Source organism: Candidatus Zixiibacteriota bacterium (assembly GCA_034439475.1).
In the GTDB taxonomy this organism is placed as follows: domain Bacteria; phylum Zixibacteria; class MSB-5A5; order GN15; family FEB-12; genus JAWXAN01.
Genome location: JAWXAN010000027.1, coordinates 1 through 53,617, shown reverse-complemented (window position 1 = coordinate 53,617; position 53,617 = coordinate 1). Strand labels below are relative to the sequence as shown.

The following is a 53,617-nucleotide window of genomic DNA, read 5'->3' as shown; positions in this document are numbered from 1 at the left end:
CCGGGCATTGTTGGCAAGCTGTGAGAAGTCTAAAGAATTATAGTATGGTGTCGGATTAGCCGGATCAAAGAGATTTTTGTAATCATCGGGATTGACATGGATTGAATCACCAGCGACAATTGCTATGGTGAATTCAGCCCTAGCGCCGGGAGGCAGATCAAAAGAGCCGAAGCTGTAGACGAATTCAGCATTATTTCTGGCATTACTATTAGTTGCAAACGAGACAGCACCGCCATGAGGCGGCAGAAAGCCTTCTGCTGTATGGTCGACCGCGGCAAACATCTGATCGTAGTCAAATTCGCGTTTGCTCATAAGATAGTAATAATTGTTATCGTAATAAGGAAAGCCGAGGCCATGACCAAAATCCCGAAACCGTTCTCCGGGCTGCGCAAATTGGCGCGGACCCCACGGAAGCTCTAAAGCCATTGACCCGAAGTGAAGTTGAGCTGGCGTCCACCAATTGTAATTGCGTCGTTTGGCATCGCTTGGCGCTTCTAAAAGTCGCATTCCGACGCCCGCCTTCGGAGTTATATCACTCCATTCTCCGTTACTGAACCTGCCGTCGGTGTCGATGATATAAGAGATCCCGACTGTGTCCCGATAGTTGCAACCATCAATAGAAGGCCAGTCTTTGAGATGACCGACGTAGCATCCAGGATTAGAGTCAGACGGATTAAAATTGCTCGAATGATTGCCCCCGAGTCCGACAAAGACCTGTTCAATCGTTTGCTTGCCGATATTTTCAAGTTCATAGCTGACGAGGATAAAATCATCGACGGGGGGGCTAGACCAAGCCATCGACCGCTGGCGTATTTTGATATTGAGCGGGGTATGTTTGTTTTCTGGATAGAAGGGAAAACGTGACGAGAACGGTGTCTTGATTACTGTATCAAGATACTGGCAGACAAGATCAAGCTCTGAGCGGGCCTCGTGCGAGTAGTAACTCTGCCGGTTATCTTTGGTTTGATAGCCAAAATATCCAAAGGTTGAAGGATCAGTCGTAAGTTCGAATGATCCAAAACGTGTACTGAGCGTATCACTATTGACGATGCCGCCAATTGTGATATGACCGGCAAGATATGACCCACCGCTCTCAGGTGGATAAGTAAATATTTTATGATGAAGCCCGGTTAACGGGTCAAGAACGATATCATGAGGCACTTGATAGAACACGCCCATATTGTAGAACAGCATCTTCAATTTGTTATTCGTTTGCAGACCGTAAATATAAGCTGAACTGTCTTGAGCGGTAGAGATCGTGAAGGTGGTTATTGCTATGACTGAGACGAGGAATACTGTTCTGAGCATTGAAATCACAATCTCCGACGACATTTGGTCCATCTTGATGAGTGAGCACATATTATCGCATCATACATCATTGAGACGTACATGGGCGAAAATAGTGTATTGCGTTCATCGCCACTCATTAACTTAGTGCTGTCGAGCGCGAATGCGCCCGACAGCAAAATTATGCCGCCAGGAAACCTTGCCTAGCGACATAGCTTGATATGAGGATCCATCAATTGTTCAAATCGGCGGGCAGGTACGACACCGCGTGAGACAATTGGCGGGCGGGGGCTGCGGAGGATTATTGACGCAGATATTAGTGTGCAGTTGCAACCAACCCTCGCAAGACCAATACGTAGGATCATCGCAGCCATGATATAACAACAAAATTCACCCGGCGGCGGTTCAGGGCCTGCGAAGGCCGGAGCCGCCACAGTAAATGCCATGGCAAAGATGAACATAAATAATGATACTAGTCCAATGACTCCGAGTAATTGTTTTGTAAACATAGTAACACTTCCATTGTGTGGTGTTCCACAACAGATGGGAACACTCGTTTCGACATAAACGAACTATCAACTGAAACTACCGAACAGAGATGATCTCCTCCCTTCTAAGCGCGTACGGGTGAAGAGCGGTGATCTCTCTGGATGAGTCAATATATATATTAAACGGGTATGTAGAGATTTTATATTTCTGACCGATTTCCCTCTGATGGTCATTGAGTATCCGAAACGAGAAATTCGATTCTTCATGGATGAATTTGGTCGCCTCAAAATCTCCTGTTGCAATCATAATTATCCGCTCCGGCGACAACTGGTTACTTTTTATCAGCGAATCGATCATCAGAAGCTGGCCATGACAGGAATTACAAGTGGGCTCGACATAGGTGATAATCGTATTGCCTACAATCAGATCCGATAGCATGAAATGATGGTCATCGGTGGCATCAAACTCGAAATCAGGCAGGGTATCGCCGACCGAAAGTGTGCCCATACGCTCCAAGAGCTGTTTAGCAAATAATTCACGTTCGGTCTGACTTTCAGCCGCGACCTCGGCCTCTTTTTGATTGTTAATGATACCCCCTGCAAAAGTACCGCCGAAATAGGCGAGCGCTGATGCCAACAGGATAACGAGCGAAACCGAGAGTATTCGGTGGCCTGCTCGTGGACTTTGATTCTTATGCTGGATCAAGCTGCCCTCCCTGTGAAGAGTTCGCGCTTGCCAATTGACATAGATTCGGTATGTGAAAAGAATGATTCTCGATGAAAGTCGGTCGCGAATCGACAGATTCTTGAAAGCCGAGAAAAGAGCGATTTATCGCGGGGGGGGGGCAATAAAGAGAAGAGTCCTCGATTTAGCGAGCTTCTCTCTTGACAAAACCATGATCACAGTTGCCTTAGCTTTCAGTTGACATTCTTGATAATAGAAACAAGCAAGCTTATTCTTGACCTGTTGTCAAGTCATTCGTTTGAAATTTTCAGAGAAGTCATCCCACAAACTGTTCTCGTGAGAATCCAAAGCAACTATTATCCATTCCCCCCTCCAAACTCAGCGTTTGACTATCGCGCATGCGACAAGTATATTGCCCGCTTGTATGCAGGTAACTCGATGAAAGCCAAAGCCGTTTCTGCGGCGCACGGATTGAAACTATCCTGCCTCGGGTGGCACCAGGAAGCCGCCCTCCGAATGCTCAATAACAATCTCGATGCCGAGGTTGCAGAAAAACCACAGGAACTAATCGTCTACGGCGGGTCTGGCAAAGCGGCACGTAACTGGGATTGTTATGAGGCCATTGTCCGCTCGCTGAAGTCACTCAAAAATGATGAAACACTATTAATCCAATCGGGAAAACCGGTAGGCGTATTTCAGACCCATGAATATGCTCCGCGAGTGCTTCTCGCCAATTCTCATCTTGTGCCGCACTGGGCGACATGGGAGAAATTCCGCCAGCTCGAGAAGCTTGGACTTATTATGTACGGCCAAATGACAGCCGGGTCCTGGATGTATATAGGCACACAGGGGATCATCCAAGGCACCTATGAGACGATCGCCGCCGCCGCTGACAAGCATTTCAACGGCGATTTGACCGGAAAATGGATTTTGACCGGCGGCATGGGAGGGATGGGCGGCGCCCAGCCTTTGGCGGCGACACTCAATAACGCGTCGGCGCTGGTTGTCGAAATTGATGAAGCCCGCATCGACCGACGAGTCAAAATCGGCTACTGCGACATCAAAATCAAAACGCTCGATAAGGCCCTTAAGCTCATAAAAGAGCAGACAAAATCCGGCGTCCCTATTTCTATAGGGCTGGTCGGCAATTGCGCCGAGGTTTTTCCTGAGATATTCCGCAGGGGGATTATTCCCGATATTGTGACAGACCAGACATCGGCCCATGATGAACTCAATGGATACATCCCAGAAGGACTGACCGTAGCCGAAGCAATACGCCTTCGCACAGTTGATGCCAAAGGGTATATCGCGCGCTCGTTCGAATCGATGGCCAAACACTGCGATGCCATGATAAAGTTTCAGAAAGCCGGCTCGATTGTTTTTGATTACGGAAATAACCTTCGCGGCCAAGCTGAGCTCGGCGGACTGAAAACAGCATTCTCGTTTCCCGGCTTTGTGCCGGAATATATACGGCCGCTTTTCTGCGAAGGGAAAGGGCCGTTCAGGTGGGTTGCACTCTCGGGAGACCCTAAAGACATTGCCATAACAGATGACATTATTCTCAAAGAGTTCTCCTACAATAAGCCGCTTGTGAGGTGGATCAAAAAAGCCCGCGAAAAAGTTCCCTTTCAAGGTCTACCTGCCCGGGTCTGTTGGCTTGGATATGGCGAACGGGCAAAGTTCGGGGAAATAATCAACAGCTACATTAAGAAGGGCAAAATTAGCGCGCCGATGGTCATTGGCCGCGACCATCTCGACTGTGGCTCAGTTGCTTCGCCTTATAGGGAAACCGAAGCCATGAAAGACGGCTCGGATGCTATCGCCGACTGGCCGCTGCTCAACGCCATGCTCAATACTGCCTCAGGCGCGTCATGGGTGTCGATCCACCATGGAGGCGGAGTCGGCATTGGCAATTCGATTCATGCCGGGATGGTGATTGTCGCCGATGGCTCAAAAGAGATGTCACTTCGATTGAATCGCGTTCTGACCAACGATCCGGGCACCGGAATTATTCGTCATGCCGATGCAGGGTATGACGATGCCACCAAGTTCGCCAAAGACAATAAAGTAAAGATTCCGATGGCGAAAAAATGAGTTCCATGATGTAACGCTAAGTCTCGCATACCTGAATCATTCAACGTCACGATGAGACGCCTACAAAATCACTATAACAATGCATGTAAATAAGAAAGCGACTCTACTTATAAAGAACATCGGACAACTGGTCACAATGGCCGGCGATGTTCCGCGGCAGGGCAAGGCAATGAATGATCTTGGGCTGATCACAAATGCCGGCATTACCGCCGCAGGCGAAGAAATTGTCTCGGTGGGTGATTCAGATGAAATAGAACGACGTTCGCCGCTTGCGTTCGGATGCCGGGTAATCGATGCTGGCGGATGTGTGGTCACACCGGGTTTTATCGATGCCCACACCCATCCCATTTTCTCGGCCACGCGTGAGAGGGAATTTGAAATGCGAACCCAGGGCAAAACATATATGGAAATTGCCGAATCCGGCGGCGGAATCAGATCATCGGTGCGGGACCTTCGCGTGACATCATCAGAAGTTCTGTTTCAGAAAGCAAAAAAGCGATTAGACCGGCTTCTGGCGCATGGGGTGACGACTATCGAAGCAAAATCCGGTTATGGCTTGTCAACGGAAGCTGAGATAAAGTCTCTCGAAGTCATTCGCGAACTGAGAAATCATCATCCGATGGAAACGGTCTCGACTTTTTTGGGAGCGCATGAATTCCCCGATGAATACCGCAACGACCGCAAAGGATATATAGATTTAATTCTCAACGAAATGATACCGGCTGTGGTTGAGGCTAACCTCGCGGAGTTTTCAGATATATTTTGTGAAGAGGGGGTATTTAGTATCGAAGAGTCGCGCCTCATTCAACAAACCGCCCAAAGCGCGGGGTTGAAACTTCGCTTCCATGCCGATGAACTCGCATCGACCGGCGGTGCGGAACTCGCCGCATCAATGGGCGCCGTCAGCGCAGATCATCTGATGTTTATCTCAGAGAACGGCATACAGGCACTTGCGAGTAGTGGAACTTCGGCTGTGCTTTTGCCCGGAACATCATTTTCGCTCGGCGGACGCCATTACGCTCCAGCAAGAAAAATGATCGAGTCCGGTGTTGTTATCGCCCTGTCGACAGACTGCAATCCGGGCTCAAGCTGCACTGAGTCATTGCCAATGGTTATGTCGTTGGCGGCAATACATATGAAACTGACTGCGGCGGAAACAATTTCAGCGGTCACAGTCAATGCCGCGGTTTCAATAAATCGGGAGAAAACTATCGGCCAGATTGTCTCCGGCAAGCAGGCCGATATTGTGCTCTGGGATATGGCGGATTATCGCGAACTTCCCTATCATTACGGAGTGAATTTGGTGACCAAAGTAATTAAAAAAGGGAAGCTCGTTGTCGGCTGATAATGATGGATCGTATATGAGAAACATTTCTGGAAATCAGTACTTCGTTCACACTGTTCGGACAGTTGCTCTTCTCATGGTTATTTTGATTATGTGTTCCGGTTGCAGTGTCTACACGTTCAATCCGAAAGGGAAATCGAGTATCAGTTCCATCTATATTTTCCCGTTTGAAAACATAACTTCGGAGCTGACTTTGACTGAACGATTAACAACCCTCATCACCGATGCCTTTATCGCGGAGGGAAGTATCAAATTGCTTCCCGAAGAAAATGCCGAGGCCGTGTTGATTGGCTCATTGAATCGGTATGAACGTCTGCCGCATCGATTTGACCAGAACGATCAGGTTGAGCAGTACAAAGTGGTCATGAGTTTTGATCTCACTTTGAGGAATCCGACAGACCAGACTGATATATGGAAAGAAGTCACAATTCAGGAAGGGATCTACGATGCCGCGACTGAGACTGAAGAAGTCGGACAATCGAAAGCAGTCGCGCGTCTGGTGGAGGCCATTCTCAATAAGACGATAACTTCATGGTGAAGGGGGCATATATATTGAGGGGGCACATATAATGTCATTTAATGTCAATCTCGCGCCAAATGTCATTCCAGATCTAAATGTCATTCCCTTCCCAACTGTCATTCCAGCGCAAGCTGGAATCCATCTTCGTCTTCGTGCAGGCCATCTTTGCTTGTCCGCCGTGGAGAGACCAGCACCACATATAAGACTGCGCTCAGATAGAGCAGGCTCCTCACGCGTTTAGGAAGCTGTGCGATAAATCGCCAGAGAGCTATCCCTACCACCACAGTCACAATTGAAAATGGCAGCACCCAGCCGAAACTGGGCATTGTCTCTTTGAGGCCCGAAGCCTCAACAATTCCTCCAACGACTCATGCAGCCTCGCCGCTTCGTCTACCGACAAATAGAGAAATATCGCGGACAATCCATACCAATACTTAAAACCGACATTCTTGAATTGCCGTCTCTGGGAAGCGATAACAAATGCTATGATCGAGCCAACCAAGAGGATGACCGACGAAAACCACGTCGGGATATTTGACTCATAAGCCAAATTAAAGAGCGGAATGATTCCTCGAAGATGATCGTATCCGAGGTAGTATTTGCTGAAAACTCCTGCGAGACTTGTGATGGTAAGAAAACTAATACAGGCGAGGAGTACTTTGAGAAGATTTATAGGTTGTATAATGATGTTTCTATTCGACATGCTCGCCCCCCGGACCCTATCGGGTTTCCACGTACTCAATAAATCTCGATCCGCCTCTCGTCGACAGGCGAATCTTTTGGATACTCCACCCTTATCGACTTAAACGGGCAGCCGCTTGATGACTATCATCGTGAGATCATCGTAAATATGGTCTTCACTCGCAAATTTTGTCACGACAGCATAAATCGCGGCCTGAATCTCTTTGGCTGACTTCGCCTTATTTTTCTTTATAACCTCGATGAGCCTGTCGAGACCGAATTCCACTCCATTTTTGTCGAAAACTTCTGTCACACCGTCCGTATAGAGAACGACCGTGTCGCCGGGGCTGAGAACCATCGCACGCTCTTCGTATGTCGCATCGCTGGTGACTCCGAGCACCGGGCCGCCTTCAGCTAAATATTCGACCTGTCCGTTTTTGCGCAATAAGACCGGAAGATTGTGGCCGCAGTTTGAGAATGTTAGTATGTGATGACGGGCATCGAGCACACCATACACGGCCGTTACATAATTCCCCGATTCCATGGATTCGAACAGGAGGGAGTTTACTTTCTGACAGATAGTTCTGATGGAATAATTGTTGCGGATTTCTGCAATAAGCGAGGCACGAAAAGATGCCATAATCAGAGCCGCCGGCATTCCTTTGCCGGAAACATCGCCTATGGCAATACCGGTATGGCCGTCAACTATTCGTATGAAATCGTAATAATCACCGCCAACCTGCCCCGATGAAATGTTTGTCCCACAAACATCATATCCGGCCACGGCGGGATCCCGCTCCGGCAAAAACGAACGCTGAATTTCTCTGGCGATGTTTAACTGTTCGTCGAGTTTTTTGGCGTCGAGCAAGCTCTGATGAAGTCTCGCGCGTTCGAGCGATATCGCCGCCTGCGAGGCAAAGGCCGAAACAAGCGAGATCGTGCGCCGGTCGTATGCTCTGAGCTGATCGGATTCAAGATTTATGACGCCCAGGATTTTATCGCCGAGCTTTATCGGAACAACCAGTTCGCTTTTGGTTTTCGGGTTGGCATCCACATATCGGCTGTCTTTGGAAACATCCGGCACATTGACCGGCTCACCCGTGTGGGCCACCGAACCGATAAGGCCTTGACCGATTTTGAGCTGGAGTTTTTCATCATAGCTCGGATCATAGCCTACCACAAATATGGATTTGACTTTCATCTCCTCCGGGTCGATCAGGAAGACGCCGCCGACATCGTAGGATATTACTTGTTTGAGCGATGACATAATTGCCCTGAGGACCTCATCGAGATTGAGCGAACTCGAAAGCTTCATCCCGACTTCGAGCAGAAGATTTTTCTCAAGCGCTTCGCGTTTAACTTCGCGATAGAGATGGGCGTTGTCGATTGCCACCGCAATTTGGTTGTTGAGACCAGTGAGCATATCTTGGTCGGCATCGGTGAACTCGCCATCGGCTTTGTTGAGAGCCTGGATGACTCCGATCATATGCCCTTTGCCGATAAGCGGCACCGTGAGCACGGTTCGGATTTTTATGCCTACCAATGCGCTCAATTCAGGGTCTACAAAACCGTTGTCTGAGGCGTTATTGACGATGAACGGCTCCCGGAAGCGCGATGCCCAATGTGTAACTTCTTCATTCAACTCTCTCTTGATGACTTTCATGTCGCATTCGGCGCAGAGCATAAAGCGGATTTTCATGTCGCTTCGATGATGGTCGACTCTGAACACAAGCGCGGCTTCGGAACCAGCGGCAGTCATGACCAGTTTGAGGACCGATTCGAGGAGGTCTTCGTATTCTAATGTCGAGTTGAAAATCCGAGCGGCTTCGAGCAGAAGCTTTTCGGTACGTGTGCGCTGTGTAATCTTGGACATGGGACTGAAAAGGTACGCATCACAATGATAAAGTCAATCATATTTGAAATGACCTCAATACCATGAGTATACGTGCGTCTTAATAGTAGAAAACGCGTTACTGTGCCAGTAATACGAAAAAAAGTGGCTTACTTCGCGCCTGTCGGAGGCTCGGGGGTAATGTTCACGGGCGCGTTCAACATCTCAGGCGACCGAACCGCCCCGTCAGGGTCTGGTGGAAATTCAGCGACAACAGCCGGCCAGGTTAACTTGATGGTCGCTACGCCATCGTCATAAAATATGTAATTCGTCACCGGGATAATTCCAGACGGAACGCGTTCGCCCGGAATCAGATCATAATTGCTGTTCAAATACATAGTAAAGTACGGCTCAGGGTCAAAACCTTCATTTATGGCTATCTCCGTTCTCCAACTCAAAGTGGAATTGTAACAGTCATTAGAACACGAACCGCAATCATTTGTGTTTATACCGACATCTATTCCGGCTCCCATGGACATGGTGAAAGTGTGATGCAGTGGATCTATACCTCCAAGTGCGCCAAACGAAATGGCGTCGACTGCATTTTCGATTATGGGTATTTCTCCGCCACCCGACCAGGTGCTCGTCCAACAGCATCCGCCAGTACAGCCAGTTCCGCTCCCGCCGGCCGTAAAACTTCCGTAGGAGTCCAGGGCATGGTAGAAGGGGACACCAACAAGGTTGACCGGCGGCTCGTGTATTACCTCGCGGTGTGCGTGTATATCGGCGCGAATATGAACATTCATTTCTACCACTACTTTCGCCCCACCCTCCTGGTGCTCGTAATGGAATGGAATCCGCCAGGAAGTCAGATTGACTACGTTGCTTTTTCGATATGTCAGAGGCGTTAGGTCACCGAATGACCCACGCACTTCCACAGCCACCGGGCCAGCTGAGCCGGTGCCGTCTCTTCCGATGTCACACTTTATTTCGGTCGGTGTCCAGCTTACCACATTGAGATCGACCCCGTCTGCTTGCACACGCCTGTCGGCCGCGCCCGGGTCAGTCCCGAAAATGCCATTGATAGTCAAACCATCAACCGCTTCCTCCATACTCATAAATGAAATACTTGGCGCGAGCAGGCCGAAATTCCCAGATCCATGAAATGATTTGAACGTTGTCAAACCGCCAGCGCTAAGGCTTGGATGAATATGTAACCCCCTATTTGCCAAATCTCCGTAGATGTCGGGATACGGAAAGGGGCGTTGGTCCGGAGTTTCTTTTGGAGCCGCTTCATTTGCCCCAAGCAGGCGATCAAACATGAACTTCGCAACCAATGCGGCGGCATCGCTACCTACTATGTGAGACCAGCCGAAATAGACCGACGCATTCTTGTTCAACATGGCGTTTCGTAACCCTGCCGCCAAGGAGCCGCCTGCTCCGCAGGCGTCAATAAAGACCATCGCGTTTGGAGCAAAGTTTCCCCAATAGTAGCTTATGAATTTAGATGTAATGCCGTAATGGAGTTCTCTTATTTCCGCTCCAGCAACCGTCACACCGACAACTTCGATCATGAGAACCAAACGCTTAGCCTTCATATCTGCGGTATACGAAGGAATATTTGCAACTGTCACTTCTGTCATTGTCCACAAAGCAAACTCTCCAACGGTAAGGGTCGGGTCGTAATAACCCGCCCCGCCATGGCCGTCAAAATAGAGAATACCATCTCCGCTCACGGACTTGAGGGCGTTGACCGTACCCGATGTTGACGCCGCCATGAAATAACCATTCAATGTCAGCCACGACCGTATAGTTGGGCCAGCAGGCGTGAAATAAGCCCCCAAAGTCTGAATCATACGAACTTGTGCCGATTCCGGTAATTCCTCGCTTGCTGCGGCAGACGGCTGCGGGGTAACGTTCCCAACTGGCTTAGAATTATCCGGTATCACGATTTGATTCAATTCATCAATGGATTCATAAACTGTCGGGCCTACAGCGGAAGCAGAATCCGATGGTGGCCGATTTTTGCCAAACATGAGCATCACACTGTCGGCAAAAAGTGCCCACACGTTTCCAGTCTCACCTATAACCCCCGCCGTATCAAATTCAGGAAGGGTATTGATATAATCTGCTAATTGATTGTTGGCAGCATCAAGATTTGACCAGTTAAGGGTGCTAGAGAAACTGTCAACACTGTCAATAGCTGCCATACGTACAGCCGGGTCCATCAGAGTCTCATCCTCACAAGGAATAAGCGGCGCGTAGCTAATGAAAAGAAAATCAATCAATGCCGATAAATCGGACACATCGATAACCCCATCGATGCTCCCATCGACATTTGCCTCGGCGAGACAAGCCGGCTCGGCATAACTGATAAAAAGAAAATCGATGAGAGATGTCAAGTCAGAGACATCGGTCGAATCACCGGGAGAACCATCGATGTTACCAGTACTTCCGACACAGCATTGTTGACTCAGAGCGACATCATGCGAAAAAAGAATAAAACAGAAAACAGCGCAGACTATTAAAAATCGCTTCATGATGTAACCTACTCCGATCAGAACTGAATGTTTTGTCGCGCGTTGAATACGTTGCACGTCCAGATGTACTAATACTGTGATAAGATAGGCGAATATCCATTCTTGTCAATGGATAAAACGCGCTTCAGGCGTACTGTCGGGCGCCAACATTCAGATCACACCGCAAGCTGTGGCGGGTTCTCTTCTCTTGGTCTTGTAGCGATGAACCCCTGTGGTTCAGCGATTCCGCAGGCCATCTTACGTGGCTGGTGTACGTTTCCGTGCACCAACAAATTCCTCATATCCGTCATGGCTGTCCCCCTCACGAAAGAGGGCAGGCACAGGGACCTGCCCCTACGGAATAAACAGAGTTATCATTTGATTGTCCTGTAGGGGGCACCCTGTGGTTGCCCGACATTGGAGGGCTGCCCTCCCTCTTTCTTCACACCGTCCGCCACGGCGGGCGGTCCTGACAATCTCATATTCATCCGATATTCGTATGCCGAAACTTTCTCCGGTCTCCACCTCTTCCCTTCCCCCAAACCTGAAAAATCACCTTCCAATTAACAGGGGAGCCGGGACTAGAGCGGCGCGACGAGTAGCACACGCGCGCCAGTCATTCCCGAACCCCGCCTGTTGATGGAGAAAGGAGAAAAACTGTCATAACCACAGATGCCTATCAAGCGTCCGGTAGTGAATCGCCTCGGCCAGATGACCCATCTCGATGGCGTCTGAATCGGCAAGGTCTGCGATCGTTCGTGCGACTTTGAGGATTCTGTCATACGCCCGCGCCGATAGTCCCTGCTTTTTAATTGCCAGCCCAAGCAACGCCTGTGATTTCTCGTCTATCGTGCAGACTCTCCGGATATCACGCGCTTCCATATGGGCGTTGCAGTAAATGTGCTTTTCAGTTTTGAATCGCGCCAATTGCCTCTGACGCGCTTTGTTGACTCTCGAGCGGATGCTCAATGAATCTACACCGGCTTCATTCGATGAAAGGTCTTTGAATTTGACCGATGGGACAGTGATATGAATGTCGATTCTATCCATCAGCGGTCCGGAAATTTTCGACATATAGCGCTGAATTTCCCCCGAACTGCAGTTGCAGGAATGATTTGGATCCCCATGATAGCCGCACGGACATGGATTCATAGCTGAGATGAGCATGAATCCCGCCGGATAGGTGATGGTCGTCGATGCCCGGGAAATTGTCACCTGTTTGTCTTCCATCGGCTGGCGAAGCATTTCAAGGATATCCTTTTTGAATTCCGGAAGTTCATCGAGAAAGAGAACGCCATGATGCGCAAGCGAGACCTCGCCCGGTTTTGGAATTGCCCCTCCACCCACAAGCCCTGCATAAGAAATTGTGTGATGAGGTGAACGAAACGGCCGGGTAGCGACAATAGCGGCATCTTCGGCAAGGCGTCCAGCGACAGAATGTATTTTGGTCGTTTCCAGAGCTTCAGGGATTGTCATATCCGGCAAAATAGTTGACATGCGGCGCGCAAGCATTGTTTTACCAGAGCCGGGTGGGCCGATCATAATAATATTGTGCCCTCCGGCGGCGGCAACCTCCAACGCTCTTTTCGCTGACTCCTGGCCTTTGACATCGGAAAAATCGACTGCATACTTTCGCGCTTCTTCGAAGGCCGTATCAATATTTATGAGATAGCGCGCTATAGTGGATTCATCTTCCAGAAACTGCACAGTCTCTTTGAGAGACCTGACCGGATAGACAGGAATTGTGTCTGCCATGGCGGCCTCGCGGGCATTCTCATACGGCACAATTATCCCTTTTATGCCATTGCCGCTTTGAATATTCATGGCCATAGGCAGAACACCCGGGACTGGCCGGACCGCGCCATCGAGAGAGAGTTCCCCGAGCAGGACATAGTCATCGCATCGCTCACGGAGGATTTGTCCTGTTGCCGCCAAAATACCGACCGCGATTGGCAGATCGAATGCCGAACCTTCCTTTTTAATATCTGCCGGCGCGAGATTAATAGTTACTTTTTTAGCCGGAAAAACAAAATCTGAGTTTTTGATTGCGGCAGTGACGCGCTCTTTTGACTCACGTACCGCGCCATCGGGAAGCCCGACTGTGACAAATGCCGGAAGCTGTTGCTGAATGTCAGCCTCAACTTCCACTGTGTAAGCGTCCACACCGAGGGTCGCCGACGATACTACCTTTGCTAACATATTCCTCCATCCTGAATACGCTTTTAGGTCTGATTTACCATCATCCTGTCTGCGCAACAAGTATCAGGGATAGCCCTGACAGCTACTGTCAGTAGATTTTTGGAATGACTTAATTTGGACAAAAAAAACCGGCCGTGGGCCGGTTTAACTAAAAGGAGTCAGTATGAAAGAAAAAACCTAATTGTTGTTTGCAACAAGACGGATGGTGCGTCGCAACTGATTGCCGGAAACTGGGTCCTGCAGGATTTGGTTCATATAAGTAGTGTCGATAGTTTCCACTCGTGATTGATCAAGAGCAAATGATCCGTAAGGATTTTGGGATTCCCTGCAGACAACCGGGGTCGTACTTGAATCCAAAACAATGAACTGAACGCCATTGTTAAGCGTGTAATCGCCATCAATATCGCAGAAATTTCTTGTCTTGACAGTATCCGGGTAGAGCGCAAGATTGACCGTCTCATCCCAGCGCATCTGGAAAAAGGAGGAGGTGAACCTCATCGTTATGTATTGGCCCTTGACCACAACGGTGTCAACTCCATCCAACTCAAGATACGAATAAATGCCCTTATAATCGCCAATGAGAGTTGGGGGATCAGGCACAATGACATCGTTCCTACAGCTGATAATCCATGCCGAAGTAGAGACTCCGGCCAATACAACTATGAAAGTTAATACTTTTTTCATCACAATTTTTTCCTCCGACAACATATCGATTTCAGTGGGAGTCAATATACAGCCCCACCCGCTTCAGCACAACCAAATTTTCGATTTTCTATGCATTAGAATTACGATTAAGGCTCGCAGATGTGCAATCAAGAGTTTCCAAATTAGTCAGGCCAAAAGTCGAGCGCCCAAGTCCACCCTTAAAAACTGTCTCAAGCTCTCTCTACATTAATTAACTGTAAGTAATACAATGCGATACGAGACGAATGTCACAGACTCTTATTCAGCCGGGCCGCTTATCAAATCAAAGCCGGCATCTTTCCACGCAATTATTCCACCGGTTATGTTGAACACTTTCTCGTAGCCCAAACCTCTCAGAAAAGTTGTCGTAATCGCGCTCCGACGTCCGCTTCGGCAAAAACAATAGATTTCAGTCTCTCTGTCCTTGGGGATTTCTTCAATTCGTGCCGAGAGAACATCATGGGGGACTAAAATGTCGGTGAATGGCAGACGTCCCGCTTCAAACTCGCCAGCCGTCCGAACATCCAAAAGGAAAATCTTACGGCCTGAATCCAGGATGCGTTGTAACTCCAAAACCGTGACAGCAGGCGCCTCGATATCAGACAAAACTTAATCCCCCTGAAGATATTTTATGATAGAATAGTTGTTGTAGGGTCAAAAGATTAACCGACCTTAACATAGACAATGGGAAAGGCCTATGAGCCTTCAGCGATGGTCTTAAAAGAATATATCTTCCAGCTCTCGCCCACTTTGTGGACGCCGAATCGGGTGCGATATCCTTGGGATTTATCCTTGTCGACAAACATCACGTCGACCGAGCCAGCATCGCCCGTGATCGATGCTTTACCGATAATTCGCTGGTATGCGAACCATCGTTCTTTGGTCAGTCCGCCATCCATCAAATCTTTGACTACATCCTGCGGATTGTGAAAAACTCGCGGCTCATCCGTGTTGAGGCTATAGTCGCTCTCCTTGTTCTTCATAAGCTCAGGCACATCAAGCAGATGAAAGAGCGCGGCATCGTCATTTTTCTCCATCGCTCCAAAGAGCGCAATAACGACCTCCCGTGGATCACTTTGAGCGTTCTGAGAGCACGAAAACATAAGCGCTGAGAAAATTGAGAAAATAGCACAAATCCCAATCCATTTAATACCCTGTTTTTTCATTTGCATATACTCCACTGTCTCATACAAGTTCGATTACAGTCTTCCTGAAAGCGTGATTCTGTGGCTGTCGCCAAGGTCTGCTCCGGGCATGAAGGCGTAGCCGAATTTCAAATTCTTTTTGTAGTTAAAACCGAAGCCCAGCGCAAATCCGGCAAGTTTGTCTTCGGAGTCCCGGGCCCGAAAGTTCGAGCCGTAACTATTCCACCCAGCGCGGATAAAAAACGGATTCTGCTCAAAATATTCAATACCGACAGCAAAAACCGGATCATTATCTGTCGGAAGGATAATATCGGCGGCAAAAAGTACTGGTACACCTCGCGGCTTCATTGAACCGCCCAAACGGATCGAGGTCGGAAGACCATCCTTTTTACTTCCGAGGCTTGAAAGCTGGGAGCCAATATTTTGGATCATTAATCCTGCTCCGTACCGATCTCGGTCTGAAGAATAGCGAACACCCAAATCTGCGGCAACACCTGTGGCAGAATATTCCTGAATCTTCTCATATAGAAATTTTAGCGTACCGCCAAACGAAAAAGCCCTATTGTATCTCTGCGCAAACGAACCAGCAAAAAACAAATCCCCGCCGCTAAACTCACCTTCGACATTTCCCTGTAGATCAGTCTGTGTAAATGTGCCAAAACTCAGATAACTCGATGAAAGAGCAAAGGCTCTATTCTCCCCAAGTGGATGAATATACCCAAGAAATCCCGATTGCAGATCGATGAAATAGTTATGGTAACCGGCAATAAACCGTTTCCCTTCCATCGTCACCAGCCCGGCCGGGTTATAGTAAAGGGCTTCTTCGTCGTTGGCAAGACCTGTGTATGCTCCGCCCATGGCAACCGCTCTTGAGCCGATATCTATCTTTAGGAATGAAAAGGAACTTGTTCCTGCATTTTTATTGGCATCACCTGCGGTTACAGGCTCATGCAGACAGGCAAAAGCCAATAGAATCAAGGCAGATTTTGAAAGATGCGTGAACTGAAGGGGGAAATTGCGGAATTGTGCCATACTTGCTTGTGGTATGATAGCCCAAAAAGCCAAAACTGTCAATGTAAATTACAGGAGGTGTTTTGGGCCGGCCAGACAACCCATGATGTCCCACGAACCTCTCTCCGTCCCAAACCGAGAGCGGAGCGACCGAACCAATGGTGGGGTATTGATATGACTAAGATAATGACTGAGACTGGCTGGTGCTATCTGGTTATTGTGCTGGACTGGTATACCAAGCAGATAGTGGGACATCACTGCGGCAAGAGCTCGACGTCCCAAGAATGGTTGCAGGCTTTAGAACTGGGAGTATCCAGACGCTTTCGCGATGGAAGTCGTTCCAGTCAGGTGCATCTTATGTCTGATAACGGTAGCCAGCCGACTTCGGTGAGGTTTATGAAAACTTGTTCACTGTTGGGGATTGACCAAGCCTTCACGAGCTATGGTTACACCATTCCCTTTGGTCACAATAATCCCAAGGGGAATGCTGATAACCTAAGGGAATGGTGGAACCACACCGAGCGAATGCTGTAAGCTCGCCTCGGAAAGATGCGGACGATAAAAGAAGAACTGATATGGTTGCGGGAGTGGAGTTCGCCACATGAGGTGGCGACGGCCATATCGGGCTGGATCGAAACGTACAATGAAACATACCTGCATTCGACGCACAAATACCGGACGCCGAACCAGGCTGAAGCAACCTATAACTTAGACCATGAGACACTCATCAAATCAGCTTGACTAATGGGGAGCAGTACAAGCTAAGCCCATTTCCATCAAACTGTGCGAAGCCCCCGCTCGCCCGAACTGGTTGTTAGGCCGCTGTCGTCAACGTTGCTCATCACCCGCACGGCGCAGTAAAACGACACCGAACAGGCAGGGCATGATCCATGGGACGGCCGGAATTCCGGCAACAAAAGCTGGAATCGTGTACCAATGCATGAAGACCACTGTTGGGTCCGGGAACTGCAAACCTCTGTTCACAAGGCACAGCAATGCAAAGAAGCTCGCGATCACGAACGTGCGAGTCGCCCTGCGCCCGAGCCATTGGATTCGCCCGAGGGACGCCGCAAAGGCTGCAGTCGCGAGGTAGGTCAAGTACACTGCCCAATGACTTCAGGAATGTAGCTTTGAAGCCACGGCCGTGGCTTCCGGTCGAGGTCGAAAGTGCCCGACACTGGCGCCTCGGACAAGGGGATTTTTGCCGTTCACACGAAACTTACCTTGCTTCTCCCAATCGGTCATATCGTTGGCGATGCCGCCTTCAATCTGAAAAGAAGAAGTTGCCACACCCCAGAGGAAGTCATTTTCGAGTGTTTTTTTCATAGCGGCTGTAAATAAAGTCGTATTTTATCACTCAGCCAAGCATAACCGCATAGGACTATTTAGTGTCTCCCGCTGGCATCAAACAGAGAATATTTGATCTTTTATCGCCTCAGATAAATCAATACACAGGAAACATTTAGTCAACTAGCCCAGTTATACCTAAGAATAAACTCTTGACCGAGGAATATTGCCCTGCTATACTAACCGACTAACTGAACGGGCCCTTAGCTCAGTTGGTTAGAGCAGCTGACTCATAATCAGCGGGTCGCAGGTTCGAGCCCTGCAGGGCCCATGAATGATTTGGGATGTGAGGGCAATTAGCTCAGTTGGTTAGAGCGTTCGGTTCACATCCGAGAGGTCACAGGTTCGAGTCCTGTATTGCCCAAAGAAAAGGTATGATGCCGCTTTTGACATATAAGTTAACAATTCGAGGAGTCTTCCACCGGTGCCGCTCTGCAGAAAAACAGAACTTGGAATACCGAGCAGATCAAACGCATTTACAGGCCAAAAACCTGCATATGCGTTTTTTTTCGCCCAAAAGACTTTCGACTGACTGAGGAGGAATAGAGATAATGCACAACGAACTCGAATTGCTTTTAAAACTTCAGATCATTGATTACGACCTTGGCGAACTTGAACGTTCCAAAGCATATCTCCCCGATATGATAGACACTCTCGAACGCGAGATGCAGGAATCCAAGAGCAAACTTGAGACGGCCAAGCAGAGTTTTGAAGAGGCTCGTGTGCGACAAAAACAACTCGAATTGGATATTAAATCTAAAGAAGCCGACCTCCAAAAATACCAGCAGCAGATGATGTCAATCAAGACAAACAAAGAGTATGACGCTTTGGTCGCCAGTATCGATGCCATCAAAGCTTTTGTATCCGAAAAGGAGACGCTCTTGCTGCAAACTATTGATCTCAGCTCGAATTCCGAAAAGGAAATCGAAGCCCTGCTGGAGCGCGAGGTTTCGATCCGCGAAAACAATACAAAACAACTCCAGATTCTCAGGGAAAAAGTCGATTCTATCGGTAGTAAAGTTTCGAATAAAGAATCCAATCGCCAGGAAATAGTCTCCACCATTCCCCGCGCGGCCTTTTCGACCTATGAAAGAGTGCGCCGAGGCAAAGGCGGACGGGTTGTAAATGCCGTTAAAAAACGGGCCTGCGGAGCATGTTTTAAAGCCTTGACGCCCAAGAAGGTGCAGGAAATTAAACGCGCCGACCGGATTCATACCTGCGATAACTGCGGTTCGCTGCTTTACTGGGAAGAAGCTGAATCGAACTAAGAGACAATTTTATCCGGCACTTTCCCTTTTTTTCTCAGTTAAAGCCGGAAACGTCGTCCCTTTTAGAAATCGTGCAACGGCTACAAATTGAAGTAAGATTAGAATAATGGCAAGAATTTCCGAAGATACTGCTCTCACATTTGACGACATCCTGCTTGTGCCCGGTCACTCGGATGTTTTGCCGAAAGATGTCGATCTCACCACCCAAATTGCGCCGTCTATAACGCTCAATATCCCGATTATTTCATCGGCCATGGATACTGTGACCGAGGCCTCGCTTGCGATTGCGCTTGCTCGCGAGGGCGGCATTGGAGTCATTCATAAAAATCTCAGTCCTGAACATCAGGCCGGCGAAGTGGACAAAGTTAAACGCTCAGAATCGGGAATGATTGTCGATCCGATTACACTCTCGCCGGATAAAACAATCGGTGAGGCCTTGGCTGTAATGGATCGCTACTCTATCTCAGGCATTCCAATCACATTGAATGGCAGACTTGTTGGAATCCTGACAAACAGAGACCTTCGATTTCAAAAAGACACTTCCGCTTGGATTGCCGATGTAATGACAAAAGAGAATTTAGTGACTGTGCAGGAAGGTGTCGATATGGACACCGCAAAAGAGATGCTGCACAAACATCGCATAGAAAAATTACTTATTGTAGACAGCAACTATCATCTTAAAGGGATGATAACAGTCAAAGACATTCTCAAAAAGATTCAGTATCCCCACGCCTGTAAAGACAGCCGCGGCAGATTACGAGTTGCCGCCGCAGTGGGTGTCGGCTCCGATCTTGAACTAAGAGCCGAATGTCTCATCGCTGCCGGAGTCGATATGCTTGTGGTTGACAGTTCGCATGGTCACAGCGAAGGGGTTCTCAGGGCGGTCAAAACGCTTAAGAAAAAATTCTCTGCCGTTCCTGTTATGGCCGGCAATATCGCGACCGCCGACGGCGCATCGGCCCTTATTGATGCCGGCGCGGATTCCATCAAAGTCGGAATTGGTCCCGGTTCGATATGCACGACTCGTGTTGTCACCGGAGCCGGAATGCCCCAGGTCACTGCGGTCATTAGCGCCGCAAACGTCGCCCAAAAGGCGGGAGTGCCGGTTATCGCCGATGGCGGGATACGTTATTCAGGGGATATTACAAAATCACTTGCTTGTGGAGCGCATGCAGTTATGATTGGTTCGCTCATGGCCGGAGTCGAGGAATCACCCGGTGAAACAGTCCTTTTTGAAGGGCGCTCGTTCAAAGTATATCGCGGGATGGGTTCAATCGGGGCGATGAGCAGAGGAAGCGCGGATAGGTATTTCCAGGATCATCAGGCAGGTAGTTCAAAATTTGTGCCTGAAGGTGTGGAAGGGCGCGTTCCATTTAAAGGAAAATTAGGCGAGCTTGTGTATCAGCTTGTCGGAGGTCTGCGCGCGGGAATGGGTTTATGCGGCACGGCTAATCTGCAGGAATTGCGCCAGAAAGCCCGAATTGTCCGAATAACTTCGGCGGGAGTAACCGAATCCCATCCGCATTCTGTGCCGATAACTAAAGAGTCGCCCAATTACAGACGGCTGGTCTAGGCGCAGGTTGTAACTATGAAGATATTGTGTTGTTGTGTTATATATAAACGAAAGCTATTGAAAGCAGGAGGAACAGTCGCGTCCCGTGTCAAAGCGGGATGAGGAAAGTCCGAGCTCCACAGAATCGAGGCGCCCGGTAACGCCGGGGCGAAGTGATTCGACGGAAAGTGCCACAGAAACTAAACCGTTTCGCGCTTGCGCGGAATAAGGGTGAAAACGCGGTGTAAGAGACCACGATCCGTTTGGTGACAAACGTGATGGGCAAACCCCGCCTGGAGCAAGGCCAAATAAGGGAAGAGAGGCTGATTCGTCTCGTTTGATTCCCGGGTAGGCCGCATGAGCGTTCGGGTAACCGTGCGCCCAGATAAATGACTGTTAGCCTCGCTAACGCGGGGTGTACAGAACTCGGCTTATTTCCTGCTTTCAATAGCTTCAAAAATGCCTTGGAGGCTGTCTATGATAGTGTCCCACCGCGTCATTCCGCTCCGTTGGGTTCTGGCACCAGATCCGGACCCGACACTGGTCGCTGATTTGAGCAGCAAGACCGGTTTGCCTGCAGACATTGTGAAAATTCTCATCAATCGTCATTTGAATAAGGCTGAGGCGATTGAGCAGTTCCTCCATCCCGAGTTGACCGACCTCAAAGATCCGTTCATTATGAAGGGAATGGAGCAGGGAATTGACCGTGTAACCAAAGCTCTTTTCGACAACGAAAAGATAATGATCTACGGCGACTACGATGTCGATGGCATAACTGCCACAACCTTGCTTTATATGGTTCTCAATAAACTGGGCGGCCAAGTCAACTTCTATCTTCCCAACCGGCTTATTGAAGGATATGGTCTTTCGCCGGATGGTATCGATGAAGCCCACTCGCAGGGTGTCACTCTAATAGTGACGGTTGATACGGGCATCACGGCTGTAGAAGAAGTCGAATATGCCCGCAATTTGGGAATTGAAGTCGTCGTGACCGATCACCATGAACCCGGCGATGTCATACCCAAAGCGTATTCGATTGTGAATCCCAAGCAGGCCGGTTGCACCTACGGCGGAGAGCTGTCGGGTGTTGGAGTTGCTTTTAAATTTGCGCAGGCGCTCTACAAGCGGCTCAATCAGAATGAAACGGAACTGTACGAACATCTTGATCTGGTTGCCTTAGGAACCTCGGCTGATATTGTGCCGCTGGTTGGAGAAAACAGGGTTCTCACAAAATTTGGCATTCGCCAGATTTCTCGCACAACAAAACCGGGATTAAAGTCACTCGCCTTTGTCTCCGGGCTCATGGGTAAGGATATTGGAACAGGCCAAGTAGTTTTTATTCTGGCACCGCGCATCAACGCGCTCGGCCGTCTTGGGGATGCGAAACAGGCAGTTCGCCTTCTTTCAACTCGTGATGAAAGCCTTGCCCAATCAATCGCCCGCACTTTGGACACAGAAAACAAACGCCGTAAGGAAATCGACGAGCAGACGCTCAAACAGGCGCTCGAACAGATGGCTGTAACAGTCGATTTGGCGACCGATAAAGCAATCGTGCTTTCCGCCGAAGGGTGGCATCAGGGCGTCATTGGGATTGTCGCGAGCCGGCTTGTGGAGAAATTTCATCTCCCGACCGTCATGATTGCCGTCTCAAACGGGGAAGGCAAAGGCTCGGCGCGGTCTATCCCCGGCTTCCATCTGTGCGAGGCGTTGAAAGAATGCGAAGATCTTCTCATGCGATATGGCGGGCACAAGTATGCCGCGGGGCTCTCGATAAAACCTGAAAGAATCGAAGAGTTTCGAAAACGGTTCAAAGAAGTCTCGGCTAAAAATCTCAGCAACGATGATATAGTGCCAAAATTATTTATCGACAGCGAGATTGAATTGAGCGAAATAAATGACAAGTTCATGGATTCAATCGAAGCTTTTTCGCCGTTTGGTCCGCAGAATATGCGGCCGATATTTCTCACGCGTAATTGCGAAGTTGTCGGACAGCCATCGCTTGTCGGCAACAATCATCTCAAAATGCGCGTTCGTAAAGGGGATGCTGTGCTCGATGTTATCGGTTTTAGTTTCGGTGATATGGCGCGGGTCATCTCCGACAAAGGCTGTCTGGTTGATTTGGTCTATGCTGTCGAGTACAATACCTACAATGACATTACCCGCATACAGATACGACTTCGTGATATAAAACTCACCGTGGGAGATATGTCGCCGCGTTACAGTTAATCTGCCGCGCGGTTCTCGTGTGAGAATGAGACGCATGAGTATGCCATGACAGTACTGGAGAAGTTTCAGGGCGGGGATGTGCGGGCGCTTTCCAAACTCATCTCGTATGTCGAGGATGGTGAGAATGGCTCGCAGGATCTGCTTGGGATATTGTATTCCAAAATCGGCCATGCCCTTCGTATAGGCATAACCGGCCCGCCCGGCGCAGGGAAATCAACCCTCGTGAACGCGCTCGTCCACCAATACCTTGCCCGAAAAAACAAGGTCGGCATAATCGCTGTCGACCCAACCTCTCCGTTCACCGGCGGCGCATTACTGGGCGACCGGGTGCGTATGTATGAGTTTCCCTCAGATGGCTCGGTCTATTTTCGTTCAATGGCAACACGCGGCGCAAGCGGAGGGCTGGCCGATGCCACCAACAATGTGGCAACCATCTTTGATGCTTTTGGTTTTGATCTTACCCTTATTGAAACGGTCGGGGTGGGTCAGGTTGAACTTGATATTGTGGATGCCTGTGATGTTGTGGTGGTGGTTCTTGTGCCTGAATCAGGCGATGCGGTGCAGACGATGAAGGCCGGTCTGATGGAAATCGGCGATATTTTTGTTGTCAATAAAGCCGACCGTCCAGGGGCGGAACGAATCGCGGCAGAACTCAAGATGACTTTGGATATTCGCAAGCATCCGGCTTCGGGCTGGCGTCCGCCGATAGAGTCAACCGATGCGGTGAATAAGAAAAATATTGACCGTGTTATTCTGCGGATAGACGAATTTATTGCTTTTCGGAAGGAGCGCAATCAGTTCACTGCGCATAGAAGGGATCAGATCAAAAGGACGATACTGGCATCGATAAAATTGCAGTTTGACAGGGATTTTCTCAGCCAAGTTTCAACCGAAGAGAATATCAATGAAATTATTGATCGGGTGGAAAAGAATAAAGAAAGTCCCTACGCCATAGCGTCAGAGATTTATAGCCGGTTCGCTTAATTTGAAGCAGAAGCATCCAACGGCTTCATCTTCCTCGTTATTCCCTTTATCTTCATCAAAACATCCCACACGGCAACTATTACGCTGGCGGTAAAAATTGAAATTGCCGGAGTTGCAGGATATATGATACGGGAAGTTTGCCAATACGAGAATGCTGAGGTTAGCGCAAAATACAGAAATATTGTCACAGTGAATGAAGCCAGAAGATATTGACGGCGCCAAATCATATACAGTAATCCTAATAAGGCTAAAACTGACGTCCGAAAGTGCAGTTTATGATCGCCTAAATATGCGCGAACGGCATTCACTTCATTTTTCCACACTGGAGTCTGCACAGTGTACAACTCAAAATCATTATGGACATTGTCAATTATGTTTTTGTAGCAAACAGCCAGATACACGTCTCTGTGATGCGACAGCTGATACGAGGTCTTCTCGTTCGCCAAGTGGGTAAACTCATAGACGTATGATTTATTCGATCTCTCCATTCGGGCTTTAACCGAATCATCGAATCGGTCTCTCATACCTTGAAAAGGCAATTGTTCGGTTCGTTCCTCCACCACACAAATTACGTTTTTGAGCCCGCCAGAGCCTGCGAGAGATATTTGAGCAACACCGATTGTGTTATAGTTATATAGGAGATACGAGCCCAAAATCAGCCCCCAAACCGCCGTCGCAGTTAGGACTCCGGGCAAAGTTCGTCGAAGACAGCGCACGAACGCGTCCGTCAGCTGTAGGCACCAACCAATCCAGAGTACGCCGAATATGCCATACAACATAACCCCAGTAGATCGCACCAGCGCAGCCATTGCAAAAAGCAATCCTACAAGAATAAATTGTCGCGGGTTCGATGATTTGAATGCGCCCAAGGCAAGCGTAAATCCAGACAGCATGAGAAACACAAAGAGACATTCAGTTAATAAAATATTTGAAAGGCTGATAGCCGCGGGTGACAAACTATGGGCCATACCGGCTATAAAGGCAACATTTCGCGCCCCCCCCAATTGAAGAGCGAGTTTCGCAATCAATACCGAAGAAAATGCTCCAAGAATTATCTGGATAAGAATAATCCGAATTGAGTCATCGTCATTCCGCCATCCTGCAAGCGCAAGAAATGCCGGGTATCCGGGTCCCTGTTTTTTGATAGTATGTGTGTCAAAATCGAAATTTTTAAGAATTGTAGATGAGGCTTGTGCATACTGATCTGAGTCCGGAGTGAGTCGAGACCACTTTTCGGGGGGAACCTGCCAATACATAAGACCGAAACAGAGCAGTCTTAATCCTATAGCGGTAATAAGTATGATAAGAAAGGCTTTACGCCCTAAACTGACATGATTCGACTGTTGGTGTGACATGTTTATAAAAATATCTATTAGATAAACCAAGTCAAGCGCTTAAGGTGCAAGCAAAGATTTGGCGGCGAGCACTCTTTGACCTGTTGACCGACTCAAGCAGTTTCATCATTCAAATTAATTGTCTCTGAAAGCCTTTGATTCAAATCACCTGTGTTTCTTCTAATCAAAGAAAGCTGACAAGAAATAATAAATAGAATCATCCCGAAGTGGGCTCCGGCAAAATTGCGCTGGAAATCAGAACAGCCCCGGTACTCAAATATTGGGAAAAGCGTGTAGGCCAACCATATTCCTCCGGTCATCGATAAGACAACAGCAAGTGATAGCAGGGATATAGATAAGACTGGTTGTGAATGCCAGCGTTGGTAAAGCCCTTCGCCAAGTCTCTTTAGCCAAAAAAGGCTAAGCGGAATAGTGAAAATGAAAGCCGGAAACATTATGCGTGTTTCTCTGGTGTACGAAAAGAAAAATCCAATTGCCAGAGTGACAGGCACTGCAAAGAGAGAGCTTTTTAGCAGAAATCGTTCCGTTTCCGTTTTCGATTTGCTCCATTGAGTTATTACACTCACACACCAGACATACCAAAGCGCGCCATGTGCGACAAAGGCAGAAAACAATGTGTCGCTGGTGCGGAGAGGAGAGGCAAAATTGAAATTTGCCAATTTGAGCCGGTTTGGATCCTGTGGCCGCCAGACAGCGGCATAGTAGCTTCCAAAAATTAAGATAGGCGCAGCAAGGAGCATCAATCGCTTTAACGGCGGTTCGTCTCGAGTGAGATAAAGAATCCCGCCTGCAAAGACCGGGTAGAAAAAAAGAGTTTGTTCTCGCGCGAAACATCCGAGGGTGAAGAATCCGACCGCATATATCGCTCGCTTTCCAGCCAGCGCAATTCCAGTGAGAGTTAGAAACAAATATGCCCAAAAATCATCCCAGGTATGGATAGGTTCTGAATGAGCGAGGAAGACTGGCAGCGCGGTCATAAGGAGTACCAATCCAATGAGTGACCAATCTCGAGTATTTTTTAATTGTCTTAGAAAAACATAGAATGCCAGACCGAAAAAAAATGCGAGTGTGTACTGAAGAACAAGAAACGACTCTTTTATCGACAGAGGAGTGAGATTGTGGATAATCAATGTCGAATATGAAGTCAGCGGTCTAACTGCAAATGGTGCCCATCCGAGGTGCAGGTCTAATTTAGCCTGCCAGGTTTTTTCGCTTTGATTAAAAGTGGTGCCGCCGGTAGAATGCTCAAGCACAGATAAAGCCAATATCGCCATAATTACAGCGATTGGAAAGGCATATTCTCGCCATTCGATTTTCCTATTTATGAACCTCTCCATGGATAAAGGATATATAGCAGAATTTGGTACGTAAAACAACTGATAGACATTGCTTGTTATAGTAAAGAGCCAGTGTAGCAGTGGGAGAATTGATGATAGAAAATCAAATCTCGACGAGTGTTTAACTGTCCATCTTGCTTGCTTTTGTAGCGGCCTTCTATTATGTTTTTGCTCTAAATACGGAGAAATGCACTATGTTTGACAATACATTTTTAAAAAAACTTAAAGAGCGGCTCACAATATGGGATAAAACTGCCGCCAAAAGCCGATCTCAGAAATCGGTTCCTCGTTTCTTCACCGTTTCAGGTGTCGATATCGATGAACTCTACACCCCGGCCAATTTGAAACAAGCCGACAGCGAAGACTATTTCTGGAGGAATATCGGCCTGCCCGGCGAATTCCCCTACACTCGCGGAGTTCATCACACCCTCTACCGAACCAGACTTTGGACGATGCGTCAATTTGCAGGAATGGGAACGCCACGGCAAACAAATGAGCGCTTCAAATATATCCTTGAACAGGGAGGCGGCGGACTATCGACCGCTTTTGATCTGCCCACCCTGATGGGCTACGACTCCGATCATCCGCGCTCTCTCGGCGAGGTCGGCAAATGCGGAGTGGCCGTTGACACGCTTGCGGATATGGAGATAATCTTCGATGGCATCGATTTAAGCAAGGTCTCGACTTCGATGACTATCAACTCGCCAGCTTCGATGATTTTGGCCATGTACTTTGCAGTCGCTGAGAAAAAAGGGGTACCGCTCAACCAAGTCCGCGGCACGCTTCAAAATGACATTCTCAAAGAATATATCGCGCAAAAGGAATATATTTTCCCGCCGGTTCCTTCGGTGCGACTCATCACCGATATGATGGACTACTGCACAAAGCATGTTCCGCAGTGGAATACGATCTCAATCTCCGGCTATCATATTCGCGAGGCAGGCTCGACTGCTGTGCAGGAACTGGCCTTCACACTTGCCGATGGCTTTTGTTATATCGAATCGGCGATAGCTGCCGGTCAGAATATCGACGATTTCGCGCCGCGACTTTCGTTCTTCTTTAATTCGCACTCTGACTTCTTTGAAGAAATCTGCAAATATCGCGCGGCACGCCGCATCTATGCCAAACGTATGCGGGATAAGTACGGCGCAAAAGACCCCAAAAGCTGGCTTATGCGTTTTCACACCCAAACGGCCGGATGCTCGCTGACAGCGCAACAGCCAGAAAATAATATTACACGTACTGCTATTCAGGCTCTTGCCGGTGTTTTAGGCGGCACACAATCCTTGCACACGAATTCAATGGATGAGACGCTCGCGTTACCATCGGAAAAAGCCGCGCTCATCGCGCTTCGCACCCAGCAGGTCATTGCCTATGAAACCGGTGTGGCGAATACGGTCGACCCGCTGGGCGGGTCGTATTTTGTCGAGGCTCTTACCGATAAGATGGAAGCCGAAGCCGAGGAATATTTCGCTGAGATAGACCGTCGCGGAGGTGTGATTGCTTGTATAGAAGACGGATACTTCCAGCGCGAACTGGCGAAATCGGCTTATCAGCACCAGAGGGAACTTGAGAGCAAAGAGCGAATAATAGTCGGCGTCAATGAGTTCATTATGGAAGATGAGAAGATAGATATCCCTGTGCTGAAAATTGACCGTTCGGTCGAACCGGGTCAGATTGCCTTCCTGCAAAAAATCAAAGCCCAGCGCAACAACGGCGCGGTTCAGGTGGCTCTCGATAATCTCGACAAAATCGCCAGAGGAAACGGCAACACATTCGAAGCGCTTATGGTGTGCGCGAAAGAATATGCCACAGTGGGCGAGATGTGCGATGTGCTTCGCGCGTCATGGGGTGAATGGGTCGAGAGCCAAGCGGCGATGCAGGTGTCATGAGAATAATCCTACTACCGAGGAATAATGCCTAAAAAAATACGAGTGCTGCTTGCCAAGCCCGGACTTGACGGCCATGACCGGGGAATCAAAGTTATTGCCGCCGCCTTTCGCGATGCCGGCATGGAAGTTATATACACGGGACTTCGCCAGACACCCGAAATGATTGTCGATGCCGCGGTGCAGGAAGATGTCGATGCTGTCGGCGTTTCGATTCTCTCCGGCGCCCACATGACACTCTTTCCGGCAATTCTCGATGAACTAAAAAAACGCGGGGCAACGGATATCATGCTTTTCGGCGGTGGAATTATTCCCGACGACGACAAGGCCGAACTTGAAAAAATGGGTGTCGCGAAAATCTTCACCCCCGGCGCCCCGACTGAGGAAGCTATTCAGTTTTTGCGGCGCGCCATCGAAAATAAATCATCAGACGAAAAGATTATGTAATTTTTCACAAGGATAGAAACAGTGGACACAACTCTCGAAGAAAAAATTGTCACTCCGTCGGTATCGGAAAATCGCAAGCATCCGTTTAATGTCGACCCCAAACAACAGGCGGTGCGCGATGAAGTGCGCACATTCGCGCTTGAGCATATGGTGCCGGTCTCGGAATATTGGGATCGTCTCCCCGAGCCGCGTCCGTTTCCGTTTGAACTGTATCGGAAGATGGGACAGGCCGGATTTATCGGTTATGCCATGCCCAAACAATACGGTGGCCGCGGACTCTCACACCTTGAGTACATCACCCTCACCGAGGAACTCAGTTACTGGGATGCGGCGTTGGGGCTACTCACCAATGTCGCTGAGCTTGCAACGTATCCGATTTTGAATTTTGCTTCCGAGGATGTAAAAGCCCGCTTTGTCCCTGAATGCATCAATGGAAAGCGCGTGGCCGCTTTTGTTTTAACCGAACCGCAGGCCGGTTCCGATGCCGCCAATCAGGCGACGGTCGCAGTTGAAGACGGCGATGGGTACATAGTCAATGGCGAGAAGATTTTTATCATGCATGGTGATGTTGCCGACACCGCAGTCTTATTCTGCCGAATTGAAGGCAAACCAAAAGTCTCCGCTTTTGTCGTTGAAACCGACCAGCCCGGGTGGGAAAAGAGGATTCTCAAAAACAAAATGGGTATGCGGGCCGCTACAACAGGCGGAATAGTTCTCAAAAATGTTCGCATCAAAAAAGAAAATCTCATCGGCGAATACGGACGCGGGTTCCGTTATGCTCTGGCTACTCTCGACAGCGCGCGAATTGGCGTGGCCGCACAGGGGGTAGGACTTTCACAGAGAGCGCTCGATGAATCGGTCGCTTACGCCAAAAAACGGCAGGCATTCGGCCAGCCTATCGCAAAACTTCAGGCAATTCAATGGATGATCGCTGACATGTCGGTGCGGCTTGAGGCTGCGCGTTGTCTGACATATAAAGCCGTGACGTTGCAAGATACAGGACAGCCGTATAGTCTCGAAGCCGCACAGGCAAAGCTGTATGCCACAGAGGCCGCCCGTTTTTGCTGTGACCGCGCGATGCAGATTCATGGCGGTTATGGCTATATCGGCGAATTCTCGCCTATCGAAAAAATGTACCGCGACCAGCGCGTATTGGAAATCTACGAAGGGACTTCGGAAATCCAGCGTCTGGTCATTGCCGGTCATGTCATTGGTGGCCGATGAAATTTGGACGGTTCGAAATCCGTTCGTTTGTAGAGCAGAAATTCCGTCTCGATGGCGGACTGATGTTCGGGGTGATTCCCAAGACTTTGTGGAATCGTTTGTTGCCCGCCGATGAAAATAATCTTATCCCAATGCTCAATAATATTTTTGTTCTGAACGCTCACGGCAAGACCATGATTTTTGATGCCGGTTTAGGCGACACGTTGAGCAACAGGGAGAAGAAGATTTATGGCACTGATGGCATCTCAAATCTTGATGCCGGGCTGGCGTCGTTCGGTTACAAGCCCGAAGACATCGACTATGTGATTTTAACACACCTGCATACCGACCACTGCGGGGGGGCGGTCAAGTTTGACGCGAACGGCAAATATGTGCCGCGTTTCCCTAAGGCCAAATATATTGTCTCAAAAACAGAGTGGGAGGCGGCGTTGCATTCCGATGAGCGTACCTCGGCGGTGTATATCCCTGAACGACTCTATCCACTTAAAGAATCCGGCCAGCTCGAACTGATCGAGCCCGATTGTGAATTATTTCAAGGCATTCGAGCCATTCACACTGGCGGCCACTCAGTTGGGCATTTTGGAATAGAGATGGAATCTGAAGGTCGCAAAGTATTTTATTACGCCGATATTTTTCCATCTTCGCATCATATGCGTTTGCCATTTGTTCCTGCAACCGATGTCTTCCCGCTGACTTCGCTCAATGTCAAACGCCAACTCCTGCCACGGATTATACAGGAGCAGGTCATTGTCGCCTATGACCATGAAATAGCCTTTCCGTTCGGACGGGTGTTCGAGCGCGAAGGTAAAATTGTTGTCGAGCCGGTTCTGGATACATCGACAGCCAAAACGTCTCCAGTCAAAACCGTTCATTAGGATTTTCAAATATAATGTCCATCGAAGACAAACTCAACCATCTTGAAGCTATGCGCCGCGAGGCAAAACTTGGCGGCGGCCAAAAACGGATAGATGATCAGCACAAAAAAGGAAAACTGACAGCGCGTGAACGGGTTGACCTGCTGGTCGATCCGAATTCTTTCGAAGAGTTTGATATGTTTGCGACGCATAGGTCGACAGATTTTGGGCTGGACAAACAGGTCTTTCTCGGCGATGGCGTGGTCACCGGATGTGCCAAAATAAATGGCCGTCAGGTGTTTTTATTTTCGCAGGATTTTACTGTCCTTGGCGGCTCACTTTCTGAGGCTCATGCCGAGAAAATCTGCAAGATTATGGATATGGCGATGAAAGTCGGTGCGCCTATTATCGGACTCAATGATTCCGGCGGCGCGCGCATCCAGGAGGGTGTCGTATCGCTCGGCGCCTATGCCGATATATTTTTGCGCAACACTCTGGCCTCAGGGGTTGTGCCGCAGATTTCGCTTATCCTTGGCCCATGCGCCGGCGGGGCGGTATATAGTCCGGCAATTACTGATTTTGTGCTCATGACCAAAGGGACCTCGTACATGTTTGTAACCGGCCCCAATGTGGTTAAAACTGTCACCCATGAAGTGGTAACCTCTGAAGAACTCGGCGGCGCGATGGTGCATGCCAGCAAATCTGGCGTCTCACATTTTGCCTGTGAAAACGAAGCCGATGCCATTTCAAAAGTCCGACGACTCATGGAGTATCTGCCGCAGAACAACTGCGAGGACGCGCCCTTTACTCCTAATGGGGACCCGTTGGAGCGCGAGGAAAATTCGCTCAATACAATCATTCCGACAAACCCCAACCAGCCCTATGACATCAAAGATGTCATCAGTGCCATTGTTGATGTTGGCACTTTCTTTGAGGTACATGAGGAATTCGCGCAAAATATTGTTGTCGGATTTTCACGGATAGGCGGCCGGTCAATCGGGATAGTTGCCAACCAACCGGCGGTCATGGCTGGTGTTCTCGATATTAATTCCTCGACCAAAGGGGCGCGCTTTATTCGATTTTGCGATGCCTTCAATATCCCGTTGCTCACATTCGAGGATGTGCCGGGATTCATGCCCGGTGTCGATCAGGAGCATGGCGGTATTATCCGCAACGGCGCAAAACTGCTCTATGCCTACTGCGAGGCGACAGTGCCGAAAGTCACAGTCATCACGCGCAAAGCGTACGGCGGGGCATACGATGTTATGAGTTCCAAACATATCCGCGGTGATATCAGCTACGCCTGGCCGTCAGCGGAGATTGCGGTGATGGGACCAAAAGGTGCAGTGGAGATTATTTTTAAAAAGGAACTCTCGGAGTCAAAAGATATTGAGAGCGCGACTAAACAGAAGGAAGACGAGTATCGCGAGAAATTTGCCAATCCGTTTATTGCCGCGGCGCGCGGATATGTGGATGATATAATTGAGCCGAAATCGACTCGACTGCGGCTCATTCGGGCGTTTGAGATGCTTGAGACAAAGAAAGATTCAAATCCAGCGAAAAAGCACGGGAATATTCCGCTGTAGGGGTAATGAATGGCAATTCCAACTTATGATGCATTGATTTTACCATTGCTGAAACATTATGGCGATGGAAAGGAAAAGCTCCTTGTGGAAGTTGGTAATATTCTTGCTCAACAATTCACGCTTTCCCCGGAGGAAATGATTCAAAGGTTGCCGAGTGGGTTTGAATCTATCTTCCGTAACAGGGTTGGTTGGGCGCGGACCTATCTTAAGAAGGCTGGATTGATTGACAGGGTATCGAAAGGAGTCTTTAAGATAACTGAACGAGGAACTAACGTCTTACGAGAAAATCCATCGTCGATTGACAGGAAATATCTTATGCGTTTTGAAGAGTTTCAAGTTTTTCAAGCGATTAAAGGTCCGCCCAGCAAGAAGAAAAGGCTGGAAGACATTACAAAAGGTAACAGTGATACTATCTCTCAGACGCCCGAAGAGTTAATCAATTCAGGAATCAAGGAAATCAATGATGCATTGGTCGTCGAAGTGTTAGATCGAGTGAAGAAATCGTCTCCCGAGTTTTTTGAGCAACTCATTGTCGATTTACTGATCAAGATGGGTTACGGAGGTACTCAGGCTGACGCTGGCAGAAGAATTGGCCGCTCAGGAGATGGTGGAATAGACGGAGTAATCCAACAAGACAAACTCGGTCTTGATGAAATCTTTTTGCAAGCGAAGAGATGGGAAAATGTTGTTGGTCGACCAATCATTCAAGGATTTGTGGGAAGTCTTGAAGGAAAAAAGGCCCATAGAGGCGTTTTGATAACAACGTCTTCTTTTACAAAAGATGCCGAACAATACGTAGAGACTATTAACAAGAGAGTTGTGTTGATTGGAGGTAACCAGCTTGCGCTCCTTATGTTGCGTTATAATATAGGAATTGCTACAAAAGAAACATATGAGCTTAAGAAGATTGATGAGGACTATTTTTCGCAAGAATAACTCAGAATGATAAAGCAGATCCAAAAAATCCTTATCGCCAATCGAGGCGAAATTGCTGTCCGCATAGCGAGAGCCTGCCGCGAACTCGGTATTCGCTCAGTTGCCGTCTACTCCGATGCCGACAAAACCGCCTACCATGTCCGTATGTGCGATGAAGCCTACCATATCGGCGAATCGCCGTCCGCAAAGAGCTACCTTGTCCAGGACAATATCATCAGAGCGGCCAAAGCCTCTAAAGCCGAAGCCGTCCATCCCGGCTATGGATTCCTGTCAGAGAACGCGATATTTGCAAAACGATGCACCGATGAAGGGCTCATTTTCATTGGGCCGCGCCCCGAGACAATAACTGTGCTCGGAGATAAGATCGAGGCTCGCGCGATGGCGGTTGCGGCACGGCTTCCGGTAGTGCCGGGGACAACAATCGATGAAAAAGATATTTCGAAAGCCAAAGAGTTTGCCGTGAAAATAGGCTTCCCGGTGCTCATCAAAGCGGCGGCTGGCGGTGGCGGAAAAGGGATGCGTGTGGTCGACGCACTCGATCAGTTTGACGAGTCATTAAAATCGGCGAGCAGCGAAGCCAAATCGGCCTTCGGCGATGGACGGGTGTTTATTGAAAAGTATCTGCTTCAACCGCGACACATAGAAATCCAAATCCTCTGCGACACACATGGCAACTATCTGCACTTGAACGAACGTGAATGCTCGATCCAGCGCCGACACCAGAAAGTTATAGAGGAGTCCCCATCGCCGGTGATGACGGAGGAACTTCGCCATAAGATGGGACAAGCGGCGGTCGATATTGCCAAACGCGCGAAGTATGTCGGGGCAGGAACCGTGGAGTTTCTTGTCGACAAAGACGGGTCGTTTTATTTTCTCGAAGTCAACACCCGCCTGCAGGTCGAACATCCGGTGACAGAAATGATAACAGGGCTTGATCTGGTAAAAGAACAGATCGCCATCGCTGAAGGGAAGAAGCTTGGCTTTGCGCAGAATGATGTCACAATTAACGGCCACGCAATCGAGCTTCGGATTTATGCTGAAGACCCGGATGAAGGATTTGCACCATCCACTGGAGTATTGAAGAACTATCGACCTCCAGCCGGGCCGGGTGTGCGGGTCGATGCCGGAGTTGTAATATTTTCTGAAATCCCAATTTTCTATGATCCCATGATTGCAAAACTTGTGGTCTGGGGCAAAAACCGCTTAGAGGCAATAGCCCGGGCACAACGGGCATTGGATGAATATCGGATTTCAGGAGTGAAGACGACAATCGGCTTTCATAAGACGGTGCTGGCGCATCCGCGTTTTCTGGCCGGCGATTTTTCCACTCGATTTCTCTCTGAAGAATATCCTGACAACAGATATAGCCCATACGACGCCGATCTTGCGGAAAAAGCCGCAATCGCCTCCTCTCTTGATAAGTTTCTGAGCGATAGAAGAATTTCTGTCGGCGCTGGTAACGGACATTCGAAAGAACAGTCGCTTTCGCCTTGGACAGCTGTCCATCGCAAAAACTCGCTCAAACAGTTTAGGGGAAGCCGCTGATGCCTCGCTATACGGTAACAATTGACGAGCACGAATTCGATATTCATCTGGACTTTGCGACTGGCAATAGTGGAAAACTTCAGGCGACAGTCAATGGAAGAAATTGTCTGGTCGAGAGCTATCCGCTCGGAACAAGACAAAGCGGCGAGAGTAGAATGCTCATGCTTGTAGACAATCACACGGCGGAAGTCGATGTGAGGAACAGCGAGACCTACGGCGAAAAGTCTGTTTTGATTTCAGGCATTGAGATTCCGGTGACGATCGAGGATTATTCGTTGGCACAAATGCGAAAAACCGCTGGGACAACTTTGGGTCATGCTGTCGAAACGACTCTCAAAGCGCCTATGCCCGGAATGGTTTTACACATCAAAGTTTCGCCCGGCGACAAAATTAAAAAAGGGGAGACGCTGGTTGTAATTGAAGCCATGAAAATGGAAAACAGCATTAAAGCCAAAGCCGATGGGACGGTGAAATCCATCCATATCGAAACCGGACGGTCTGTCGAAAAAGGAGACAGATTGGTGGAGTTCATTTGATGGCCGAGCGCGAAATGAAAACGACTTCAGGCATTGTGATTCCGCGAGTCGTCGAAGAAGACAATGCCCCCCGAAATAAATCGAGGCAGGACGCACCGGGGGAATATCCTTACACACGAGGGATCTATTCCGATATGTATCGCGGCAAGATATGGACGATGCGCCAATATGCCGGTTATGGCAGCGCGACTGAAACAAATCGACGATTCAAATATCTTCTGGAGCGCGGCCAGACCGGACTTTCGGTAGCCTTTGACCTTGCTACGCAAATAGGCTATGACTCCGATCATCGCATGGCGCGCGGTGAAGTCGGACGCACGGGTGTGGCCATTGACTCGCTTCACGATATGGAAACGCTCTTCGACGGCATCCCGCTCGATAAAGTTTCAACCTCGATGACTATCAACGCCACCGCGGTTATCCTCTATGCGATGTATATCGCGGTTGGCAAAAAACAAGGGGTGAGACCTGATCAATTGACCGGCACGGTGCAAAATGACATTCTCAAAGAGTTTATCGCCCGCGGGACTTATATTTTTCCGCCAAAGCCGTCAATGCGCGTAATCACCGATATCTTTGCTTTTGCAGAAAAACAGACACCCCGATATAACACAGTATCCATTTCCGGCTATCATATTCGAGAGGCCGGATCGACCGCTGCACAGGAAGTTGCTTTTACATTATCAAATGCCATTGCCTATGTCGATGCCGCACTTGAAGCGGGCTTGACGATAGATTCATTCGCCCCGCGTCTGTCCTTTTTCTTCGTAGCCTACAATGACCTTTTTGAAGAAGTAGCAAAATTCCGCGCGGCCCGGAGACTCTGGGCGAAGATTGTCAAAGAAAAGTACGGCGCAAAAGACGAACGCTCGCTGCTGCTTCGCTTTCACACCCAAACCGGCGGCTCGACATTGACCGCCCAACAGCCGGAGAATAATATCATTCGCACAACCGTGCAGGCACTTGCCGCGACTCTTGGCGGGACGCAATCCTTGCACACGAATGCTTTCGATGAAGCGCTGGGACTGCCGACCGAAAAGTCGGCCGAAATCGCTCTTCGCACTCAGCAGATTTTGGCCAATGAGTCCGGTGTCGCAAATTCCGCCGATCCGCTTGGCGGGTCGTATTTTGTTGAATATCTTACTGACGAACTTGAAAAGAAGATTACCGAAATTATGGAACATATTAGAAAACTGGGCGGGTCGGTGCAGTGTGTCGAAAACGGATATTTCAAAAATGAAATTGCCAAATCTGCCTATGAGTATCAAAAAAATATCGAATCAGAGCAGATGATCGTTGTGGGTGTCAATCGTTACCGTCAGGAGAAAGTGGAAATTCCAGTAGTGTTAAAGATTGACCCGGAATCGGAACGCCGCCAAATTGAGGCGTTGATAAAGCTGAAGGCTTCCCGAGATTCTTCGGCGGTTACAAAGAGTTTGGCGTTGGTAAAGGAATCCGCAGTGAAAAATGACAATATCGTCCCATCGGTGCTGGCCGCTGTCGAGAATTACTGCACCGTGGGCGAGATTTCCGATACGTTGCGAAATACTTGGGGAGAATATCATGACAATAGATAGGCGCGTCAGATTTTCACTTATTTTGGCTTGCGCAGGTCTAATCACTGGTTGCAGCGACAAAAGCGAGAAACAGGAAGATCAGGCGAATGCGGATTCGTCACTATCCGACAAAGAGCAAATTCAGGCGACTTTTACCGAAGCTATCGAAAGGCTGAGGTACAATGATAAGAGCGTGCTCTTTGATAATGAGTTTGAATACATACAGGAGCATTTCACGCTCGACGATTATATTGCTTTCCCGCAGATCGTTTCGGCTGAAGCCGATTCGACTGACTCAATGGTCGTTAGCGATGTAACAATCTATGGTCGTGATTCAGCCGATGTTTCAATAGTGGTTGTGATGAAAGGTCCGTCCGGGAATATTACGCGTTTTCCGACTGTTAATCGAGTCTATCATCACCGTGGACGTTGGATTCAACCAACGGTCGGTACAATTGATGGTCAGCTTAAATATGATTCGCTCCAGTATGCCTCCGATTCGGCCGCAGAGGCTGAAGAAGACGAAGATTTGTAACCTAATCCACTATGTCCGAAAAGTCTATCATCTCGCATATTGGCATTGCTGTTGCCGATTTACAAAAGTCGATTGCGATATATTCCACCTTATTAGGGAATTCGCCAGCGCATCGCGAATCAGTCGCCGACCAGCATGTGGAAGTTGCCATCTTTGCCGGACTTGAAAGCAATCTCAAAGGTATGACTCATGGCCGTATCGAATTGGTCGCCGCGACATCGCAACAGAGTCCCATCGCGAGATTTATCTCAACACGGGGCGAAGGACTTCATCATATTTGTATGTACTGCGATGATATCGAACAAAAATTGGCGGAACTCAAAGCATCCGGCCTGCGCTTAATCGACGAGACGCCGCGCATAGGCGCCGAAGGAAAGCGCATTGCCTTTATCCATCCAGCTTCGACAGGCGGAGTGCTGATAGAACTTGAAGAAAGAGAAAACAAATAGCCGAATTCTGAGTTATCTCTTAGAGCGATTTCGCGATACAATGTGAATACCAAGAGCGACCAATGCCGCCGGGAGAAGATAGTCCCAGACTTGGCCATAAATGATTCCTGTTCGCTCAAGAAGCATCAGGACGCCAAGAAGGACCAGGAGCACACCAATAAACATATACAACCTCACTGTCTAACGTTCAGCACATTTTCAATCGCGCTACTATTATCCGCGCTACTTCCTCAAGCATTGTTTTATCATCATCATTAAAAGCATTAGGTTTGTCTGAGTCGATATCAATTTCGCCTAAACATACATCCCCGTCCATGAGCGGCACGACAATTTCCGAGCGGGTTGTGAGTGAGCAAGCTAAAAAACGAGGATCAGATCTGACATCATCGACGACGATACTTTTCTTTTGTGTAGCCGTGGCTCCGCAAATCCCTTTGTTGAGTTCGATTCGAACATGCTCCGTGACAGGCCCAATATACGGGCCGACTTCTAGAACATTCCCGCGCATCATATAGAAGCCTGTCCAGTTAAAGGTGTCGGAGTAGGCGTCGAGCAATTCCACCGCGCTCTGAAGCACCGCCGTCTCGGTCTGCTTATCCGAAATGGTGTGAGTGATGTCACGAATCAATTGTTGCGCTTTGGCGTTCATCCCAAGCTTTCTCTTATCGTTTTGATATTAATAATCGGCGTTTCAGGCGGAATGGTACAGCCCGGGCCAAGAATAAGCCGCGATGGATCATGGTGCGACAGAAGCTTTTTGACCAGATAGCTCACTTCGGACGGATCACTCATTCGCGCCCAACCATCATGGTCTATTCCGCCGACCAATGCTTTATTCTTGATGATGTCATATGCTTTGTCGAGCGGAATGTTTGTTGGGTCAGCGCTATTCCAATTGATCATTTGTACCGGATAATTCTCTTTTGCCAATTGGGGTAGGAAATTGTTGTTTGAGCAGATATGAAACAGATTCAGAGCGCTTGATTCGGTGGCTTTGAGTATCCGCAAGTCAAACGGAATTCCAAATCGCTGGTACTCTTCCCACGTTATCAGGTTACTGCTCGCCCAGGATGTTGTCGCAAAAAAAAGACCATCGGCTCCGGCATTGCGAAGTTCGCCGACATAGGTTTCGAATGTCTTGGTTATTGTCTCAATGCCTGCGAGGACTTTATCTGGCGCTGACCTGATATGCTCAGCCAGCATTTCATCCTTTTCAACCATCCTCCCGGCGATTGCCAGTGGAGTAAAAACTGTCATGAACAAGGGAAGTTCTCTATCCGACCGCCTGCGTATTTCGGAGACGACCTGTAAATGTTCTGCCAAGGCTGGCGATGTAGGAGGTAGCACTTGCAGTTTGAGCCAGTCATCGGCGTTTTTTACAGGAAAACTTGTTTTTACATGTTTGACAAATTCGTTACGGGAGTATGTTTGTTTGAGCCCCCAGTCTTCAATATGATAGTCGGCTCTTGGATTTATCTTCATAAAATCCCAATCGAACTGCCGCTGGAACATGAGCATAGCCTCGATTGTCCCCTCGGCATGGTGCTCCATATGGTAAAAATGCCGCCACATCGATCCCGCGTAACGATCAGGCTTCTCGCCAGCGCAGATTGAGGCGATTCGATCTCGGTGGGATAATTTTGACTTAAAACTCATTTCAATCCTTTGTTTCAAGATAACGGCGTGAAAGGCTTCGGTCAACTCCCAGACTGTCATATGGACAGATATAAGGTTCTGCCTATAGGTACAGGATTTTTTGCCGATTTATACGATAAACCTATGAACGTATCCCTGTGCCGGAGAAACAATGCCGACTAAAATTCTTGTCATCGACGATGAAGATTCCATGTGCAATTTCATGGAAATTATGTTGTCCAAAGAGGGTTACTCTGTCGATGCTGTCAGTTCGCCCATTGATGGTATAGCTTTGCTCAAAGAGCATAATTATGATCTGGTCCTGACTGATTTACAGATGCCGGAAATGACCGGAATCGATGTTCTCAAAGAGGTGAAGGCATTCAAAAGCGATCAGGAGATTTTTATTATGACAGCCTACGCCTCGGTCGATACCGCGATTGAGGCGATGAAACAGGGGGCTGCAGATTACATAACCAAACCGTTCAAAGTCGATGAGATAAAGCTCGCGATAGAAAAATCACTGAATCGTAAATCGCTAATGCGAGAAAATAGGTCTCTTAAAAAACAGCTTCAAGGTGAGAATTCTTTTGATACCATAATTGGCAGCTCAGAAAGCATCGCCAATGTCAAAAAGATATCAAAACGCATTTCATCCTCCGACTCCACTGTTCTCATTCGGGGAGAGTCAGGAACAGGAAAAGATTTGCTGGCGCGAGCTATTCATAGTCACTCGCCACGGTGCAGCGGCCCTTTTGTCACAATCAACTGCGCCGCGCTCCCCGAAACGCTTTTGGAATCCGAGCTCTTTGGCCATAAAAAGGGGAGCTTCACCGGAGCCTTCAAAGATAAAGATGGATTATTTACCGTAGCTCATGGGGGTACTTTCTTCCTCGACGAAGTCGGCAATACCTCGCTTGCAATCCAAGTCAAACTCCTTCGCGTTCTCGAAGATAAAAAAATTACGCCGGTTGGAGGGACACAACCAATTGAAGTCGATGTTCGACTCATTGCCGCCACAAACTCAGACCTTGAAGACGATGTCAAAGCCAATCGCTTTCGGGCCGATTTGTTTTATAGGCTCAATGTCATTCCTATCACCATTCCGCCCCTTCGAGAGCGGGTCGAAGATATCCCTGTGCTTGTCGAATTCTTTATTGGAAAGTATTGCGGCAAGGCGAACACTCAGCCGAAAATGATTTCAGACGAAGCTATGAAGCTTCTCGCTGGTTATAGCTGGCCGGGAAATGTTCGTGAACTTGAAAATACACTTGAGCGGGCAATACTCCTCAACCGAACCAATCGACTTGAAGCCGCGGACTTCCCTGAGAAGCTCGCCGAACCAAACCAGACTTCGATTGTCAACGAGTCGACTCCGGTGACACCGACTTTGGAGTCTATAGAGAAGGCATATATACATTATATAATGAGCCAGACTGATGGCAAGCGAGCCGAAGCCGCAAGGATACTTGGGATTGATGCTTCGACGCTTTATAGAAAGATCGAGCGTTACAAGCTCGATGATCCAGCCGGTAAAGAGACATCTCCTTCGAAAAATATATCAAGGAAAAAGTAGAAGGGGCCCCAATTTTCTGTGACGTCACGCGACCCCGCTTGACAGATAATTCATACTGTCGGTCCAGGCACGGGGACCTGCCCCTACAAATCCAGACCGATTATGTCAATGCCAAACGTTCGATATTCCGTAGGGGCAACCCCCCGTGGTTGCCCTCTTTATGGCGCCTTTGCCTGTCCTCTTGGCGGTCATTCGGCTTTGCCTCATTCCTCGCAAAGACTCAACACAACACAACGCGGTATTGTCTCCTCGGAGAACGCTGGAAGATTACTTCTATTGCTATTGCAATCTGCAACTACGTCCGGCAATTTGCCCTGCATTTCGAGAGCTTTCCTTGTTCAAAATTAAAACGATGACTCAGATAATCTGTGAATGTTCAATAGACCCGTTATGATTCAATCAGTTAACGCCATTAGAAAGCTGTTCAAATAAGGCCATCCATCAAGGCACGGGCTTTGCCATACTCTACCCCGAAGGCAACGAAAACGAATTGAACCGAATATCCCAAGGAGGAATCGATGGTTCTCAACAAACTCAATAGCAAAAAGGGTTTTACCCTTATCGAATTGATGATCGTGGTGGTCATCATCGGTATCTTGGCCGCCTTGGCCATCCCGCGTTTTATGACTGCGAGCACTCGCGCCAAGCAGTCTGAAGCCAAGCAATTGCTCAAGCAGGTCTATACCATGCAGCACAGCTATCGTCAGGCTAACGCCACTTATGGTGACGGTGGTGTAACCGCGGCTTCCAACGGTAGTTTCCCGCAGATTGGCGTTGAGATCATGAATAGCGCCCTCTACACCTATGTCATGGTTTCTGCTGCAAATACCTTTACTTGCACTGCAACTGCCAATCTTGATGACGATGCCACCAACGATGTGTGGACAGTCAATCAACTCGGCACTCTTACGAATACCACAAACGACGCCGCTGCCTAAGAGCGACTTCGAAGACAGATCAACGCCCCCGATATCCTCGGGGGCGTTTTTTTATTTTTCTTTCTCACATTCTCACTTTAAGTCATTCGAAGATTCATTTAAATTGCACAGTCCTCAATGCCGATACTATATATTACCCCTATGAGATTATGCCTTTTTATCTTCTTTTCATTCATGATAGCCTGTGCCTCCACCGGAGCACAGGATTCGCCTGCTGGCACTAAAGTCGACTCGCCTGAATGGTTCGGATTGCGCCATATTAGCGATTATTTGAATCTGAAACCGGATGATATCGGCTTTAGATCCGATTACACTGATCCGGACTCTTTTCGTCTAAAAGTAGTCGCGGATTTGATGCTCAAACCGCTCGAGATGATTGATTACAGTACCAGTCTGAAAAACGGGCATGTTATCGGTCACCCTGAGATCATTTCTCGGATTCTTTATACCGACTTACTGGGAGAACATCAAACGGGCCGTTCAAGTCCCTATAAGCTGACTTCGAAAGAGCTCAGCGAGCGTTACAACCTATTTTACACGCATCTGCAACTCAACTCGCTACTGACCCGGGCGTCAAAGTATCTGGGTGTTATTTTTCCTAAATCCACCGATGCGGCTTTGGGTCGATTGAGCGCGTCACAAAAAAAGTTTTTGCTCAATCAATTCAAAGATATTATCACAATGAGCACCGATGAAGAAAAGCTCGGTGTGGCCGCTCTGGATTCGCTTGAAAAGCTCGAAGAAAGTTACGCCGAGAGGTTTGTTCAGTTCGGCTATCTTTTTGACAGGGACCCGATTGTTGCGGCGGGGACTGACTGCCTTCAGGAACTCATGCCCGAAATTTTGGGTCTTCGTAAAGATATCAAGGATGGAAAGGTATCAATAGCCGATTTAATAAAGTCAGCAGCGATACTCCCAAAAAAATTCGACGCCGAATCATATCTCGGCAAGCAATCCGGGTGGGCGGTGGGAGGCCAGGGAACTGACACATATACCGGTAATTATTCGTTTATCATCGATTTTGGCGGCGACGACAATTACAATTTGTCGTATGATCCGGGCAAACCTCATGGCTGTATCATTATCGATTTTGGCGGCGATGATAATTACCGCTCACTGACCGATTTCACTATAGCATCAGGTTGCCTTTCTGCCGGGATACTTCTCGATTTTGAAGGAAATGACCGCTACGACGCCAAATCGTTCGGGCTTGGTTCGGGCTATTTTGGATACGGTATCCTCTATGACCCTGCCGGCGATGACCGTTACGACGGCGACACCCATGTCGAAGGAGCCGGAACTTTCGGGCTTGGATTGCTCATCGACGAAGGCGGACGGGATATTTACAATGCCGCTGTTTTTTCTCAAGGATTCGGCTTTATCGACGGGATCGGGATGATCTATGAGATGGACGGATCTGACTCGTATTACGCAGGTGGAAAATATAAAGATTTCCTGCGTTACGAAGATCGCTATTTATCAATGTCGCAGGGATTCGGCTACGGCCTCCGTCCATGGATGTCAGGAGGCATCGGGGCGATCGTCGACCTAAAAGGGTCTGATTCCTATTCGTCGGATATTTTTGCCCAAGCCTGTTCATACTGGTGGTCGCTGGGCGTCATCTATGACTCGAGCGGCAATGACAATTACCAATGCTATCAGTACGGGCAGGGAGCGGCGACACATATGACGCTCGGTATTCTCGTTGATGGTTTAGGCAATGATGTCTATTTCGGAAAAGGGCTCATGCAGGGTTGCGGCCATGACTATTCCTGCGGGATATTGCTCGATAGACAGGGAGATGATGTTTACACCGCCCATGACCTCTCCCAGGCGGCCGGTTCAGCCAATGGCGCGGGACTTTTGATTGATAATGGCGGCAACGACCGCTATCTCATAAAGAATCCGGACAACACCCACGGTTACGGCAATCCCCGTCGGGATTTCGGTTCAATCGGGCTCTTTATCGACCTCGGTGGACTCGATCAGTACGTAGGCTATGGACGGGATAATTTTTACTGGCGAACCAATTCCCAGTGGGGCGGGGGGATGGATATTGAAATGATCGCTCCGGATAGCACACAGGCGAACAAGTAGATATATGATAGCAAATAGTAAAGTAACACGTGTGCTATTGTCAACAATCGTGGTCTGTATTTTGCATTCGGTAGCTGTGACATCCGCGCCATCGGATCTGCAAAAGAAGATTGATTCACTTTTTGTCATTGCTTCATCGGGCGAAGTGAAGTTCCAGACCATGGTTCAGCCAGCGATAGATTCTCTGGCCGCCATAGGAGTGAATACCGTACCTATTTTGATTGACAAATTCACCACGAAATCAGCGCGCGAACGTCTGACGATCATGAATATTCTGAAAAAGATTGGTACCCCGGCAGTTCCGGATCTGCTTATAGCATTACGCCGAACCGAAGGCCTGGTTGTCGAGCGCGCGGCCTGGACGCTGGGAGAGATTGGAGATAGCGCCGCGACTGAGCCGCTCATGAAATCAGTGAGTCATGAGCGATGGCAGGTGCGGGATGAGAGTCTTGGCGCACTGGGAAAAATCAAGAGTCATCGCGCGGAGCCCTCAATTCTCACCGGACTTTTGGATTCAATCGGCCAGGTTCGAAAATCCGCGGCCGTCGCAGCCGGTCGACTTGGATTAAACAGCGCTATTTCTGGCCTGACGTACATGCTCGGCGATGATTTCTACGGCGCGCGGATGGCCGCCGGGAGTTCAATGCTTATGCTTGACACCTTCCAGGTTATCGCCGTCTTGGCTGATTCGCTGAGTAAAACAAAAGACACTCTTACTGGAAATCATATCTGTCTGGTCCTTGGGAAACTCGCAAGTGATTCGTCGATCTCTGCATTAAACAGAGCGCTCGCTTCGTCTGACCCGCATCGCCGCGCCCATGCCGCAGTTGGGCTGGCTCTCGCCGATCCAAAGGATACATCGGGATATCTTAAGACATACCTTGCGCGGGAAACCGACCGACTGGCTTTACTCAAAGTACGCTCTGCTTTGCAGACGGATTCGTTTTACAATGACCGATGACAATCTCGACTTTCAACTGAAACGATTCAAACATCTGATCGGTGTTCCCCCTTCGCCTTCCAGCTCTGATTTCAATATTGTCCCTCTGGCTGCGCCGGATTATTCATCAAAACTGCCTGACCGATATCAGGCCCTTGCCGATTCAATCGGCGGCGAGGTTTTAACTACTTTCTGCGGGACTATCGTCCGCTCGGTAAAGCATTATCCGTTCGGGAGCGCCTTCGGCCAGACCGAACTTATCTCGATAGACACAAGACTCTCGATCCCGCACTCGGCGTTTACTTCTGATCATCAGGACAGAGTACTGGCAATAAAAGACCTTCTGTTTATCGATACCGAGACCACCGGTTTAGGAGGGAGCGGGGCGGTCACTTTTCTGGTGGGCGTTGGACGCGTAACCGATTTGGGATTTGTGGTCACTCAATATTTTCTGCCGGACTTCAGCGATGAGCAGGCATTGCTTGAGTTACTATTGGAGCAACTGAACGAAGAGGTAATTCTTGTAAGCTATAACGGCGCGGCCTTTGATCTTCCGTTACTCAAGGATAGGATGATAATCAACCGCGTAGCGCGGGAAATCCCATGCTCTACTCATCTGGATCTTTTGCACCCCGCGAGGCGGTTGTTTAAACGAAGGCTCAAAGACTGTTCATTGACAAATATCGAACGTGAACTGTTTGGCTACTTCAGGGTCGATGATTTCCCCGGCTTTTTGATGCCATCGGTCTATTTCAAGTGGTTGTCCGAAGAAGATTGCTCGGTAATGCCCTCTGTGCTCGAACATAATCGTCAGGATATTGTCAGTCTGTACCTTTTGCTCATGCAGCTCAAAGATGTTTTTGAGACTAAAGGAGGCAATTTGGATTATGACGAAGACCTCTATTCTCTTTCGAGAATTTATGGGCGCAGAAAACAGATCGATACGGCCGTAACAGTTATGGAGCGAGTCGAGTTGGACTCAGACAATGGGGACGGAGAGAAACAGCTCTATTTTGCAAATGTGCTGAAACGGCAAGGGGAGTCGGAGCGGGCAAGTCTCTTATGGAAAAAAATTTCCGCCAGCCAGACTCGTCAAAGTTATTGGGCGAATCTGGAACTGGCCAAGTTCTATGAGCACCGCCAAAAAGACCCCGATTCGGCTCTTTTTTACGCCCGGCAGGCACTGGCAATATCCACCTATTCAATGCAGTGCAAAGCCCAACTGGAAAAGCGAATCATCCGACTTGTGGCAAAATCGACGGCCAATTCCTCCTCTGTTTAGTCTCTGAATAGTTCTTGTTTAGGCGCTTTTCGTCCGTTCTGGCTCAACCATCCCGCAATTTATCCGATACAATTAATAACCTAAACAGTGGCTTTATGGATAAAGTACTTATACAGAAAATCCTCGATGGACGTAAGGAGCTGAAATCCCTTCCTCAGACTCTCTCTGAGGTAGTGCGTCTATCTCATGATGACAATGCCTCCGCCGGTCAACTCGCGACAATTCTCTCCCGCGATCCAATGTTGACGACCAAAGTTTTGCGAATTGTCAATTCTCCTTTCTACAGTCTACCAAGCAAAGTATCCTCACTTACCCAGGCCGTGATGACAATCGGAATGAAACAGGTTACTGCCTTGGCTCTTTCGAGTTCGGTGTATTCACTGACTTCGAAAGTAAGCACCGGCATTGACCGGCTTCGCTTCTGGAGACACTCGCTTGAGACGGCTATTGCCTGTCGTATGATCGCCGAGAAGATAAAGTACCGCAATCCTGAGGAACTCTATGTCGCGGGACTTGTGCATGATATCGGCCTGTTAATTCTCGAAGGAGCCTTTCCTGCTGAGTTCCCGCGTGTCTGGATGGCATCGGGACGCGAAGGAAATCTTGTAGATCTCGAAGAGGAGATTTGGGGAACAAACCACGCTCTTGTCGGTCAGTTCTTGCTCGACCAATGGCATTTGCCTGAGTCGATTTCACTGGCTGTGGGTCGGCACCACACGGTATTTACACCGCACACAACCCATCCGGAACTTGTGCCCTCCCAAGTCCTTTCGCTGGCCAATCAACTTTCCCGTTTCTCGCTCTATATCAACAGCAGGCCCCCGGCGAGAGAAGAACAGGAAGCGCGCGAGATTCTGAGAGATAATCTTGGCTTGAGCGAGGAAGACCTCCGCGTCATCGAAAAGAGTTTGTTCAGCAAGACTATCGAAGAAGCGCGGTATTTAGAAATCGAGGTCGGCTCGACCGAGGAAATTCTCATGGAAGCCAACCGTCTGCTTTTCGATCAGTATGTCACAGTGGAATCGGTCCTTCGCGAAAACCGCCAGATGCAGCAGCAGATCAACCGGGATCAAATTCGGCTTGTATCGAATGACACCCTTCGTGAGGCTATGGATCAGATGGCTCAGCAGATTTCAACGGCCATCACTCTCATTTCGAGCCGGGCGGAATTTTTGAGGTCAGAGATCGGCGCCGGTAGCGTGGTTGACAGCCAGAATACACTTCACCCATCCTCTGATGCGATTATAGAGAGTGTCAAAGCAATACGGGCGGTTCTTCAGGAAATGACTGTGCTGACAAATTCCTGCAAACTTCCTCCCCCGGATCGTACAATGGTCGCTGCGATGGAAAATCGGCTTGAGGATTATGCGTCTAATTCGTCCAGATTACGAACGGTAGCCGTTCAATAATTTCGATATTCCGTTAAGATTTCCAAAAATTGAGATGTGTGTTGAGGTGCGGAGAAGCACTGCCGATTTTGTGTCTTTATTCGCTTATGATAATCGGGCAATTCACGCCCGTGACAAACAATGAATCTTTGCCGGTGCCGAATTTGATGATCGCGGTTTTGACCGCGCCACGGTCGATTATCTGAATTGGTTTGAGAAACTGAATTTTCCCCTCGCGGGCGCTGGCAGAGAGGATGATATTGCATCGGTCACTGGCCGAGATATCAATACTTCCAAAGCTTGAATGTATAGTCGAAGTCCCTCTCAGGGCTCCGTCGAGAACGACTTGAATGACCCCGTTCTGGTTGACAAGATTAATGGGGCCGCTCAAAAGCGATGCCGAGATAATTCCAAATTGCGTGTTCGCATTTAATAACCCATGCACATCCTCGGCAGTGATATTGGCGTAGCTGTTGGCCAGGAAGGCTGAGCCTATGACATTTGAAATTGCAACTTTCCCGAAGGCATTATTGATGATAAGATTACCCTTGACATCCTCAAGAATTACCGCGCCGTAACTGTTGTTCAATTGAATATTGCCAGCATGACTGCTAATCTGAATTGCCCCTGTGTTTCGGATTGCAGCATTCCCCTTGGAGTCCGACAATGAAATTTCTGAATAGGCATTCTCAAGATTCATCTCGCCATTGCAGTCAGAGACTGAGATTGGTTTGAAGGTATTTGCAATTTTAAGGGCGCCGCTGACATCAGAGACAGAGACTTCGCCGGCTGAGTTGTCGACGATTGCTCCTCCAGTAATCTCCGAAAGCGTAATACTTGAACTTTTGCAGTTCAACTCAACGCCGTTCATAACCCCTGATATCTTTACTTCGCCAAATTGATGATCACAGATGAGGTGGTTTTGAGCGGGAAGGTAGATAGTCAATGAAGCGTTCAGCAGTTTGGTGTCGCCGGAACCATGTTGGGGCATCGACGCCTCAACTGAATAACCCGATGTCGATTTGGCCAACTTGAGCATTGACTGAGCAAGAAATTCCTTTTCCTTGATGCTGGACTGCGAAGACACCTCGACTTCCATCGTTGCCAAAATCATCTTTTGCTCCCAGCCGACTATCTCAAGATTGCCAAATGGAAGCTCGATGGTAATAGGCACTTTTGATGATGCCACAGCTAAACTCTCGGCATATTCATTTGAGCGTCCATACACTTTATGGCCGCTCTTGCCTGTTCTGAATTCAATGGGGGGAAGCTTTGTCGTGGGACGGACCGGGGTCGGTGGCCGTGCTGGCTTGACAGGTTTATGCTTGTTCTTGTTTTTTTTGGCGTCACTATATAGGTCTTCCTCGGTACGTCCCTTGGAATAGATATCTTCTTCAAGTTTCTGCTCGAGCTTCTCTCTAATAGCCTCATCGATTTCGCCCTGTTCAAGCAGACGCTCAACCAGTTCTTCAGAGAGCAATACTTCTCTTGCTCCTTTGGTTCGGATTTTATCCAATTCGGCGAGCAGATACGCTCGAATTTCTTTGGCAGCCATATGGCGTCGTTTATTTGAACTAATATAATCGTCGGCAAGCTCCGAGATTACACCGAGTTCTCGCCGAAAATTTCGGAGGAGATTGCAACATGCTGGCTGGTTGCTCTTCTCGCTGAGCCGGTGCCGCTGCTCAATAGTCTCTATTTCTGAAGAGAAGTTCTCGATATCATCCGGCAGCCGTTCCAAATCTGAAATATAGGTGTCGTTTTTGAGCGCGGTTGTGAAGGTTTTGAACGAGAGAGTATGTCGAAGGCGGTCCTTATCGTCGAGGTCGAGCAGATAGTCGCTGTAATCTTCGAGAACATCCTGGAGCTTTATAAGAATATCGAGATATTCATCGGCAGCATCCTTTGAGCGTTCATTCAGACGGGTCAGCACGTCTTCAAGCAGTTCCTCCGCAGTAGAACGGGGCAGTGGCGAAGATTGAGCTAAAATAGGTACAGGATTTACCGAGAGCATGAATGCTCCAACCAGAGCAAGAGATAAAAGTCGCTTTATCAGAAGGTCGGTCATTGGCGTCTGATTACCGTTGAGCCTTCCGGTCTGCTCTCGCCCCAAGGATGTTCGCAAGTACAAGAACTATCGTATAGTTTCATACTGTTGCATACGAAACATCGGCTCAAAAGGTGCATCCTAATTCTTGGGCAATCATTGGTTTCGAACGGTAGTACAGGTGGGGGCATCATTTCTTCGCTATGTATACCATATCTTTAGCAAAAAAGATATGAACTTTCTTGAAAATATCCCCCTGCTCCACAACTAAACTGACCGATAATTGTTGTAGAAGGAGCGCAGTCTCAACAAGATAACTGCTTGCAAAAAATGGACGTTATGACGATATTAGTCTCAATGGGGCACAGACAAACCTTTCCATATACACCTCTTGGAAAACAGACCACTTTAACTTTCACCTTTTCTCATCTTTCCTTATGAAACAGATTTCTTTTATTCTCATTTTTTTCACTTTTCTTACCACAGATAGCTTCGGGGAAAATAGCTTTGATCGCGCAGCTATTCACGAGGCTCAACTCTCCGGATTGAAACTTGAACGAAGAGACATCTCCAACCAGAAGTCCGTTGAATTTTTGCCGTCAGCCTCCAGCGCCGCAGACATTGCCCTCTCCGAATCAGTTGCTCCAGCCACGTTTGCGCAAACCAATGCCTCGATAAAACAACTGAAAGACAGTTCCTGGCTTGCCGTCTGGCAAGATCATCGCGCCGGAAGTTGGAAGATTTTCGCTCAAAAATTGAGTTCTTCGGGGGTGAAGACTGGAATTAACTTTTTCACGGCTGGCTCTTCAATCGGCTCGGATTATGTGGATCCTAAGCTCTTAGTCGACACGTCAGGAAATATTATTCTCTGCTACCGTGACCAAACAAACGGACTTATATTCTGCACCCGATATAGCTCATCTTTTGTACTCACTGGATCTCCGTTTATCGTAAATGATACTTCGTCAAACGCCTTTGCCGGATTATATGATGTCTCTCTCTTCCCTGACGGCCGTGTTGTCGTTGTCTGGGAGGACTACTCGACCGGAGGGAATACCGTTGCAATGAAATTGCTTGCTGCCAACGGATCAACACTTGTTGGCCCTTTGACAGTTAATTCAATTACTCCATCCACCCAACGCTGGGCTCCTTCAGTCTCTACCCAACCGAGCGGCGGACTTTTGGTCGCATGGGAGGACTATAGGAATGGCCAAGCTGACATTTTCTGCCGACTTTTCAGTGGCGCGGGCGCTGCCATCGGAGCTGATTTTTCTGTCGTCCCGCCTCCATTTGATGCCGATCCGCAATTTGCCCCGGAGGTTGTCTTCTCGCCTCTGGATAAATATATCATCGGCTGGTTAGATCGTCGTCAGGGCCAGGAAGTCTTCGCCCAGCGATACGACCCGGTCGGCGGTCTCATCGGAGGCAATACTTTGATTTCAGTAAATGACACACTCGCCACCAATTGGGACCTTGAATTTGGCATCTCTTCAACGGGCACCCTTCTTGCGACATGGGCTTCGTTTGCCGCTCAAAACAGTATTGCCGTGCGAGTCATTTCAAACGGTTTGGTTCCCTCCACATTACGAACGGCGAACCTCGCCACCGATGGACAACGCTGGGCCCCGTCGCTTTCTCTTGGCCAACTGAACAGATATGGCATAGTATGGACCGAGGTTGGCAGTAACGAGAACATTCATTTTATGCTTTTTGATAATGCCGGTACAAGACTCTTCACGCCAGAGCGGGTCATCAACGATGACGCAATTGGCGCTCAGTCCACTGATCCATATATTCTGACCACGACCAATTGGTGGAATCTGGCGCTCTTTGTCGACGAGCGCAACGATGCCGGCGATATTTATCTTCAAACATTCTCCCATACCGGCTCCCTGCTTCAAAGTAACGTCAAAGTTAATCAGAGTACTTCTGGAAGCCTGCAATCAAACCCAAATGCCACAAGCGGCAACAATAAATCACTCGTAGTTTGGATTGACAGCAGGCCAGTAGCCGGAAACGGCGGACAACGGATTTTTGGTCGGTTCGGTTCTATCTGGGGAAGTTTTAGTGAAGCCGAATTCATGATTTCCGAAAGTGCGCAGTCCTCCGGCAAGCTTGACCTTAAAGCGGTCATGAACAACACCGGAAGAGCCTTGGTGGCATGGATTGACAACCGAAACGGCACACCTCAAGTGTACGGGCGTTGGCTCTCGACTTCCGGCCAGCTTGATGGCGCGGAGTTCCAGATTTCCAATTCAAGTACCGACGTGCAAAACACCGCGCTCCATATTGGCAAAGATAATCTCAACCGCTTTTATATCGTCTGGCTCGATAACGGTGCCGCCACTCCGACCGTCAAAGGACGCTGGTACAATCCTGACAAGACCCCCGGCGGGACATTTAGTTACATCTCATCAATTGCCAATGTCCCTATTGGAAGTTTGGCCGCCGATATATCCACAACCGGCGAAACGGTTCTCTTATGGACAGGAACAGACACGGGGATAAAAAAACTGTATATGACGGTGGTGTCATCGGCCAGCACAGTTGCTATTCCGGCCTTTGAAATCACCAATGACTTGGCTTCGTTGGCCGATGACCCAGCGCTGGCAATCGACAACGATGACTATGTAAGCACAGCCTGGGTTGACTGGCGAGAAGGAAAAGCGAAGGTTTACACGCAATTACTGGATCCGGCTTTCAATCTAATAGGAGCTAATCAACCAGTAGCGTCGGGTAACCCTGAGATCATGAATTCGCCTTCAGTATATGCCGAGCGGGGACGGGCATGGTATGTCTGGTCTGATCCGCGCTCGAACGGATTTAATATTTATGGTAACACGATTCTCTATTTGCCGACCGGTGCCGACGATGATCGAGATAATTTGCCGGTTTCGTTTGAACTCATGCAAAATTTTCCTAACCCGTTCAATCCTGCCACAACTATTGCCTTCACCATTCCAGCTTCAGGTGAAGTCCATCTTAATGTTTACAATCTAATTGGCCAGAACGTGCGCGAGTTGGTGGGTTCAGCTCTCGCGGCAGGATCGCATTATATAGAATGGGATGGAACCGACAATAACGGCCAAAGAGTCGCAAGCGGCATTTATCTTTACACTCTCACCGTTGGCGATATCTCTCAATCAAAAAAGATGTTGTTGCTGAAATAGCGGGTCATTCTCGGTTTATATATTGTAAATCAGGATCCCCGTGATCCTGACTCCTGATCGAATGTCATCCCGCAGGCCGGGAACCAGTATTGGTTTTCGTATTAGAAAAAGAGAGAACTCGCCACAGCTGGCAGGCATGAGATTCCCGCGTCACTCCTCGGAAGTCGCTCCTCGCAACGACAGTGTTGGGTATGTCTTCTCTAATATCTTGTACCACACTGCTTGCAGTGTGATCTTGTCCTGTGGTGTCGGGGGTAACCGACGGGGCGGTTACCCCCGTCCGACACCATTGGCATACCACGGTTAATGTCATTCCGGCGCAAGCTGGAAGGTGGATTCACATTTGAAGTGCAACAGTTTTCCCCAATCCGCCTGCGGCGGACTGCAGGTGTCCGAAAGTCCAGACATTTTCTCGGTGTGTTATTATAT

General features: G+C 48.6%; 43 protein-coding genes, 2 tRNA genes and 1 other RNA gene. 29 read left to right on the top strand and 17 right to left on the bottom strand.

The features are described from left to right. Together SGI97_03580 and SGI97_03575 are read right to left on the bottom strand one after the other, a co-directional pair. A partial coding sequence (locus SGI97_03580) for a hypothetical protein (protein ID MDZ4722972.1) occupies positions 1-1,308 on the bottom strand: 1,308 nt, incomplete at its 3' end. Positions 1,309-1,872: 564 nt separating this feature from the next. After that, the gene (locus SGI97_03575) at positions 1,873-2,481 is read right to left on the bottom strand and encodes a redoxin domain-containing protein (GenBank protein MDZ4722971.1); all 609 of its coding nucleotides are present in this window, start codon (positions 2,479-2,481) and stop codon (positions 1,873-1,875) included. Between the two features lie 417 nt (positions 2,482-2,898). Here SGI97_03575 and hutU point away from each other — a divergent pair, with 417 nt between their 5' ends. The 3 genes from hutU (at position 2,899) to lptE (ending at position 6,437) form a co-directional block, all read left to right on the top strand. Further along, positions 2,899-4,554, top strand: a complete 1,656-nt coding sequence (gene hutU, locus SGI97_03570; GenBank protein MDZ4722970.1) for a urocanate hydratase — start codon at positions 2,899-2,901, stop codon at positions 4,552-4,554. Between the two features lie 79 nt (positions 4,555-4,633). Then, positions 4,634-5,899: an imidazolonepropionase gene (gene hutI, locus SGI97_03565; protein ID MDZ4722969.1), complete on the top strand. Its 1,266-nt coding sequence runs from the start codon at positions 4,634-4,636 to the stop codon at positions 5,897-5,899. Between the two features lie 16 nt (positions 5,900-5,915). Next, positions 5,916-6,437: an LPS assembly lipoprotein LptE gene (lptE, locus tag SGI97_03560; protein ID MDZ4722968.1), complete on the top strand. Its 522-nt coding sequence runs from the start codon at positions 5,916-5,918 to the stop codon at positions 6,435-6,437. Positions 6,438-6,535: 98 nt separating this feature from the next. Here lptE and SGI97_03555 read toward each other — a convergent pair whose 3' ends face one another. The 8 genes from SGI97_03555 to SGI97_03520 form a co-directional block, all read right to left on the bottom strand. Then, on the bottom strand, positions 6,536-6,745 hold the full coding sequence (locus SGI97_03555; GenBank protein MDZ4722967.1) for a hypothetical protein: 210 nt from the start codon (positions 6,743-6,745) through the stop codon (positions 6,536-6,538). Positions 6,746-7,221: 476 nt separating this feature from the next. Next, complete coding sequence (locus SGI97_03550) at positions 7,222-8,973, bottom strand: SpoIIE family protein phosphatase (GenBank protein ID MDZ4722966.1); 1,752 nt, start codon at positions 8,971-8,973, stop codon at positions 7,222-7,224. Between the two features lie 128 nt (positions 8,974-9,101). Next, positions 9,102-11,471, bottom strand: coding sequence for an IPT/TIG domain-containing protein (locus SGI97_03545; protein MDZ4722965.1), 2,370 nt, complete (start codon positions 11,469-11,471; stop codon positions 9,102-9,104). Between the two features lie 639 nt (positions 11,472-12,110). Then, complete coding sequence (locus SGI97_03540; GenBank protein ID MDZ4722964.1) at positions 12,111-13,649, bottom strand: YifB family Mg chelatase-like AAA ATPase; 1,539 nt, start codon at positions 13,647-13,649, stop codon at positions 12,111-12,113. A 177-nt stretch (positions 13,650-13,826) separates the two neighbouring features. Continuing rightward, positions 13,827-14,333: a hypothetical protein gene (locus SGI97_03535; protein MDZ4722963.1), complete on the bottom strand. Its 507-nt coding sequence runs from the start codon at positions 14,331-14,333 to the stop codon at positions 13,827-13,829. Between the two features lie 258 nt (positions 14,334-14,591). Further along, positions 14,592-14,939, bottom strand: a complete 348-nt coding sequence (locus tag SGI97_03530; protein ID MDZ4722962.1) for a rhodanese-like domain-containing protein — start codon at positions 14,937-14,939, stop codon at positions 14,592-14,594. Positions 14,940-15,028: 89 nt separating this feature from the next. Next, positions 15,029-15,499: a hypothetical protein gene (locus SGI97_03525; protein MDZ4722961.1), complete on the bottom strand. Its 471-nt coding sequence runs from the start codon at positions 15,497-15,499 to the stop codon at positions 15,029-15,031. Positions 15,500-15,532: 33 nt separating this feature from the next. After that, a complete protein-coding gene (locus SGI97_03520; GenBank protein MDZ4722960.1) occupies positions 15,533-16,510 on the bottom strand; it encodes a PorV/PorQ family protein in 978 nt (325 codons plus the stop codon). Here SGI97_03520 and SGI97_03515 point away from each other — a divergent pair. After that, entirely contained in the window at positions 16,472-17,023 is a 552-nt protein-coding gene (locus SGI97_03515) for a DDE-type integrase/transposase/recombinase (GenBank protein ID MDZ4722959.1), read from the top strand. The genes SGI97_03520 and SGI97_03515 overlap by 39 nt on opposite strands. A 582-nt stretch (positions 17,024-17,605) precedes the next feature. Here the strand turns inward: SGI97_03515 and SGI97_03510 are convergent. Continuing rightward, on the bottom strand, positions 17,606-17,815 hold the full coding sequence (locus tag SGI97_03510) for a family 1 glycosylhydrolase (GenBank protein ID MDZ4722958.1): 210 nt from the start codon (positions 17,813-17,815) through the stop codon (positions 17,606-17,608). Positions 17,816-18,033: 218 nt separating this feature from the next. Between SGI97_03510 and SGI97_03505 the strand changes: the two genes are divergently transcribed. From SGI97_03505 to meaB, 7 genes are all read left to right on the top strand, one after another. Next, positions 18,034-18,107: transfer RNA gene (locus SGI97_03505), tRNA-Ile, on the top strand. A 19-nt stretch (positions 18,108-18,126) separates the two neighbouring features. After that, positions 18,127-18,200 (top strand) — tRNA-Val (locus SGI97_03500). Positions 18,201-18,387: 187 nt separating this feature from the next. After that, on the top strand, positions 18,388-19,104 hold the full coding sequence (locus tag SGI97_03495; protein ID MDZ4722957.1) for a C4-type zinc ribbon domain-containing protein: 717 nt from the start codon (positions 18,388-18,390) through the stop codon (positions 19,102-19,104). Positions 19,105-19,210: 106 nt separating this feature from the next. After that, a complete protein-coding gene (guaB, locus tag SGI97_03490) occupies positions 19,211-20,677 on the top strand; it encodes an IMP dehydrogenase (protein ID MDZ4722956.1) in 1,467 nt (488 codons plus the stop codon). Between the two features lie 60 nt (positions 20,678-20,737). Further along, positions 20,738-21,105, top strand: an RNA gene (gene rnpB / locus SGI97_03485) — RNase P RNA component class A. A gap of 28 nt (positions 21,106-21,133) precedes the next feature. Then, the gene (gene recJ, locus SGI97_03480; GenBank protein MDZ4722955.1) at positions 21,134-22,882 is read left to right on the top strand and encodes a single-stranded-DNA-specific exonuclease RecJ; all 1,749 of its coding nucleotides are present in this window, start codon (positions 21,134-21,136) and stop codon (positions 22,880-22,882) included. Positions 22,883-22,927: 45 nt separating this feature from the next. Beyond that, the gene (gene meaB / locus SGI97_03475; protein ID MDZ4722954.1) at positions 22,928-23,866 is read left to right on the top strand and encodes a methylmalonyl Co-A mutase-associated GTPase MeaB; all 939 of its coding nucleotides are present in this window, start codon (positions 22,928-22,930) and stop codon (positions 23,864-23,866) included. Here meaB and SGI97_03470 read toward each other — a convergent pair. Together SGI97_03470 and SGI97_03465 are read right to left on the bottom strand one after the other, a co-directional pair. After that, positions 23,863-25,221, bottom strand: a complete 1,359-nt coding sequence (locus SGI97_03470; GenBank protein ID MDZ4722953.1) for a glycosyltransferase family 39 protein — start codon at positions 25,219-25,221, stop codon at positions 23,863-23,865. The two genes, meaB and SGI97_03470, sit on opposite strands and share 4 nt — an antisense overlap. 92 nt (positions 25,222-25,313) lie before the next feature. Continuing rightward, positions 25,314-26,558 (bottom strand): hypothetical protein, encoded by a 1,245-nt coding sequence (locus SGI97_03465; protein MDZ4722952.1) that lies wholly within the window; start codon positions 26,556-26,558, stop codon positions 25,314-25,316. Between the two features lie 194 nt (positions 26,559-26,752). Between SGI97_03465 and SGI97_03460 the strand changes: the two genes are divergently transcribed. From SGI97_03460 to mce, 11 genes are read left to right on the top strand one after another with little or no spacing between them, the layout of a single operon-like run. Then, positions 26,753-28,450 (top strand): methylmalonyl-CoA mutase family protein, encoded by a 1,698-nt coding sequence (locus tag SGI97_03460; GenBank protein MDZ4722951.1) that lies wholly within the window; start codon positions 26,753-26,755, stop codon positions 28,448-28,450. 24 nt (positions 28,451-28,474) lie between these two features. Continuing rightward, on the top strand, positions 28,475-28,894 hold the full coding sequence (locus tag SGI97_03455) for a cobalamin B12-binding domain-containing protein (protein MDZ4722950.1): 420 nt from the start codon (positions 28,475-28,477) through the stop codon (positions 28,892-28,894). A gap of 21 nt (positions 28,895-28,915) precedes the next feature. Further along, the gene (locus tag SGI97_03450) at positions 28,916-30,118 is read left to right on the top strand and encodes an acyl-CoA dehydrogenase family protein (protein MDZ4722949.1); all 1,203 of its coding nucleotides are present in this window, start codon (positions 28,916-28,918) and stop codon (positions 30,116-30,118) included. Beyond that, positions 30,115-30,993 (top strand): MBL fold metallo-hydrolase, encoded by an 879-nt coding sequence (locus SGI97_03445; protein MDZ4722948.1) that lies wholly within the window; start codon positions 30,115-30,117, stop codon positions 30,991-30,993. The genes SGI97_03450 and SGI97_03445 overlap by 4 nt, the downstream gene beginning before the upstream one ends. A 14-nt stretch (positions 30,994-31,007) precedes the next feature. Beyond that, on the top strand, positions 31,008-32,558 hold the full coding sequence (locus tag SGI97_03440; protein ID MDZ4722947.1) for an acyl-CoA carboxylase subunit beta: 1,551 nt from the start codon (positions 31,008-31,010) through the stop codon (positions 32,556-32,558). 9 nt (positions 32,559-32,567) lie between these two features. Further along, positions 32,568-33,494, top strand: a complete 927-nt coding sequence (locus tag SGI97_03435; protein MDZ4722946.1) for a restriction endonuclease — start codon at positions 32,568-32,570, stop codon at positions 33,492-33,494. A 6-nt stretch (positions 33,495-33,500) separates the two neighbouring features. Continuing rightward, a complete protein-coding gene (accC, locus tag SGI97_03430) occupies positions 33,501-35,039 on the top strand; it encodes an acetyl-CoA carboxylase biotin carboxylase subunit (GenBank protein MDZ4722945.1) in 1,539 nt (512 codons plus the stop codon). After that, positions 35,039-35,575 (top strand): acetyl-CoA carboxylase biotin carboxyl carrier protein subunit, encoded by a 537-nt coding sequence (locus SGI97_03425; protein MDZ4722944.1) that lies wholly within the window; start codon positions 35,039-35,041, stop codon positions 35,573-35,575. Before accC ends, SGI97_03425 begins: the two co-directional genes overlap by 1 nt. Next, positions 35,575-37,152, top strand: coding sequence for a methylmalonyl-CoA mutase family protein (locus SGI97_03420; GenBank protein ID MDZ4722943.1), 1,578 nt, complete (start codon positions 35,575-35,577; stop codon positions 37,150-37,152). The genes SGI97_03425 and SGI97_03420 overlap by 1 nt, the downstream gene beginning before the upstream one ends. Beyond that, complete coding sequence (locus SGI97_03415; GenBank protein ID MDZ4722942.1) at positions 37,139-37,666, top strand: hypothetical protein; 528 nt, start codon at positions 37,139-37,141, stop codon at positions 37,664-37,666. The genes SGI97_03420 and SGI97_03415 overlap by 14 nt, the downstream gene beginning before the upstream one ends. Positions 37,667-37,677: 11 nt before the next feature. Next, entirely contained in the window at positions 37,678-38,115 is a 438-nt protein-coding gene (gene mce, locus SGI97_03410) for a methylmalonyl-CoA epimerase (GenBank protein MDZ4722941.1), read from the top strand. 12 nt (positions 38,116-38,127) lie between these two features. Here the strand turns inward: mce and SGI97_03405 are convergent, their stop codons facing one another. Genes SGI97_03405 through SGI97_03395 form a run of 3 tightly spaced genes read right to left on the bottom strand, consistent with a single transcriptional unit; the run spans position 38,128 to position 39,771 of the window. Beyond that, on the bottom strand, positions 38,128-38,280 hold the full coding sequence (locus tag SGI97_03405) for a DUF5668 domain-containing protein (GenBank protein ID MDZ4722940.1): 153 nt from the start codon (positions 38,278-38,280) through the stop codon (positions 38,128-38,130). Positions 38,281-38,302: 22 nt separating this feature from the next. Continuing rightward, positions 38,303-38,764, bottom strand: coding sequence for a GAF domain-containing protein (locus tag SGI97_03400; GenBank protein ID MDZ4722939.1), 462 nt, complete (start codon positions 38,762-38,764; stop codon positions 38,303-38,305). Continuing rightward, complete coding sequence (locus SGI97_03395; GenBank protein ID MDZ4722938.1) at positions 38,761-39,771, bottom strand: uroporphyrinogen decarboxylase family protein; 1,011 nt, start codon at positions 39,769-39,771, stop codon at positions 38,761-38,763. Before SGI97_03395 ends, SGI97_03400 begins: the two co-directional genes overlap by 4 nt. A 151-nt stretch (positions 39,772-39,922) precedes the next feature. Here SGI97_03395 and SGI97_03390 point away from each other — a divergent pair, with 151 nt between their 5' ends. The 6 genes from SGI97_03390 (at position 39,923) to SGI97_03365 (ending at position 47,992) form a co-directional block, all read left to right on the top strand. Further along, entirely contained in the window at positions 39,923-41,326 is a 1,404-nt protein-coding gene (locus tag SGI97_03390; GenBank protein ID MDZ4722937.1) for a sigma-54 dependent transcriptional regulator, read from the top strand. A 518-nt stretch (positions 41,327-41,844) separates the two neighbouring features. Next, positions 41,845-42,264, top strand: a complete 420-nt coding sequence (locus SGI97_03385; GenBank protein MDZ4722936.1) for a prepilin-type N-terminal cleavage/methylation domain-containing protein — start codon at positions 41,845-41,847, stop codon at positions 42,262-42,264. Between the two features lie 117 nt (positions 42,265-42,381). Beyond that, positions 42,382-44,361 (top strand): hypothetical protein, encoded by a 1,980-nt coding sequence (locus SGI97_03380; protein ID MDZ4722935.1) that lies wholly within the window; start codon positions 42,382-42,384, stop codon positions 44,359-44,361. 4 nt (positions 44,362-44,365) lie between these two features. After that, positions 44,366-45,322 carry a HEAT repeat domain-containing protein gene (locus tag SGI97_03375; protein ID MDZ4722934.1) on the top strand — a complete coding sequence of 319 codons (957 nt, stop codon included), beginning with the start codon at positions 44,366-44,368 and terminating at the stop codon, positions 45,320-45,322. Then, positions 45,312-46,583 (top strand): ribonuclease H-like domain-containing protein, encoded by a 1,272-nt coding sequence (locus SGI97_03370; GenBank protein ID MDZ4722933.1) that lies wholly within the window; start codon positions 45,312-45,314, stop codon positions 46,581-46,583. The genes SGI97_03375 and SGI97_03370 overlap by 11 nt, the downstream gene beginning before the upstream one ends. Positions 46,584-46,678: 95 nt before the next feature. Then, complete coding sequence (locus tag SGI97_03365; GenBank protein ID MDZ4722932.1) at positions 46,679-47,992, top strand: HDOD domain-containing protein; 1,314 nt, start codon at positions 46,679-46,681, stop codon at positions 47,990-47,992. 76 nt (positions 47,993-48,068) lie between these two features. Here SGI97_03365 and SGI97_03360 read toward each other — a convergent pair whose 3' ends face one another. Beyond that, positions 48,069-50,096: a hypothetical protein gene (locus SGI97_03360; GenBank protein MDZ4722931.1), complete on the bottom strand. Its 2,028-nt coding sequence runs from the start codon at positions 50,094-50,096 to the stop codon at positions 48,069-48,071. A 359-nt stretch (positions 50,097-50,455) separates the two neighbouring features. On the opposite strand from SGI97_03360, the gene SGI97_03355 reads away from it, so the two are divergent. Next, the gene (locus tag SGI97_03355) at positions 50,456-53,188 is read left to right on the top strand and encodes a FlgD immunoglobulin-like domain containing protein (protein MDZ4722930.1); all 2,733 of its coding nucleotides are present in this window, start codon (positions 50,456-50,458) and stop codon (positions 53,186-53,188) included. The last annotated feature ends 429 nt before the right edge of the window (positions 53,189-53,617 follow it).

Bases quoted from the DNA above. Each gene is read 5' to 3' on its own strand.
- accC (MDZ4722945.1), top strand. From the start codon at position 33,501: ATGATAAAGCAGATCCAAAAAATCCTTATCGCCAATCGAGGCGAAATT.
- SGI97_03510 (MDZ4722958.1), bottom strand. From the start codon at position 17,815: ATGAAAAAAACACTCGAAAATGACTTCCTCTGGGGTGTGGCAACTTCT.
- SGI97_03460 (MDZ4722951.1), top strand. From the start codon at position 26,753: ATGTTTGACAATACATTTTTAAAAAAACTTAAAGAGCGGCTCACAATA.
- SGI97_03455 (MDZ4722950.1), top strand. From the start codon at position 28,475: ATGCCTAAAAAAATACGAGTGCTGCTTGCCAAGCCCGGACTTGACGGC.
- SGI97_03550 (MDZ4722966.1), bottom strand. From the start codon at position 8,973: ATGTCCAAGATTACACAGCGCACACGTACCGAAAAGCTTCTGCTCGAA.
- SGI97_03405 (MDZ4722940.1), bottom strand. From the start codon at position 38,280: ATGTTTATTGGTGTGCTCCTGGTCCTTCTTGGCGTCCTGATGCTTCTT.
- meaB (MDZ4722954.1), top strand. From the start codon at position 22,928: ATGACAGTACTGGAGAAGTTTCAGGGCGGGGATGTGCGGGCGCTTTCC.
- mce (MDZ4722941.1), top strand. From the start codon at position 37,678: ATGTCCGAAAAGTCTATCATCTCGCATATTGGCATTGCTGTTGCCGAT.
- SGI97_03435 (MDZ4722946.1), top strand. From the start codon at position 32,568: ATGGCAATTCCAACTTATGATGCATTGATTTTACCATTGCTGAAACAT.
- SGI97_03525 (MDZ4722961.1), bottom strand. From the start codon at position 15,499: ATGAAAAAACAGGGTATTAAATGGATTGGGATTTGTGCTATTTTCTCA.
- SGI97_03420 (MDZ4722943.1), top strand. From the start codon at position 35,575: ATGGCCGAGCGCGAAATGAAAACGACTTCAGGCATTGTGATTCCGCGA.
- SGI97_03355 (MDZ4722930.1), top strand. From the start codon at position 50,456: ATGAAACAGATTTCTTTTATTCTCATTTTTTTCACTTTTCTTACCACA.
- SGI97_03415 (MDZ4722942.1), top strand. From the start codon at position 37,139: ATGACAATAGATAGGCGCGTCAGATTTTCACTTATTTTGGCTTGCGCA.
- SGI97_03465 (MDZ4722952.1), bottom strand. From the start codon at position 26,558: ATGGAGAGGTTCATAAATAGGAAAATCGAATGGCGAGAATATGCCTTT.
- SGI97_03520 (MDZ4722960.1), bottom strand. From the start codon at position 16,510: ATGGCACAATTCCGCAATTTCCCCCTTCAGTTCACGCATCTTTCAAAA.
- SGI97_03395 (MDZ4722938.1), bottom strand. From the start codon at position 39,771: ATGAGTTTTAAGTCAAAATTATCCCACCGAGATCGAATCGCCTCAATC.
- hutI (MDZ4722969.1), top strand. From the start codon at position 4,634: ATGCATGTAAATAAGAAAGCGACTCTACTTATAAAGAACATCGGACAA.
- guaB (MDZ4722956.1), top strand. From the start codon at position 19,211: ATGGCAAGAATTTCCGAAGATACTGCTCTCACATTTGACGACATCCTG.
- SGI97_03495 (MDZ4722957.1), top strand. From the start codon at position 18,388: ATGCACAACGAACTCGAATTGCTTTTAAAACTTCAGATCATTGATTAC.
- SGI97_03425 (MDZ4722944.1), top strand. From the start codon at position 35,039: ATGCCTCGCTATACGGTAACAATTGACGAGCACGAATTCGATATTCAT.
- SGI97_03390 (MDZ4722937.1), top strand. From the start codon at position 39,923: ATGCCGACTAAAATTCTTGTCATCGACGATGAAGATTCCATGTGCAAT.
- SGI97_03470 (MDZ4722953.1), bottom strand. From the start codon at position 25,221: ATGTCACACCAACAGTCGAATCATGTCAGTTTAGGGCGTAAAGCCTTT.
- SGI97_03540 (MDZ4722964.1), bottom strand. From the start codon at position 13,649: ATGTTAGCAAAGGTAGTATCGTCGGCGACCCTCGGTGTGGACGCTTAC.
- SGI97_03440 (MDZ4722947.1), top strand. From the start codon at position 31,008: ATGTCCATCGAAGACAAACTCAACCATCTTGAAGCTATGCGCCGCGAG.
- SGI97_03385 (MDZ4722936.1), top strand. From the start codon at position 41,845: ATGGTTCTCAACAAACTCAATAGCAAAAAGGGTTTTACCCTTATCGAA.
- recJ (MDZ4722955.1), top strand. From the start codon at position 21,134: ATGATAGTGTCCCACCGCGTCATTCCGCTCCGTTGGGTTCTGGCACCA.
- SGI97_03445 (MDZ4722948.1), top strand. From the start codon at position 30,115: ATGAAATTTGGACGGTTCGAAATCCGTTCGTTTGTAGAGCAGAAATTC.
- SGI97_03555 (MDZ4722967.1), bottom strand. From the start codon at position 6,745: ATGCCCAGTTTCGGCTGGGTGCTGCCATTTTCAATTGTGACTGTGGTG.
- SGI97_03365 (MDZ4722932.1), top strand. From the start codon at position 46,679: ATGGATAAAGTACTTATACAGAAAATCCTCGATGGACGTAAGGAGCTG.
- SGI97_03400 (MDZ4722939.1), bottom strand. From the start codon at position 38,764: ATGAACGCCAAAGCGCAACAATTGATTCGTGACATCACTCACACCATT.
- hutU (MDZ4722970.1), top strand. From the start codon at position 2,899: ATGAAAGCCAAAGCCGTTTCTGCGGCGCACGGATTGAAACTATCCTGC.
- lptE (MDZ4722968.1), top strand. From the start codon at position 5,916: ATGAGAAACATTTCTGGAAATCAGTACTTCGTTCACACTGTTCGGACA.
- SGI97_03535 (MDZ4722963.1), bottom strand. From the start codon at position 14,333: ATGAAAAAAGTATTAACTTTCATAGTTGTATTGGCCGGAGTCTCTACT.
- SGI97_03515 (MDZ4722959.1), top strand. From the start codon at position 16,472: ATGCGTGAACTGAAGGGGGAAATTGCGGAATTGTGCCATACTTGCTTG.
- SGI97_03380 (MDZ4722935.1), top strand. From the start codon at position 42,382: ATGCCGATACTATATATTACCCCTATGAGATTATGCCTTTTTATCTTC.
- SGI97_03375 (MDZ4722934.1), top strand. From the start codon at position 44,366: ATGATAGCAAATAGTAAAGTAACACGTGTGCTATTGTCAACAATCGTG.
- SGI97_03370 (MDZ4722933.1), top strand. From the start codon at position 45,312: ATGACCGATGACAATCTCGACTTTCAACTGAAACGATTCAAACATCTG.
- SGI97_03545 (MDZ4722965.1), bottom strand. From the start codon at position 11,471: ATGAAGCGATTTTTAATAGTCTGCGCTGTTTTCTGTTTTATTCTTTTT.